Source organism: Blastococcus sp. SYSU DS0616 (assembly GCF_054051015.1).
This window is the reverse complement of the sequence record NZ_JBJHAJ010000028.1, coordinates 1-57,120: the sequence shown is the minus strand read 5'-3', so window position 1 is coordinate 57,120 and position 57,120 is coordinate 1. Positions and strand designations below refer to the sequence as shown.

Genomic DNA, 57,120 nt, shown 5'->3' with positions numbered 1-57,120 from the left:
GGAAGTCGGGGCTCTTCTCGGCCTCGGTCGCGATCGTGTAATGGATGACGGACGCCACGGGCGGCGCTCCTCTCGTCTCGGGGACGGACGGCTGCGGTCGGCCGCCCGCGGAGGCCGCCGACCGACGACGTGGTCCTCCTGCCCTGTCCGGCCCGCGAGTAGTCGTCCCGTCCCGGCGGTGTGGATCACGCCCGCGGGGCCGGCACCACGCCGTCGGCGGTCATCGCGGGGACCGCGCGGGCGCGGTGCAGCCGGGTCAGCCCCACCCCCACGAGCAGCAGGGCGGTCAGCAGGGCCGTGGAGACCAGGGAGAGCAGCGTCAACCGGCCGGCGGCGGCGAGGGCCGAGACCACGACCGTCTCGAGGACGGCGGCCGACCACACCGCGACGCCGGCGAGCCGGTCGGCCGCGGCGATCCCGGAGAACAGCAGCAGCTGGGCGAGCGCCAGCAGCGTGCCCAGCGCCGCGAAGAGCCATGTGGCGCTCCCGAGCTCGTCGCCGTACGCCGCACCCCCGATCAGCGGCAGGGCAGCTCCGCCCAGGGCGGCGGTGCCGGCCGTCAGCAGCGCGCCGACGGCCGCTACGGCGGCCAGCGCCGAAGGCAGCACCGCGTGCCGGCCGGCGGCGTCGCCCAGCCGGGGGAGCAGGACCACGCCGACGCCCTGCGGCAGCCAGAACGCGACCTTGGCGATGATCGAGGCGACGGCGTACTCACCCGTCGTCGCGCCGGGCAGGTGGTGGCGGGCCAGCAGCACGTCGAGGTTGAGCAGCACCACCAGGCCGAGCAACGCGCCGGCCGCCCGCAGCGACGCGGCGAGGGGCCGGCCCAGGCCGCGCACCAGCCCCGGTCGGCCCGCGGCCACCCAGCCGCCGAGCGCGGCGAGGGCCGCCCCGGCGGTCATGCCGGCGAGCGCGCCCGACGAGCTGCCGCCGATGAGCAACCCGGCGAGCCCACCGCTCAGCTTGCCCGCGCCGAAGGCCACCGTCAGGACGGCCAGCCGGCGGAACCGCCCCGCGCCCTGCAGCAGCCCCTGGTACCCCACGACCATGGTCTGCGGGAGGAGCAGCAGCGCCAGCCACACCGCGGCGCCGGCGGTGGGGAGGTGCAGGAGGGCCACCAGCAGGGGTGCGAGCGCCAGCGCTCCGGCGCTGACGCCCAGGCCCACGGCCAGGGCGGTGCTGTGCAACCGGCCGGTCGTCCGCGGGTCGCCCGCGCGTCCGCCGAGGACCAGCGCGGCGGTGGTCTGGACCCCGGTGCCCGGCACCGCGCCGACGAGCACGACGCCCAGCAGCGCGGCGAGCTCCCCGTAGGCGGCGGGGGCGAGCAGCCGGGCGGCGAGCACGGTGAACACGTAGGCGAGCGCGTTGGCGCCCAGGAATGCCACGGTCACCAGGGCCGCCGAGCCGAGCGCACGGGGTGACCGCGCCGCCGGGCCGACGTCCCGCCGGCGATTGCTCGATCCCAGTGCGCTCACCCCCATACTCTGCGCTCGTCCGCCGGGAGCCCGGCGTGCCGGCTGTCGGGACGGAGGTGCGAGCGCACGTGGACCAGCGATGGGCCCGGCCCGACGCATCGCCGTGGCCCGCGCGGGTGCTCGCGCTGGCCGTGGCCCTGCTCGTGACCGGTCCGGCGCTCGCCCCCGGCTTCGTCCTCCTCCGTGACATGGTGTTCGTACCGAGGCAGGATCTCGACCTGGACGCCCTGGGCCTCGGTGGTTCCCTGCCGCGCGCCGTGCCGGTGGACGCCGTCATGGGTCTGCTGACGGCCGTCGTGCCCGGGGACGTGGTGCAGAAGGCGGTCCTCCTGGGCACGGTCTTCGCCGCCGTCCTCGGCGCCGCGCGGCTGGTTCCGCCGGGTGCCGACGGCCGGCGCGGAGTCGCGGCCGCCGTCGCGGGGCTGGTGTACGGGTGGAGCCCCTACCTCGCCGAGCGGCTGCTCATGGGGCACTGGGCGCTGCTGCTCGCCTACGCCGCGCTGCCCTGGATCGCCCGGGCGTCGCTGCGGGTGCGCGAGCGCCTGCCGGGCGCCCTGCCCCGGCTGCTGCTGGTCTGCGCGCCGGCGGCGCTCACCCCGACGGGCGCCCTGCTGGCCGCCGGCCTCGTGCTCGTGCTGGTCGGTCGCGAGCGGCTGCTCGTGGCCGGGAGCGGGGTCCTGGTGCTCTCCCTGCCGTGGATCGTGGCCGGCGCGCTGCACCCCGCGGGCGGCGCCTCCGATCCCGCGGGCGTGGGCGCCTTCGCCGCGCGCCCGGAGGGCTGGGGCGGAACGCTGCTGTCGGTGCTCGGGACCGGCGGCATCTGGAACGCCGGCGCGGTCCCCGGCAGCCGCACCTCGGTGCTCGTCCCGCTGCTCACCCTGGTGCTGCTGGCCGTGGCCGCGGTCGGCTGGACCACCCGGGAGGCGCTGACCGGGCCCGCGCGCCGGCTGCTGCTGCTCGCCGCAGCCGGCGTGGTGCTGGCCTGTGCCGGCGCCGTCCCCGGCCTCGCCGACCTGTTCGAGTGGGTGGTGCGGACGGTGCCGGGCGCCGGGCTGCTGCGGGACGGGCAGAAGTGGGCGGCGTGGTGGGCGCTGGCCCTGGCCGTCGGTACCGGGCTCGGCGCCCGCCGCCTCGCCGCGGCGGTCACGGCGCGGAGCGGTTCGCCGGGCCTGGGCGGGGTCGCCGTCGCGGCCGTGCTGGCGCTCCCGCTGGTCGCCCTGCCGGACCTGGCCTGGGGCGCCGGGGGCCGGCTGCAGCCGGTCAGCTACCCGGCCGACTGGGAACGGGTCCGCGAGCGGTTGTCGGCCGAGGACGCCACCGGCGACGTCCTCGTGCTGCCCTTCGGCAGCTACCGGGCGTTCGAGTGGAACGCGGGCCGGCCGCTGCTGGATCCGGCGCCTCGCTGGCTGCCTCGCCCGACCGTCACCGACGACGAGCTCGTGGTCGGTGGCCGGGCGGTGGCGGGGGAGGACCAGCGGGCGCGCGCGGTGGCCGCGGCCGTCGACGACCCGCGGGCGCTCGCCGACCTCGGCATCGGTTGGGTGCTCGTCGAACGGGGCACCCCCGGCCGCCCCGTGCCCGCCGCCGTGATCGGGTTGCCGCTGGTGGTGGACGGTCCCGATCTCCGGCTGCACCGGGTGCCCGGCGCCCGGCCGGCGCCCGAGCCGTCCTCCGTCCGGGTGACGGCGGTGGTGGCCGCTCACGCGGTGGCGCTCGGGGTCTGCGTGGGCTCGCTGTTGTGGATCTTCGCCGGGACATCTAGCGTGACGGGCCGTCGTCGACTCCTGCGGAAGCGAGCCCCCCGATGAAGACCCTCATCGCCGTCGTGATCGCCCTCGGTGGCGGGGCCGGTCTCGCCGTCGCCGCCGTTGCCGGTGTCTCCGCCGCGGTCGACCCCGACAACTCCCTCGAGCAGGCCGGCCAGCAGGTCGACGTCCTCGACTACGGCGCGCGCTGACCGCCTGACAGCGACAGCTGCCGACAGCACGTCGGCGAAGCCCTTCACGCTCGCGTCCCAGCTGTACCCCGCTGCGTGTCGGGCGGCGGCCTCGCCCATCCGGCGGCGGGTCGCCTCGCCCGCGAGCAGTCGCTCCACGGCCTCGACCATCTCGTCGAGGTCGTCGACGAGCACCCCCGTCCGACCGTCGACCACCGACTCCCGCAGGCCACCGGCCGACCGGTACCCCACCGTCGGCACCCGGTGCGCCCCGGCCTCGGTCACCACCAGGCCCCAGCCCTCCTTGACCGACGGGCACAGGTGCACCCAGGCCCGGGCCAGCTCCTCGTGCTTGACCTGCTCGTCGAGGTAGCCGTGGAAGTCCACGAGCTCGCGGACACCGAGCCGCTCCGCCGCGGCCCGCAGCTCGTCGCCCCACCATCCCTCACCGATGACGGACAGCCGCAGGTCCGGCCACCGCGGACGCAGCCTGGCCACCACCTCGAGGGCGTGCTCCACCCGCTTGTGCGGGACGAGGCGGCACAGCACCACCAGCCTGGGCGTGGGGGAGGGCCGGGACGTCACCGGCGGCGGCTCCTCGACACCGTTGGGCACGACGGCGATCCGGTCGGCCGCCACGCCCAGCCCGACGAGCTCGGCGGCCGTGGCCCGGGAGACGGCGATGTACGGGGACCGGCGGTACACCGCCGGGGCCACCCGGGACTCCAGCCACCAGCCGAGCGCACCGCCGAACCGCCCGAACACGATGGGCCACTGCTCGCGGTGTACGTGGTGCACGAGGTTGAGCACCGGGGCCCGGGTCACCAGCGTGCTGGCGAACGGCAGGCCGTTCTGCACGTCGACCACCAGTCGGGGCCGGTGCCGCCGGACGAACGCGAGGGCGTGGGGGTACACCGAGAACCGTCCGCCGCGGCGCACCACCCGGACGCCGTTGAGCGTCTCCTCGGCCGGGGCCCGCTCGTGGGCCGCGCAGAACAGCGTGACGCGCAGGCCCGTGGCCGCGAGCCCCTCCGCCATGCGGTGGACGTACCGTTCGGAGCCCCCGCCCTCGGGGTGGCTCAGGTCCCGCCAGTTGACGAAGAGGACGTCGATCGCCGTTGATCGCATGGGCACCGCGGGAGAGTACCCGCCGGTACCAGGCTTTCGGCCAGTCCCTTCACCGAGAGGATGGGGTGCTACAGGAATGGCGCGCACCGCCACGTTCGCCCGGTCGATCACACTTTTCCGGGCATTTCTCCGGGAGCAGTCCGACCCGGACCTGTTCTACGGAACGCTGGCCCGGGACTCCGTGCGGCAGCTCGCGGAGCACGTCGACCTGCGGGGGAGGGCCGTGCTCGACGTCGGCGGCGGCCCGGGGTACTTCGCCCGGGAGTTCCGGGCGGCCGGGGCCCGTTACACGGGGCTGGAGCCCGACGCCGGCGAGCTCGTCGCCCGGGGGGAGCCGGAGCCCGGCACGGTCCGCGGGAGCGGCGAGGCGCTGCCGATCCGCACCGGCAGCGTGGACGTCTGCTACTCGTCGAACGTGCTGGAGCACGTCGCGCACCCGTGGACCATGACGGCCGAGATGGTCCGCGTGACGAGGCCCGGGGGAACGATCTTCCTCTCCTTCACCCCCTGGTGGTCCCCGCACGGCGGCCACGAGACCGGGCCCTGGCACTACCTGGGCGGGCACCGGGCGCGACGCCGGTACCGGCGCCGCGAGGGCCGGGAGCCGAAGAACCGGTTCGGCGAGTCGCTGTTCCCGGTGTCCGTGGGGGCCGCACTGCGGTGGGCGCGGCGCTGCCCGGACGTCGACGTCGTCACGACCTACCCGCGGTACCACCCGTGGTGGGCGCGCTGGGTCGTGGCGGTGCCACTGCTGCGGGAGGTCGTCTGCTGGAACCTCGTCGTGGTGATGCGCCGCCGGTGAGCCACGCCGCCGCGGAGCGGTTCCCCGAACCGCACCAGTGCGATCCGCCGCCCCCGGTACCCGGGGTTACCTGCGTCCGAGTCGCCCGACCGGGTGAGGAGGCGGCGGGCCTGGTACGGCGCGGTATCCGCCAGCCGGTTGGGCGTGGTACTGCCTCGTATCGGCTGGTCTTTGCCTTTTGGCTACCCGCCAGTAGTGTTGCCGCGCCGCGATGCCAGTGGAGCTGTCGCGCCGATGCAGAGGAGCCAACCGCATGCGAGGACGCGTCATCGGGCTAATCTTGCTGGGTGCGGGGGCGTTCCTGATCGCCGCGGCGCTCTCCGTGCGGCTGATCCTGGCGCCCACCATGGTGAAGCTTCCGCTGGACCAGACGGCGGAGCCCACCGCCTCCGGTAGCGGCGTGAGCTTCTTCGACCTGGGCGAGATGCGGCAGCTGCGGGGTCTGGAGGCGGAGGTCCAGCAGCGCGTGCAGGGCGATCCGGACTCCGCGGATGCCGGCGACGACGTCGCCGTCTGGAGCTTCGGGTCGACGGTGAACGGTACCGACGGGACGCTGCTCAACGCCTCCACCTACCGGGTCTGCCTGGACCGCACCGAGGCCGTGGCCGTCGACTGCGACTCCGACCACGTCGACGACGACCGCAGCAAGGACGTCGAAGGGCTCACCCTCACGTTCCCCTTCGGCACCGAGCAGCGCGACTACGAGCTGTTCAACCCCACCACGGGCAAGGCGTTCCCCGCCCGCTTCGAGGGCGTCGAGGAGCTGGAGGGGCTCGAGGTCTACAAGTTCGTCACGACGGTGCCCGAGACCGTGATCCGGGAGACCGAGGTCCCCGGCACGCTCGTGGGTGACCCCGACGCGGGCACCGTCGAGGCCCAGGTGGTCTACAGCAACGAGCGGACCGTCTGGGTCGAGCCGACCAGCGGCGTCGTCGTGACGGCGTCCGAGTCGCCGAACACGGTGCTGCGCGGGCCCGACGGCACCACCGGCGTGACGATGCTGGCCGGCACCTTCAGCGGCACGGAGGAAACCATCGCCGACGGGGTGCAGCGCGCCGAGGACAACCGCAGCCAGATCACCCTCATCCAGCAGACCGTTCCCCTGGTGCTCGGAGGGGTGGGTCTGGTCCTGCTCGTGGGCGGGGCCGTCCTCGTGGCCCGGGACCGGCGCAGCGGCCGGCCGGCGCACGCCGACGGCGGTCCGCGGGCGGCCACCGGCCACTGACCGGCCGGGGAGGGGGTGCCCCCTCCGGAGGTGCACCCATGGCCACGACCCTCGCGCGCGAGCCCGCCGGATCCCGTCCGGCGGGCTCCGCGCGTTCCCCGGCGCCCGTGCCGCCGGCCGTCCGCAGCGGTGGCAGCAGCCTCGTGTGGCGCGTCCGGCTGGCCACCGTGTGCGCTGCCCTGACCGCGCTCGCGCTGACGCAGTCGTCCGGCCGCCTGGTCCCCGACACCAAGGTCGACCTCTACGTCGATCCCGCGGGCTTCCTGTCCCGGGCGCTGCAGCTGTGGGAGCCCGAAGGGTTCGCGGGCCAGGTGCAGAACCAGGCCTACGGCTACCTGTTCCCCATGGGGCCGTTCTTCGTCCTCGGCCAGGGCGCCGGCATCCCCCTGTGGTTGGTCCAGCGGCTCTGGTGGGCGGTGCTCCTGTGCACCGCGTTCCTGGGCGTGGTGTTCCTGGCCCGCCGGCTGGGGATCGGCACGCCGGCCACCGCGCTGCTGGCCGGGCTGGCCTATGCGCTCGCGCCCCGGATGGTCTCCCTCGTGGGCTCGGTCAGCATCGAGGTGCTCCCGATGGCGCTCGCGCCGTGGGTGCTGCTGCCCCTCGTCGGGGCCGCCGGGCACGGCTCGGCACGCCGCGCGGCAGCGCTCTCGGGCCTCGCGGTGTTCTGCGTCGGCGGGGTCAACGCGGTGGCCACCGCTGCCGTCCTGCCGCTGCCGGTGCTCTACCTCCTCACCCGCCAGCCGGGCCCCTTCCGCCGGCGGCTGGCGGCCTGGTGGGTGGCCGCCGTGGCGCTCGCGTCCAGCTGGTGGGCCGTCCCCCTGCTGCTCCTGGGTCGGTACAGCCCGCCGTTCCTCGACTACATCGAGACGGCCGCGACCACCACGGCCCCGACGGATCTGACGACGATCCTGCGCGGGGCCTCCCACTGGGTCCCCTACCTCGCCACGCCCACCGGTCCCTACTGGCCGTCGGGCTGGGCGCTGGCGCGGGACGCGCTACCCGTCGCCGCCACGGTGGTCCTGGCCGCCGCCGGGCTGTTCGCGCTGACCCGCAGGGGCCTGCCGGAGCGGACCTGGCTGGTGCTCGGGCTGCTCGCCGGGGTCGCCCTCGTCTCGCTCGGTCATCTCGCGGCCGTCGACGGGCTGCTCGCCGGCTGGCTGCACGATGCCCTGGACGGCGTGCTGGCCCCGCTCCGCAACGTGCACAAGTTCGAACCCGTCCTCCGGTTGCCGCTGGTCCTCGGGCTGGCCCACCTGCTCGCCGTGCTGCTCCGTCGGGCGCGCGAGCACCGGACGGCCCTGTCCGGGCGCCCGGCCTGGTGGGGGCGGGCGGGCCGCGAAGGGGCGCGCGCCGCCCTCGCGCTGCTCGCCCTGGCGCTCCTCGCCACCACCTCGCCCGCGCTGGCCGACCGAATCCCCGCGCAGGGGGCCTTCGTGGCGATCCCCTCCTACTGGCAGGAGACCGCCGACTACCTCGCGGACGCGCAGCCCAGCGGGCGGGCACTGCTGGTGCCGGGGTCGTCGTTCGCCACCTACGCGTGGGGGTCCACCGGCGACGAGCCCCTGCAGGCCCTGGCGGAGTCCCCCTGGGAGGTGCGCAGCGCGATCCCGCTGACCCCGCCCGCGCACATCCGCCTCCTCGACGCGGTGGAGGAGCGGCTGGCCCGCGGCGCGGGGTCCGCGGGGCTGACCCGGTTCCTCGCCCGCGCCGGCATCTCGCACCTGGTGCTGCGCAACGACCTCGACGCCGGCCCGGCCGGTGCCACCCGTCCTGCGCTCGTGCGCCAGGCGCTGCGCGACTCCCCGGGCATCGAGCTGGTCGCCGAGTTCGGACCGGACCACCCCGCGGAGATGCCGGTCGCGGGCACGCGCTTCGACGCCGGACTCCAGGAGCCCAGCCCGGCGGTGCAGATCTTCACCGTGAGCGACCCGGCGCCGACGGCCTGGACCGCGCCGCTGTCCGACGCGGTCACCGTGCACGGCGGTCCGGATGCGGTGCTGGCGCTGGAGGAGCAGGAGCTGATCGAGGGCCGGCCGGCGGTGCTCGCGGGCGCCGACGTCGCGGGGGCAACCGGCGCGACCATGGTCAGTGACGCACTGGTCCGGCGGGAACGCACCTTCGGTCGGCTGACCGGCGCCGAGTCGGCGGGGCTCTCCCCGGACGATCCGCTCCGGCTGGCCGGCGTGGCGACCGACTACCCGGTGGCGGGGCCGGCCCTCAGCACCGTCCGGTACAGCGGGGGTACACCGAGCGCGGGGAGCTCCGCCTCGGACCCCGGCACCAGCGGCGGCGCCCGACCCGACGCCTCGCCGTGGGCGGCGGTGGACGGCGATCCGCGGACGGCGTGGCGCCCTGCCGACGACGCGACGGAGCCGGGGGCCCTGTGGTGGCGGCTGGAGACCGATGCGGAGTTCCTCGCCGGCACCGTCACCGTCACGCTGGATCCGTCGGCCGCGGAGCTGCCGCACCGGATCCGGCTCACCACCGACGCCGGCGCCTTCGACGTGGCAGTGCAGGACACCGACCAGCCGCAGCAGCTGCCCCTGCCACCGGGGCGCACGACCTCGCTGACCATCGCTCCCTCCGGGGGAGCGGCCGGGGTCCTCGCGCTGGCCGAAGTCGAGCTGCCCGGCGTCGCGGTGAGCCGCACCGTCGTCACGCCGGAACCGGCCGGGCAGGTCGACGTGTACGCGTTCGACACCTCCGGTCCGGGCCGCGCCGGCTGCCTCGTGGCCGCGGACGGCCCCCGCTGCGCGGCCGCGCTGCCCACCGGGGCGGAGGAGCCGCAGGGGCTGGACCGGGCCTTCACCGTGACCCGGCCGGCCGCCTACGAGCTGTCCGTGACGGCGGTGCCGCGGCCGGGCCCCGCGCTCGACGCGCTCCTCGCCCGGATCCGGGGGACCGACGTGGCGGTGACGGCGAGCAGCAGCGCCGTCGAGGATCCCCGAGGCAGCGCCGCGGCCGCCGTGGACGGCGATCCGGGCACCGCGTGGCTCGCCGATCGCGCTGACGGGACCCCCTCGCTCGAGCTCCGGTGGAGCGAACCCCGCACGGTCGACTCGGTGCGGATCGTCACGCGTGCCGGTCTGGCGGCTGCGGTCCCGACCGCGGTGACGATCGACGCCGGCGGCGGCCTGCCCGCGCTCCTCGCCCTCGACGACGACGGCAGCGTCCGGTTCGCCCCGATCACCACCGACCGGCTGCTGGTCGGCCTCCGGCGGCCGCTCGAACTGTCGTCGTTCGACCCCTACAGCCGCATGACCGAGCGGCTCGGCATCGGCGTCAGCGAACTGCAGGTGGGCGAGCCGAATCCTGCGCCGGAACTCGAGGCGCCGGTCGTGGTCCCGTGCGCGGAGGGGCCCGTGGTCACCGTGGACGGGACGACGTTCCGCACCTCCGCCCGCACCACCGTCGGCGCGCTCGCCTCGTTGCAGCCGCTGCAGCTCTCGGTCTGCGGGGACGAGGGGACCGTGAGCCTCGCCGGCGGCGAGCACCGGCTGGTCGCTCCCGGCACCGACCTGCTGACCGTCGACACGGCGACGCTGACGAGGTCCGGCGCCCCCGCGGACGGGATCGACCGGCGGCCGGCCGATGTGGTCCGCTGGGACGCCGAGCACCGCCGGGTCGAGGTCGGCGCCCGTGGCGAGAGCACGCTCCTCGTGGTGCCGGAGAACACCAACCCGGGCTGGAGCGCGACCCTCGACGGGCGGCCCCTGGAGAAGGTGGCGGTGGACGGGTGGCAGCAGGGGTACGTGCTGCCACCGGGCCCGGCCGGGACGGTCGCCCTCGATTTCGGTCCCGGTTCCGCCTACCGGACGGCGCTCGGGGTCGGGGCGGGTGCCGTGCTCCTGCTCGGTGCGCTCGCGGCTCTGCCCGCGCGCCCCCGCAGGGCCCGCACCGAGCGCGGCGGGAGCCGGGCTGCGGCAGCCGTGCTCGTGCTCGCGGCGGTGGCGGGCATCGCGCTGGTCGGTGGGCCGGTGGGGATCGGTGCGCTGGCGGTCGCCTACGTCGCCGGTCGCTGCGCCGGACGGCACCGGCACCTGGTTCTCGGCGGGGCGGCCGCCGGCGCGCTGGCCGTGTCGGGTGCGCTCCTGCTGCTCGCCCCCGGCAGCACGTCGACGGTGCGCCAGGTGTGCGCGCTGGTCGCCGTTGCCGCCGTCGTCGCCGGGGTGCTGCCCGACCCGCCGCGGTGGATCCGTACGGCGCCGGTCGGCGGCCGCCACCGGGAGGGGTGAGCCCAGGTCAGCCGCGCGTCGCCCCCGCCGGCGGGGTCGGTCCGGCGGGGATGCCGGCCGCGTGGCCGCCCGCGCCCGTGCCGGCGCTGTCCGCCCGGGCGCCCGGGCGGTCGGGGACGAGGTTGCGCCCGCGCAGCACGAGCGGTCGCTCGATCACGCGGTAGACCACCGCGGCGACCGCGACGGCGACGAGCCACGTCACCGGAAGCACGACCACGAGCGGGTGGGTGAAGACGTCCCACAGGACGATCAGCAGCGGCATGTGGAAGAGGAACAGCCCGTAGGAGCGCTCACCCAGCCAGTCCAGCGGGCGGCTGGCGAGGAAGCGGCGTCCCCGGCCCGCCGTCTGGTCGCCGAACACCAGCGGCCAGACCGCCAGCGCGGCGACGCCCGTGTAGAGCACGTGCTTGGTGATCCCCTGTCCGGCGGTCAGCGCCGAGGAGAGGTCGACGGGCCCGGTGAACGGCCCGGCCGCCACCCAGAACAGCGCCGCGGCCGCGCCCCAGCACGTCCACGGGCTGCCGCCCAGCTCGTTCGCCCAGCGGACCGGCGCCCAGTCGGGCGAGGCCACGGAGAGCACCGCGATCGCGATGCCCGCCCCGAACCACGACGCGTAGGCCGGCAGCCACAGCGTCAGCGAACCGAGCAGGTACGGGTCCGAGGCCGCCCAGGCGAACCAGGCGAAACCCAGGAGGGAGGCCACGGCCAGCGCGGCCAGCAGGAGCCCGGGTCGCCACCGACCGCCGCTGAGCCGGAGCAGCCCGGCGACGATCAGGGGGAGCAGGACGTAGAAGGAGACCTCGGTGCACAGGCTCCAGGCGTGGTCCAGGCCGTCGGCGTGCCAGCTGCGCGAGTAGATCTGGGTGAGGGTGAGGAAGCGCAACCAGTCACCGCCGCCCATCTCCCGGTTCCCGGGGAGGAACAGCATGGCCAGGACGACGCACACCCAGTACGCCGGCAGGATGCGCAGCGCCCGTCGCCACAGGAAGGCGGCGGTGCGTGGCGCCGGACGCCCCTCCGCCGCGGCGCGGAAGAGCGGCTGGGAGAGCAGGAAGCCCGAGAGCGCGAAGAACACCGCGACGCCGACGTCCAGCCGGGCCAGGGCGTAGCCACCGGTGTCGGCGGTGTACGAGCCGGTCCAGAAGGCCGCGTGCGTGGTGACCACGGCGGTGGCCGCGAGCGCGCGGAGGCCGTTGAGCGCCGGATAGCGCACGGTCAGTTCCCGCCGGGGGTGAGGGCCAGGGGCTGTCCGACGGCCACCGACGCGACGCACAGCGGGGCCTGGGGGTCGGCCACCTCGATGACGACGCTGTCGACGGGGCCGCTCACCTGCACGAACAGGTTGTGGACCCCCGCCTCCGCGAGGCCGGCACCCACGGTGTCCCCGGCCCGCACGGTCACCAGGTTCCCCACCCCGGCGAAGTAGGCGATCTGCACCAGCCACCGGCCGTCGGGCGTCCCCCGCGGCAGCTGTACCTCGGCCGGTTCCTCCCCGGCGGGCCAGCCGCAGTCCGGGGTGGGCCCGGAGCCGGACGTGCTCACGGGGTCGACGACGGCCAGCTGGCCGTGGCCCTGGTCGTCCAGGGCCACCACCTCGTCGACGACCTGCCCCTCGGCCAGGAAGGGTGGGAGCCGGGGGAGGCCGGCCAGGACGACCGACGCGCGGTTGGCCGGCGCCAGCCGCTCGGGGACGACGTGCTCGGGCACCGGGGCATCGGCGAGGACGAGGTCGACGCGCCCGGTCAGCGCCCCCTTGGCGTTGTCGACGAAGTCGCGGCCGGCGTTGGTCGACCAGTGCCGGGCGAAGCCGGCGGTCGAGAGCACGGCCCCGGCGAGGAGGGCCGAGGCGACCCCCAGTGCGACTCCGGTGCGCGTGAGCCGAGCCGTTGCCTCGGCCGTCCGGCCGCGGGTGGTCCAGGCCCGTCGGATCAGGACGGTGGGTGCCTCCCGGACCGGCAGGAAGGCGAGCCCGACCGCCAGCGCCGCCACGAGGGCCGTGGTGGCCGGCGGAACCAGGTCGGCCGCCACCGCACCCGCCGTGGCGCCGGAGGACGCGGCGCCGATCACGGCGGTGACGACGACCACCGCGGCGAGCAGCCAGGCGCGCAGCGCCCCCCGGCGGACCAGCACGGACGCGAAGACCACCACGGCCAGGGCCACGGGGGCGCCCCAGACGAGGCCGACCGGCGGGTCGGGCGTGGCCAGCGGCGCCAGCACGGTCTCCCAGCGCCAGGGGCCGCCGACGAGACCGGGGAGCACCGTGTGCGCGAGGACGCCGGGCAGCGTGCGGAGGCCTTCGCCCAGGGCGGCCCCGTCGACGAGCGGGTCATCGGAGAGGCGCAGGCGCGCGCCGAGGCCGACGGCCACGGCGGCGGCGTGGGCCGCCCAGGCGATCCGCCACCGGGCGAGGGTGCGCAGCCTGGCCCGCAGCGGGCCGGTGGTCGCCCAGAGCACGGTGCCGGCCAGGAGCAGCAGCGGCACCAGCGCGGCCTCCACGGCGAACAACGCCCCGGCCGCGACGGCCAGCGCGCTGGTGAGGGCCCGTGCGGGCGAGCCCGAGCGCAGGAAGTGCACGTGCCCGCGGACGGCGACGAGGAGGGCCAGCTGGAGCGGGAGCTGCACCACGGCCGCGCTCCACCACGTCCCGCCCACGAGCGTGAGCGAGCTGGTCAGGTAGACCGTCAGCGGGAGCAGCACCGTCGGCCGGCGGCCGAACAGCTCGACCAGCAGCCGGTACAGGAGGAGGTCCACGAGCAGCTGCCCGAGGAGCTCGAGCCCCACCAGCGCCGGCCAGGACAGCGGGGCGATGGCCGCGACGCCCCGGGCCAGGCCCACGGCGCCGGGAGGTCCGGGGACGTCGACCGGCAGGCCGGCGGCCACCGCGGCCGCGAGGAAGTCCGGCCCGGTGAGCCAGCCGCTCGCCGCGGCCCAGCCCCGGAGGGCGAGGTGCCCGGCGATGAGCACGGCCGCGACCACCGGGACGACGGTCGCCCGGTCGATGCGCAGCTGCACGACGGCGGTCCCCGGACGCGACGGTGCCTCCGCAGGCGCGCCGGCGTCGACGCGCGGGGGTGCGCTCATGGGGCTCCGTCCACTGTGACCCGGGTTCCGGGGCAGCGTAGACAGCGCGGCTACCGAGCGGTAGTACCCGCCGGTACCACCTCGGACACCGCTAGGGACGGCGCTCGAGCAGCCCGACCACCGTCGCCGTGGCGGCGTCGACGTCCTCGGACAGCTGCGCGGCCTCCCCGCGTTCCACCCGTGCCAGCATCAGCTCGTTGACGCCGCCCACTGCGGCGAGCACCAGTTCCCGACCGACCGGGCGCACCTCGTCGGGATGGTCCTGCGCCAGCCCGCCGGCCACCTCGCAGATGAGGTCGACGTACTGGTCGAACACCTGCCGGCGCAGCGCCCGGGCCCGCGGGCCGGCCGCCTGCACCTCGACCAGCGCCGCCCAGGCGACGGCCGGCCCGGCGGCGAGCGTCTCCAGGTAGGCGCCGATGCCCGCGCGCAGCCGGCCGCGCCAGGGGAGCCCGGCCGCGTGCGCCTGCTCCTGCGCCCGGCGCACCGTGTCGAGCACCTTCTCGTTGGCCCGGGTGTAGAGCTCGAGGAGGCACTCCTCCTTGTCGCGGAAGTGGGCGTAGACGATCGTCTTCGACACCCGGCCCTCGCGCGCGATGTCGGAGATCGTGGTGGCCTGGTACCCCTTCTCCGCCATGCAGGTGGCCAGGGCCCAGAGGATCCGTCCGCGGCGGTGACCGTCGTCCACGGAGGGATCGTCGGTGGGGTCGACCAAGGGGTCCATCGGCTCGCAAGAGTAGTGCGCCGGGAGGGTCCGGTGAGGGAACTCACCGGCCCGGCGTGGAATGGCCGACCGCGTTGCGGTGTCCTGTCCAGGTGACCTCCGTCCCGGCCGCCCGCCCGTCGGCCCGCGCCTACGCGATGTGGCTGGTCGGGCTGCTGGCGTACGCCGTCGCCGTCTTCCACCGGTCCTCGCTCGGCGTGGCGGCGGTGGAGGCGCAGGAACGGTTCTCGGCCGGGGCGTCGGCGGTGTCGCTGTTCCTCGTGCTGCAGCTGGCCGTCTACGCGGCGCTGCAGGTGCCGGTGGGCGTGGCGCTGGACCGGTTCGGATCCCGCCGGATGATCCTGGCCGGGGCCGTGACGATGGCCGGAGGCCAGCTCCTGCTCGCGCTGGCCACCGACGTGCCGACGGCCGTCGCCGCCCGGGTGCTGGTGGGCGCGGGGGACGCGATGACCTTCATCAGCGTGCTGCGCATCGTCGCCCTGTGGTTCCCCGGGACGTCGGCGCCGCTGATCACCCAGCTCACCGGCATCCTCGGGCAGATCGGATCGGTCGCCGCGGCGTACCCGCTCGTGACGCTGCTGCACGCCACCTCGTGGACGGCGACGTTCCTCGGTGCCGCAGCGACCGGCGCGCTCGTCGTCGTGCTCGTGGCAGCAGCGCTGCGGGACGCCCCGCCCGGCACGGTCCGCCCGGTGGCGCCACCGGTGGCGGAGCTCCGCCGCGGGCTGGTCGACACCTGGCGGGAGCCTGGAACCCGGATCGGCCTCTACACGCACCTGGTCACCCAGTTCTCCGGCACCGTGTTCGCACTGCTCTGGGGCTATCCGTTCCTGGTGGTCGGGCAAGGGCTCGCGCCCGGCACGGCGGCCGGCCTGCTCACCCTCCTGGTGCTGGTCGGGATGGGCGTCGGGCCGGTGCTGGGCAAGCTGTGCGCCCGCTGGCCGCTGCGCCGCTCGGTGCTCGTCTTCGGCATCCTGACCGCCACCGCCACGATCTGGACCGTCGTCCTGCTGTGGCCCGGGCGTGCCCCGCTGTGGCTGCTGGTCGTGCTCGTGGCGGTGCTCGGCACCAACGGTCCCGGCTCGATGATCGGGTTCGACTACGCCCGCACGGAGAACCCGGTCGAGCGGCAGGGCAGCGCCAGCGGTGTGGTCAACGTCGGCGGGTTCGTCGCCTCGCTCCTGACGATCCTGGCCGTCGGGGCGGTGCTGGACCTGCTCACCCCCGGCGCGTCCACCGACTACGACCTGGACGCCTTCCGGGCGGCGTTCGCCGTGCAGTACCTGTTCTGGGCGATCGGCCTGGCCGGGGTGGTCCGGCACCGTCGGGAGCTCCGCTCGCGGCTGGCCCGGGACGGCGTGGTCCTGGTACCGCTGCACGCCGCCGTCCGCGTCCGGCTGCGCTCGGCCGGGCGCTCCGCGCAGCGGCCGGGGGCGGGGCGGGACCGGAGCCGGCGGCCCGGGAACCGGTAGCGTCCGCCGTCCGGGTCATGAGATCGGTGGGTGCGATGAGCTTCGACCAGGTGCGCAGGGACTGGACGACCCTGGGGGCGGAGGACCCGCTCTGGGCCGTCCACGTGGCCGCGGACAAGCGTGGTGGGCGGTGGGACGCCGACGCCTTCCTCGAGCTCGGCCGCCGGGACGTCGGGGTCGCGCGCGAGCAGCTGGCCGGGCTCGGGCTACCCACCACGTGGGACCGCGTCCTGGACTTCGGCTGCGGTGCCGGCCGGCTGAGCCAGGCGCTCGCGGAGCACGCGCGCGAGGTGGTGGGCCTCGACGTCTCCGCGCCGATGCTGGAGACCGCTCGCCGCCTGGACCGCAGCGGCGGACGCGTCCGCTTCGTGCTCGGGGAGGACCCCGACCTGCGGGCCTTCCCGGACGAATCGTTCGACCTCGTCTACACCGAGCGGGTCCTCCAGCACCTGCCGCGCCCGGTCCTCGAGACGTACCTGGCGGAGTTCGCCCGCGTGCTGCGCCCCGGAGGCGTGGCCGTGGTGCACTGCACCACCCGGCCGATGTGGACCCTGCGTGGTGTCGTGTGGCGGGTGGCGCCGGCGCCGCTGGTGCGGTGGGCGCAGCGGCGCCTGCTCGGCTACCCCGCACCGATGCGGATGACCGGGGTGCCCGAGCGGCGGGTGGCCGACCTGGTCGCGGTGCACGGGGCGGAGGTTCTGGACGCCGCCCCGGTCGACGAGCCCGCGACGCACTGGCGGGCACGGCGCTACGTCGTCCGGCGCCGCACAGCCGGAGGTGCGCCCGCCGGCTGAGATGGGCGCCGCCCGGCGCCGCGAGCGGTTGCCACGCCGTGCGCGGTGCGGGCACGATGCGGCCAACGGAGGGGCCGGTCAGGGGGGGTGTTCGTGGACGTCGTGGTCGGGCTGGACTCGGGCACCACCGCGACGAAGGCGGTCACCGCGGGCACCGACGGCCGCATCCGCGACGTCGCCAGCGTGGCCTACCCGCTCCTCGTGCCGGCCCCCGGCCGGGCCGAGCTCGACGCCGTGCGCCTGGCCGCGGCGGCCGTCGAGGCGCTGGGCGAGGTCGCCGCCCTGGCCCGGGACCGGGGGGACTCGGTCGTCGCCGTCTCGCTCAGCGCGGCGATGCACGGCCTGGTGCCCATGGACGACGAGGGGAGCCCGCTCGGCCCGGTGGTGACCTGGGCCGACGACCGCGCGGCGCAGTGGGCCCAGGCGCTGGTCGCCGACGGCCGCGCCCCGGACCTGCACGCCCGCACCGGCACCCCCGTGCACGCGATGTCCCCGCTGGTCAAGCTGTCGTGGGAACGGGCCGAGGACGCCGACCGGGTGGCCGGGGTGCCCCGCTGGGGCGGGGTGAAGGAGCTGGTGGTGGCCGCCCTGTGCGGCGGGGGGCACGTGGTCGACCGGTCCTGTGCGTCGGCCACCGGGCTCTACGACCTCCGCGCCGGGCGGTGGGACGAGGAGGCGCTGAGCATCGCCGGCGTCCGCCCCCGCCAGCTCGGCGAGGTGCTGCCGACGACGGCGGTGCTGCCCGGCCTGCGCCCGGAGGTGGCCGCCGCCACGGGGCTGCCGCCCGGTCTGCCCGTGGTGATCGGCGCCTCCGACGGGGTGCTGGCCAACCTGGGTGTCGGCGCGGTGAGCCCGGATGTCGCCGCGGTCTCGCTGGGCACGAGCGGGGCCATGCGCGTCGTCGTCCCCCGCCCGACGGTCGACCCGGGGCGCCGGTTGTTCTGCTACGCCCTCACCGACGACGCCTGGGTGGTCGGCGGCGCCATCAACAACGGCGGGTCGGTGGTGCGCTGGGCCGCCCAGGCGCTGGCCGCCGGCCCCGAGGACGCCGAGGGCCCCGCGGGCGAGGCCGCCGACGACCTCGACGCGCAGCTGCTCGAGGAGGCTGCCGCGGTTGCGGTCGGCAGTTCGGGCCTGCTGTGCCTGCCCTACTTCCTCGGCGAGCGGGCGCCCTGGTGGCGGTCGGGGATGCGGGGGGCCTACCTGGGGCTGCGGCGCGAGCACCGCCGGGCGCACCTGGTGCGCGCCGCCGTCGAGGGCGTCTGCCAGCAGCTGGCGCTGGTGCGGGACGCCTTCGCCGCGACGGACGTGCCGGTGCGGGAGGTCCGGGCGACCGGCGGCGCGGTGGCCTCCCCGCTCTGGATCCGGACGCTCGCGGCGGCCCTCGACCTGCCGGTGCGGGTGGCCGACTCCCCGGAGGGCACCGGCCTGGGCGCCTGCCTGCTGGGGTGGCACGCGCTCGGGGAGCTGCCCGACCTCGGTGCCGCCACCGCGCTGGTCGCCGTGCACGAGCCGGTGCTGCCGGACCCCGACGCCGTCGCCGTGTACCGGCGGCTGCGCCCCCTCGTCGACCGGTCCACCACGGCCCTGGCCGACGTCCTGACCACGCTCGACGCCCTGGACGACGCCCCGAACCCCCCGACCTGAGCCTCGTGGAGGAGCCATGCCCGACGCAGAACCGGCGCTGAGCGCCGGAGTGCTGCTGCTGATCGCCGCGATCGCGGTCGGCGTCCTGCTCTTCCTGATCATGAAGGTGAAGCTGCACGCCTTCCTGGCCCTGATCCTGGTCAGCCTGGCGGTGGCGCTGGCGGCACAGGTGCCGCTGGAGGACGTGGTCACCACCATGACCGCCGGTTTCGGCTCCACGCTGGCCAGCGTCGCGCTGCTCGTGGGGATCGGGGCGATGCTGGGCCGGCTCTTCGAGCACAGCGGCGGCGCCCAGGTGCTCGCCGACAGCCTGATCAAGCGCTTCGGCGAGCAGCGGGCACCGCTGGCCCTCGGCATCGCCGCGCTGCTGTTCGGCTTCCCGATCTTCTTCGACGCCGGGCTCGTCGTCTTCCTGCCCATCGTGTTCACCGTGGCCCGCCGGCTGGGGGGTTCGCTGCTCACCTACGGGCTGCCGGTGGCCGGTGCGTTCGCCGTCATGCACGCCTTCGTGCCGCCGCACCCGGGCCCGGTCGCCGCGGCCGGGCTGATCGGTGCCGACATCGGCCTGGTGCTCGTCTTCGGCCTGCTCATCGGCGTCCCGACGTGGTTCCTGGGCAGCTACCTGTTCGGGCTCTGGGCCGGGCGCCGGTTCGAGCTCCCCGTCCCGACCATCCTGGCCGGGGAGCCGAAGACGGCGGACGACGCCCCGGACCCGTCGGTCGAGGGCAGCTCGCCCGGGATCGCCACCGGCGGGCGGGCCGCCACCGGGACGGCGACCCGGCCCGCACCGCCGCGGTTCGCCACCGTGATCTCGGTGCTGCTCCTCCCGATGCTGCTGATCTTCCTCAACACCGGCCTGACCACGCTCGCCGCCGAGGGGATCGTGGACGAGGAGTCGGCGGTGGTCCGCTGGGGTCAGCTGATCGGGGCGACGCCGATCGCGCTGCTGATCACCGTGCTGCTGGCCATGTGGGTGCTGGGTCGGCGCCGCGGCGACAGCGGCGCAGAGGTCGAGTCGGTGCTCAACAGCGCGCTCGGGCCGGTCTGCGCGATCATCCTGATCACCGGCGCCGGCGGCATGTTCGGCGGCGTGCTGCGCGCCAGCGGCATCGGCACCGCGCTGGCCGACGTCCTCGGCGACATCGGCCTGCCGGTCATCGTGGCGGCGTTCGTCGTCTCCGCTCTGATCCGGGTGGCGCAGGGCTCGGCCACGGTCGCGCTGACGACCGCGGCCGGCCTGATCGCCCCCGTGGTGGCGGCCACCGACGGGCTCAGCTCCGTGGACCTCGCGCTGATCGTCATCGCGATCGCCGGTGGTGCGACGGTGCTCTCGCACGTCAACGACTCGGGCTTCTGGCTGGTCAGCCGGTTCTTCCAGATGGACGAGAAGACCACCCTGAAGACCTGGACGGTGATGGAGACGCTGCTGGGCACGATCGGTTTCGTGCTGGCGCTGGTGCTCAGCATCTTCCTCTGACCGTGGCGCCTCCGACGGACGAGCTGTCGGGCCGGGCCGACCGTGGCAGGGTGGAGGAATGACGCTCGCCTCGCGCGCCGCCGCGGCCGGCCTCTCCGCCCTGGCAGCCGTCGCCGCCCGTGACCTGATGCAGCGCGAGCACTCGCTGCTGCGCAACTTCCCGGTGATCGGCCATGCGCGCTACCTGATCGAGTCGATCGGGCCGGAGCTGCGCCAGTACCTCGTGGCCGGCAACAACGAGGAGCGGCCCTTCACCCGTGACCAGCGGCGCTGGGTCTACGCCTCCAGCAAGCAGGAGAACAACTACTTCGGCTTCGGCACCGACAACGACCTCGAGTTCACCGCCGGCTACCCGGTGATCAAGCACGCCACCTTCGGGGTCTCCGTGCCGGCCACCGACGTGCACACCGGGCAGGGCGTCGCCCTCCCCTGCGCCAAGGTGCTGGGTGCCGCGCGGGGCCGGGCGGGGGCGTTCCGGCCCGAATCGGTGGTCAACATCTCCGCGATGAGCTTCGGCTCGCTGTCGGGTCCGGCGATCGAGGCGCTCAACCGCGGTGCCGCGCTGGCCGGTTGCCTGCACAACACCGGCGAGGGCGGCATCTCGCGGCACCACCGGCACGGCGGCGACCTGGTCTTCCAGATCGGGACGGCGTACTTCGGCTGCCGCGACGAGCACGGGCGGTTCGACCTGGACCGGCTCAAGGCCCTCGTGGCCTCCGCGCCGGTGCGGGCGCTGGAGATCAAGCTCAGCCAGGGCGCCAAACCGGGCCTCGGGGGAGTGCTGCCGGCGGCGAAGGTGTCGGCCGAGATCGCGGAGGCGCGCGGCGTCCGGGAGGGCGTCGACTGCATCAGCCCGTCCCGGCACGCGGAGTTCTCCGATCCCGACAGCCTGCTGGACTGGGTGGAGCTGCTGGCCGCCGAGACCGGCCTGCCGGTCGGCATCAAGTCCGCGGTCGGGGACCTCTCCTTCTGGGAGGAGCTGACCGACCTGATGGCGTCCACCGGCCGGGGCGTCGACTTCGTGACCATCGACGGTGGCGAGGGCGGTACGGGCGCCGCGCCGCTGATCTTCACCGACACGGTCTCGCTGCCGTTCCAGGTGGGCTTCGCCCGGGTCTACTCGGTCTTCGCGCGCAAGGGGCTGCACGACTCGGTCGTCTTCATCGGGGCCGGCAAGCTCGGCCTCCCGGACAACGCGACCGTCGCCTTCGCGCTGGGCTGCGACATGGTGAACGTCGGCCGGGAGGCGATGCTGGCCATCGGCTGCATCCAGGCGCAGAAGTGCCACACCGACACGTGCCCCACCGGCGTCGCCACGCAGAACGCCTGGCTGGTGCGCGGCCTGGACCCGGAGCTGAAGTCCGTCCGGGCCGGCAACTACGTGCGCACCCTGCGCCGCGACCTGCTCAAGGTCGCCGAGGCGTGCGGCGTACCCCACCCGGGGCTCATCGAGACCGACTCGGTCGAGATCCTCACCGGGCGCACCGCCTCGAGCCCGCTCGCGTCGGTCTACGGGTACGAGCCGGGCTGGGGGCTGCCCTCGGCCGCCGACCGCGCGGCGATCACGGCGATCATGTGCGGGCATGGCGAGCAGGGCGGCACCGCACCGCCGTCCGAGGACGCCGTCGGCTGAGTGAGGGCCCCGCGCTCCGACGCGTCGCCGGCCCGACGCCGATGGCGCCGAGGTCGAGGAGTGGGCCGGCCCCGGCCGGGGAAGACCAGGGAGCACCCGCACCCGACACCGGTCGGCCGTCCGGAGGAGAGCCCATGAACCGCACGTCCCTGCCCACCCGTCGCTGGCGTTCGGCCGCGGCGGGGATCGCCCTCGCGGCCGCGGCGTTCACCACGACCGCCTGCGGCGCCGAGGAGCCCACCGAGGAGGGCGGCATCGTCGAGCAGGAGGAAGGCGGCGGCGAGGGCGAGCAGGAGGAGGGCGAGGAGGAGGACGACTGACCCGACGGGCCGGCCGCCCCGCCGGCGGGCCTCAGCTGCCGCGGAGCAGGTCCTCGAACGAGGTCGTCGGGTCGGCGAAGGGATCCGCCGGGACGGCCGGGGGGCGGCCGGCGACCAGGTCGGCGAGCTCGCCTGCCGCGCGGCGCACCCGGCCGGAGAGGCCGGGGCCGGCGTCGGTGCCGCCCGCCCAGTCCTCGGGCGCGGCGAAGACCGCGGTCGGGACCACCGTCGCGCGCAGGTAGGCGAAGAGCGGACGCATCGCGTGCTCGAGCGCCAGCGAGTGCCGGGCGGTGCCCGCCGTCGCCCCCAGCAGCACGGGCCTGCCGGTGAGGGCGTCCTTGTCTAGCACGTCGACGAAGGTCTTGAACAGCCCGCTGTAGGACGCCGAGAAGATCGGGGTCACGGCGATGAGCCCGTCGGCCCCGGTCACCGTGTCGACCGCGCGGCGGAGCCCCTCGTTCGCGAAGCCGGTCAGCAGGTTGTCGGCGAGGTCGCGGGCGTGCTCGCGCAGCTCGACGACCTCGACGGTCGCGGTGATGCCGCGGTCGGCCAGCGCGGCTTGCGCGGCCGCGGTCAGCCGGTCGGCCAGCAGCCGGGTCGACGACGGGTTGCTCAGCCCGGCGCTGACGACGGCGAGGGTGCGCGTGCTCATCGGACCTCGATCTCCTCACGGGCCTGGCCCGTGACGCTGTCGCCATCGGCGTGCACGGTGGCGTCCTTCGCCCCGCCGGCCGCGGCGACGCGGGAGGCGTGGGTGGGGGCGTCCGGCACGTGCGCCGGCTTGAGAGCGGCGAACTCGCGGCGCAGCACCGGCACGACCTCCTCGCCGAGGATGTCCAGCTGTTCCAGCACCGTCTTCAGCGGCAGGCCGGCGTGGTCGATGAGGAACAGCTGCCGCTGGTAGTCCCCGACGTAGTCGCGGAAGCCCAGCGTGCGCTCGATCACCTGCTGCGGGCTGCCCACGGTCAGCGGCGTCTGGGTGCTGAACTCCTCGAGCGACGGGCCGTGGCCGTAGACCGGGGCGTTGTCGAAGTAGGGGCGGAACTCGTCCACCGCGTCCTGGCTGTTCTTGCGCATGAACACCTGCCCGCCCAGGCCCACGATCGCCTGGTCGGCGCTGCCGTGGCCGTAGTGCTCGAAGCGGCGGCGGTAGAACTCCACCATCCGCTGGGTGTGCTCCGCCGGCCAGAAGATGTGGTTGTGGAAGAAGCCGTCGCCGTAGTACGCGGCCTGCTCGGCGATCTGCGGGGAGCGGATCGAGCCGTGCCACACGAACGGCGGGACGCCGTCCAGGGGCCGGGGCGTGGAGGTGAAGCCCTGGAGCGGGGTGCGGAACCGCCCCTGCCAGTCGACGACGTCCTCGGTCCAGAGCCGGCGCAGCAGCGCGTAGTTCTCCACCGCCAGCTCGATCCCGTTGCGGATGTCCTGCCCGAACCACGGGTAGACCGGTCCGGTGTTGCCGCGGCCCATCATGAGGTCGACCCGGCCGTCGGCCAGGTGCTGCAGCATCGCGTAGTCCTCGGCGATCTTCACCGGGTCGTTCGTGGTGATCAGCGTCGTCGACGTCGACAGCTGCAGCCTCTGCGTCCGCGCCGCGATCCACGCCAGCGTGGTCGTGGGGGAGGAGGAGAAGAACGGCGGGTTGTGGTGCTCGCCGAGGGCGAAGACGTCGAGCCCGACCTCCTCGGCCTTCTGGGCGATGGTCAGCACCGCCTTCAGCCGCTCCGCCTCGGTGGGGGTGCGGCCGGTCGTGGGGTCGGTGGTGATGTCGCTGACGGTGAAGACGCCGAACTGCATCTCGATCTCCAAACTGGTTGAGAGTGCAATCATCTCAGCCGGGTCAACGCGGCGTACCGCGGCTCTATGCCCGGTCGCCCCTCCGGGTGGCCAGCGCCGGTGAAAGCGATAAGTAACCGATCCGGCACGCCCTGCCGTGGCGCCACCGGGGTGCCCGCGACACGGGTCACGGAGCAATCACGGCCGCCCGCGCGCCGTGTGGCCCTCTGGCAGATTCCGCTTCACCTACTTCCCAGGGGGGCCATCCGGATGCTCCGGCGTGTCGAGTTCGTCGCCAACCGTGCCCAGGACGAGGGGGTGCCGCCGGACGGGAGCGCTCCGCGGCCCTCGCAGCCGGCGAGCGATCTGGAGGCCTTGCTGGACCACCGGCCCACCTTCCGGGGCTCCGTGCGTGGCTACGACCGGCTCCAGGTCGACAACTACGTCGCCTGGGCCGAGGGCGAGCTCGCCGCCGCGCACCGCGAGCGCGAGCACCTGCTGGACCGGGTCGTCGCCTGCGGCACCGAGCTGGAGATCTCCCGGCGGCTGCTCGCCGAGCAGCCGGTCGGTCGGGACCGTCCGGTGGTCAGCGCACGGGTGGGGGAGGTGCTGCGGCTGGCCGAGGACCAGGCGGCGCAGGTGCTGGACGCCGCCGAGGCCGAGGCGGCGCAGCTGCGGGCCGATGCCCGCCTGGAGGCCGACGCCCGGCTGCGCAAGGCGCACGAGATCAAGGAGCTGGCCATCGACGTCGCCGACCAGCTCCGCGTGAACGCGCAGCGGGACCGGGCCGAGGGTGCAGCCGTCCTGGAGAAGGCCCGCGCCGACGCCGAGGAGCTGCTGCGCGCCGCGGCGGCCGAGCGGGACCGGCTGGCCGCCGAGGCCGCAGCGGAGCGGGACCGGCTGGCCGCCGAGGCCGCGACGGAGCGGGAGCGCGTCGCGGAGCAGGCCCGGCGCGACCGGGCCGCTGCCGAGGAGGCGGCCGGCGCCCGCCTGGCCGCGGTGCGCGTGGAGTTCGAGGACCTGTGCCGGCAGCGCGACCAGGCCCGGGAGTCGCTGCGGTGCCTGACCGACCGGATCGGCGCGGCCCTGCAGGCGGTCGGTGTCCCGCCGGCCGAGGAGCTGGCGCTGCTGGGCGCACGGCGCGAACCCGTCGCGGGCTGACGGCGCGGCGCTTCCGCGCCGGTGGCGTGACCCGCGCCGCGTGATGAGAGGCTGATCCCGACGGTGATCGCGCCGGCGCTCGCCAACAGGGAGGTCAGTGGTGGACGAGGTCCGTGAGGTCGTTCAGGTCGAGGGTGGCGTCGTCGTCGGGCACGACGGTTCCAAGTGTGCGCAGGAAGCGCTGCGGTGGGCCGGTCGGCTGGCCCACCGCGCCGACGTCGACCTGCACGTGGTGCGCGCCTGGTCGATGACGACCGCACCGCGGCCCGCGACCTGGGAGCCGGGCTACGTGCCGCCGCTGCCCGACTGGGAGCAGGCGGTGCACGACGAGCTCACCGCGCACGTGGCCGCGGCCGGTCTGGACCCCGCGGTGCGGGTCACCGGCCACGTCGTCCACCGCGCGCCGGTGCCCGGCCTGCTCGCCGCCGCCGAGGGGGCGGCCCTGCTGGTGGTCGGTGCGCGTGGCCGCGGTGGCTTCTCCGGGCTCCTGCTCGGCTCGGTCAGCGACCAGCTGGTCCACCACGCCGCCTGCCCGGTCACGGTGGTGCGCACCGGGGCCCAGGGGCGGGACTTCACCGCCGACGAGGTCGGCGCCGCCGTCGGGGAGTGACCCCGGCGGCCCGGGGCGGGCGTCGGGCAGACTGCCGCTGACCTGCGGACCCACCGCGGGCAGGCGGCGGGAGGAGACGCGCGTGCGCGACTTCGCGGGCACGACGGTGGTACCGGTCGGCGAGGGGCCGGAGGACGTGCTCGTCGACGCGGCTGGGCGGGTCTACACCGGTCTGGCCGACGGCCGGGTCGTGCGCACGGCAGGACCGGGCGCCCCGGTCGAGACGGTCGCCCGCGTGCCGGGCCGTCCGCTGGGCCTGGAGTTCCTCGGGGCGGACGAGCTGCTGTTGTGCGCGTCCGACGCCGGGCTGCTGGCGGTCTCGCTGGCCGACGGGGCGGTGCGGACGCTGGTCGACCGGGTGGCCGGCCGCCGGCTGGAGGCGGTGAACAACGCAGCCGTCGCCGCGGATGGCACGATCTACTTCACCGACTCCTCCCAGCGGTTCCGCATCCCGCAGTGGCGGGCGGACCTGGTCCGGCGGACCGCCAGCGGCCGGCTGTTCCGCCGCACCCCCGACGGCACCGTGACCGAGCTGCTCGGCGGGCTGGAGTTCGCGAACGGGGTCGCGCTCGCCGCGGACGAGTCCTGGGTGGCGGTCGCCGAGACCGGCGCGGCGCGGCTCCGGCGAGTGTGGCTGACCGGCGCCCGGGCCGGCGCGAGCGAGGTGTTCGTCGACGACCTCCCCGGCCACCCCGACAACATCGCGCTGGGATCCGACGGGCTGGTGTGGATCACCCTCCCCAGCCCGCGCGTCGCGGCGCTGGCCGCCATCCACCGGCTGCCCGCACCGCTGCGGGCGCTGCTGAGCGCGCTGCCGCCGGCTCTGCAGCCCAGCCCCGGCCGGACGCTGGGGGTGCTCGCCGTCGACGAGCACGGGGCGACGGTGCACCGGTTCAGCGGGGAGATCCCCGGGTTCTAGATGCTCACCGGGGTGCGCGAGTCCGGCGGCACCCTGTGGTTCGGCAGCCTCACCGGCAGCACGGTGGCCACGGTCGCCGTCTGACGGCCGGGATCAGTCCGGCGCCGTCGTGCCGTAGACGGCGGGGAGCCAGATGCCGAGCAGGACCTCGACGACATCCTGCTCGGCGACAGCGGGGCCGTCCCCGCTGAAGGTGGCGTAGAGCACCCGCTCGTTCATCGAGGTCAGGGCGACGGCGAGGTCGCGCGCAGCCGGCCCCGGCGGCGCGGCCCCCCGCGCGCGCTCGGCGTCGATCGCCGCCGCCGAACGCTGCACCCAGCGCTCGAGCACCGCCGACCACAGCGCGCGCACCTCGTCGTTGGTGGAGCGGGCCTGCGCCCAGGCGACGGTGAGCGAACGGTGGGTCCGGAAGGTGTCGTAGTAGGCGCCGATCGCGCGTGCCCAGCCGTCCCGCGCCCCGGCCGCCGGGGTGTCGAACGCCCGGCGCATCGCCGTGTCGGCCTCGGCCACGACGCGATCGAGCAGCGAGAGCAGTACCGCGTCCTTCGACGAGAAGTAGAAGTAGAACGTCGGGCGGGAGATGCCGGCGCCGCGCGCGAGGTCGTCGACCGAGATGGCCGCCAACGGCCGTTCGGCGAGGAGGCGCTCGGCGGTGGCGAGGATCGCGAGCTCCCGGTCGTCGCCGGAGGGCCGGACTGGACGCCGTCCCCGCCCAGCGGCGGGCACATGACTCGCGGCAGCCGGCACGGAGCGGAGGATAGCCGCACGCGGCCCCGGCTCGACACCCCGTTGACTCCCTCGACACTGCGTCGATAGCGTCGGCGGGCCACCCGCGGCACGGGGTGCGGCCGAACGGCCCGGCGGAGCGAACCGGAGAGTGCTGCATGACCACCGAGCACGTGGACGTCCTGATCGTCGGCGCCGGGCTCTCCGGTGTCGGGGCCGCCTGCCACCTGGAACGGGAGCGGCCGGGGACCAGCTACGCGGTCCTGGAGTCGCGGGCGGCGCTGGGCGGGACCTGGGACCTGTTCCGCTACCCGGGCATCCGGTCGGACTCGGACATGTTCACCCTGGGCTACTCCTTCCGCCCGTGGCGGGAGCCCGAGTCGATCGCCGACGGGCCGACCATCCGCCGGTACATCGAGGAGACCGCCCGCGAGTACGGCGTCACGGAGAGGATCCGCTACCACCATCGCGTCGTGTCGGCGGAGTGGTCGAGCGCCGAGGCCCGCTGGGCGGTCACCGCCGAGCGCGCCGACACCGGCGAGACGGTCACCCTCACGTGCACGTGGCTGTCGGTCTGCTCCGGCTACTACCGCTACGACCAGGGGTTCCGGCCGGAGTTCCCGGGCGAGCAGCGCTTCCGGGGGCAGCTTCTCCACCCGCAGCACTGGCCCGAGGGCATCGACCTGACCGGCAAGCGGGTCGTCGTCGTCGGTAGCGGCGCCACCGCGGTCACGCTGGTGCCCAACCTGGCGGAGCAGGCCGAGCACGTGACCATGCTGCAGCGCACGCCCAGCTACGTCATGTCGCTGCCCGGCCGTGACCCGATCGCGCAGAAGCTGCGGGCGCGGCTGCCGGAGCGGGTGGTCTACTCGGTCGTGCGGTGGAAGAACGTGCTCACCAGCACCGCGCTCTACCAGCTCAGCCGGCGCCGGCCGGCCCTGGTCCGCTCGCTGATCCGTCGCATGACGCAGAAGCAGCTGCCGGGGGTCGACGTCGACACGCACTTCAACCCGCCCTACGACCCCTGGGACCAGCGGCTGTGCCTGGTGCCCGACGGAGACCTGTTCCGAGCCCTCCGCCGGGGCGCGGCGTCCATCGTCACCGACCGGATCGCGACCTTCACCGAGGAGGGGATCGAGCTGACGTCGGGCGAGCACCTGGCGGCCGACGTCGTCGTCACCGCGACCGGCCTGAACCTGCTGCCGGTCGGCGGGATGCGGATCGTGGTCGACGGGGAGCCGGTCGAGCTGCCCGAGCGGGTGTCCTACAAGGGCATGATGCTCTCCGGCGTGCCCAACTTCGCCATGGTCATCGGGTACACGAACGCCTCGTGGACCCTCAAGGCCGACCTGGTCAACCGCTACGTCTGCCGCCTGCTGGACCACCTCGACGAGCACGGCTACGCGTCGGCCACGCCGGTCGCCCCGCCGGAGGGCGGGGGAGCGCCCTTCCTCGACCTCGCGGCGGGCTACGTCCAGCGCAGCCTCGCCGGCCTGCCGCAGCAGGGGCGCCGCACACCCTGGCGGCTGCACCAGAACTACCTGCGGGACGTCGCCATGATGCGCCGGGGCTCGCTCGAGGACGAGGGCATGACCTTCCAGCCGCGCGTGCCCGCAGCCGCCCACGCGGATCGGGTCGTGGCCTGATGGGGCCCTACGCCTTCGCGGGCGGGACGGCGGTCGTCACGGGCGCCGCCAGCGGGATCGGCGAGGCGCTGGCCGCGCAGCTGGCCGACCGGGGCAGCCACCTGGTGCTGCTGGACCGCGACGCCGACCGGCTGGCGGCGGTGGCCGGGCGGATCGCCGCCGACCACCCGGCCCTGCGCGTGGCGACGCACGTGGTCGACCTGGCCGACGACGAGGCGACCGCGCGGGTGGCCCGGACGCTGGTGGCCGAGCACCCCGAGACCACGCTGCTGGTCAACAACGCGGGGGTCGCCCTGGGCGGTCGCTTCGACCAGATCGGGCTGGCGGACTTCGAGTGGGTCCTGGCGGTGAACCTGCGCGCCGTCGTCCGCCTCACCCACATGCTGCTGCCCGTGCTGAAGACCCACCCCGGCGCCCACGTCGTCAACGTCTCCAGCGTCTTCGGCATCTTCGCCCCGGCCGGGCAGGTCGCGTACGCGACGAGCAAGTTCGCCGTCCGCGGGTTCAGCGAGGCGCTCCGCCACGAGCTCGCCGACGACGGCATCGGCGTCACGGTCGTCCACCCGGGTGGGATCCGGACGCGGATCGCCGAGAGCGCCCGCACCGGCGCGGGCGTCTCGGTGGAGGAGTACGAGAAGGGGCGGGCGCAGTTCACCAAGCTGCTGCGGATGCCGCCGGAGGACGCCGCCGCCCGCATCGTGGCGGCCGTCGAGCGCCGCCGCCCCCGGCTGCTGATCGGCTGGAGCGCCACGGTGCCCGACGTGCTGGTCCGCCTGCTGCCCGGCACCTACTGGCGGCTGATCGCTCGCCGGGCGACCGCGGCGCGGCCGAGGGGCTGAGCGCCGGAAAAGGTATTGCCGGTGCCAGTAGAACGGGGACGTGACCGACCCCTCCTGCCGGATCGTCGAGCTCGGCCCCGACGACGACCTCTTCCCCTCCTGGTGCGAGGTGTGGGCCGCCTCCGGCCGGGCCGCCCGGCCGCAGGACCCGCCCCGGCCGGCGCAGGAGGACGTCGCGCTGGGGCGGGAGCTCGTCGCGCCCGGTGGCTCCCGGGACGGCACCCACCGGGCCGCCCTGGTGGACGGCGCGGTCGCCGGCGCGCTCCGGCTGATCCTCCCGCGCAAGGACAACCCGACGCTGGCGGTGGTGGACCTCGCGGTGCACCCGGCCTCCCGGCGCCGTGGCCTCGGGAGAGCGCTGCTGGCCGAGGCCCGGGTACTCGCCGCCGCGCACGGCCGCAACTCGCTGGTGAGCGAGGTGGACGAGCCCGGCCCCGGGGCGCCGGGCCGCGCCTTCGCCGAGCGGCACGGCTGGTCCTGCGACCTGGTGGAGACCCGCCGGGAACTGGTGCTGCCGGTCGACGAGGACCGGCTGGGGGCGCTCGAGGCCGCGGCCGGCGCCGGGTACGAGATCGTCACCTGGCGGGACCGCACCCCGGACGCGCTGCTGGCCGACCGGGCGCTGCTGGAGCGGCGCATGACCACCGACGCACCCCACGGCGATCTGCCGGTGGGGGAGGAGGAGTGGGACGGGGACCGGATCCGCGAGTACGAGCGGACCCACGTCGCCCGGGGCCGGACGGTGCTCAGCGCGGGCGCGGTGATCGGCGGCCGGCTGGTCGGCTTCACCGACCTGCAGATCCCGCTCGCCCAGCCGGCGCTCGCCCACCAGGGCGGCACGCTGGTGCTCCGTGAGCACCGGGGGCACCGGCTCGGCGCCCGGATGAAGGTGGCCGTGCTGCGGGAGCTGGCAGCGGGGTTCCCCGGCGTCCGGCGGGTCAGCACCTACAACTCCGAGGGCAACACGCCCATGGTCGCGGTCAACGAGGCGCTGGGTTTCCGCCCCGCCGGCGCGCTGTCGTCCTGGTCGACCCGCCTCTGAGCCGGGCGGTCCCACCGCCGCCGGCCGCGTGCGGTTGACTGCCGGGGTGGATCGTTCCATCCCTGCGGAGTTCGTCCGCGCCCACACCCGGCCGGTCCGGCCGGACCTGGTGCCCGAGGTGGAGCTGCTGGTCGCCGCCGACGTCGTCGCCCTGTGGGAGGCGATGGAGGCCGAGCACGGGCGCACCTCCACGGACCCGCCGTTCTGGGCCGCGGCCTGGCCGGGCGGCCAGGCGCTGGCCCGCCACGTGCTCGACCACCCCGGCCTGGTGGCCGGGCGCACCGTGCTGGACCTGGGGGCGGGCAGCGGCCTGGTCGCGGTCGCGGCGGTCCTGGCCGGCGCGACCGCGGTGCTCGCCAGCGACGTCGACCCGTTCGCGCTGACCGCGATCGCCGTCAACGCCGAGCGGAACGGCACCCCGGGCATCACGCCCGCCGGCGACGTGCTCGGGGGCGAGCCGCCCGACGTCGCGGTCGTCCTCGCCGGCGACGTCTGCTACGACCGGGAGATGACCGACCGGGTGCTGCCCTTCCTCGAGGCGGCCCGGGCCGGCGGTGCCGAGGTGCTGATCGGTGATCCCGGGCGGGTGTACCTCCCCGAGGACCGGCTGGAAGCGCTGGCGGTCTACGACGTGCCCGACACCGAGCCGTCGCCCACCGGGCCGGTGCCGGTGCGCCGGACCACGGTCTGGCGGCTCCCCTGACGGTCACCTCCCGTTCCTTTTCCCGCCAGGGGATTGTCACGAACGGATAACGCTGGTTACCGTGGGTCCCGCCCGGCCGGTCGTTCTCTCCCCATCCGGGGGAGGTCCGCCGGGCGCCGCCGAGTCGCCCGCCGAGGGCGAGCCGGGGACCCACCGAAGTACTGGGGTGAATCGCGCGCCGGGGCACGTCCTGGCGCGGGTAGGGCCGCTTCCCGCCCGAATCCGTCAGCTAACCCGGTAGGCGGCACGACGGAAGAAACGGAGAGCCGCCGCATGGCGAGCCTGCGGGCCCACCTTGCACGGAACCGCAGCCGGTACGGAGCCTCGCGCGCGCCTTCCCCGCGCTGAGCGCCCGGGCGTACGCCCGACACCGCTGCCCCTCGACCATCCCCGCAGCAGTTCCCGCCGCCGTCGCCGGCCCTGCCGCCCCCTGCCCCTGGAGCAGTTCCTCCCCATGAACCTTCGCGCCACCTCGATCACCCGTGCTCTCCGCCCCACGACCGGGCGCCGTTCGACGAAGACGGTCCGCCGTTCCGCGCTGCTGCTCCTGGCGGTCGCCGCGGCAGGCGGCCTGCTGGCCAACGGCGTCGTCGCCGACGAGCCGGTCGCCCAGGCCGAGCCGGAGCTGGCCTCCGTCAGCGTCGCCGAGCAGCTCGGCATCACCGACGAGACCCCCGCGCCCGACGTGACGGTGGCCGCGGCCGACACCCTCGGCCAGCTGGCCGCGAGCCGCAGCGAGCGCGCGGCCGAGCAGGCCGCCGCAGCGGAGGCGCGGGCCGCGGCCGAGCAGGCCGAGCTGGACCGCCGTGCCGCCGAGGAGGCCGCCCGCCGCGCCGCCGAGGAGGAGGCCGCGCGCAAGGCCGCTGCCGAGGAGGCCGCCCGCAAGGCCGCTGCCGAGGAGGCCGCCCGCGTGCAGGCGGCCCGGGAGCAGGCCGCCCGCACCCCGGCGCCGGCCGCACCAGCCCCGGCCCCGGCCCCGGCTCCGGCTCCTGCCCGGAGCGCTCCCGCGCCGGCCGCCGCGGCCCCGGCCGGCTCCTTCCAGGAGTACGCGATGGGCAAGCTCGGCGGCTCGGGCAGCGAGTTCAGCTGCCTGGAGAGCCTGTGGGGCAAGGAGAGCGGGTGGAACCCGAACGCCCAGAACCCGCGGAGCACCGCCTACGGCATCGCGCAGTTCCTCGACTCCACCTGGGCCGGGACCGGCATCGCCAAGACCTCCGACGGCTACCGGCAGATCGACGCCGGCCTGATCTACATCAACAACCGCTACGGCTCCCCGTGCGGCGCGTGGTCGCACTCCCAGGCCACCGGCTGGTACTGAGCGGGCCTCTGCCCCCGCCCCTCGCCCGCGCGGGGCGGGACCCTGCGGCGAGGCCGTTCCAGCACGTCACCACGCTCGGGGTGGTCTTCGGACGGGGGCGTCCCCGCTGAGGCATTGGAGGCTTTACCTGCGTCGTCGGCCCCGAGGACGCAGGTAAAGCTTCCAATGCCCGGGGTCGGCTCAGCGCAGCCGAGCCTCGGCTCCAGGCCTAAGGTCGGTGCAGCGTGCACGGAGGGGGAGCGATGACCGAGGCCGACGACGCCGACCGGACCACCCCGCAGAGCGGGATCGTCGGGCGGTCGATCGACGAGTTCGTGAACCAGCTGCGGTTCTTCTCCGACCGCGCCCGCAACCTCGCCGGGAATGCGACGTCCCGCCTCCCGCTGCCGGCCCTGCCCAGCCCGCCCGGGGCGATGTCGGCGGCCCAGCTGCGCGCCGTCAAGGAGATGGTGACCGCGCAGCGCACCTCGATCGCCGCCATGCGCGCTCAGCTCGACGCGTTCGACCAGCAGCTCGCCGTCTTCGAGCGGATCCTCGACCCCCTGGTCGAGTGGAGCACGACCTGGGCGCGGCTGGAGGAGGCCGTCGGCGACATCGTGCGCCGGGAGCCGCCCGTCGAGCAGTGACGGTCAGCCCGCCAGCGACCTGACGAGCAGCACCGCGCCGGAGAGCAGGCACAGCACCAGGGCGGCGCGGCGCATGGCCGGCAGGGCCAGCCGCCGGCGCAGGGGTCCGGCGAGGAGGAAGCCGGTCAGCACGAACGGCACCAGCCCCGCACCGGTGAGCAGCCCGCCCCCGTCGAGCTCGCCGCCGGCGACCAGCACGCCGAGGGACAGCAGCGTCGTCCCGACGAAGAACACCGACAGGTTCGCCCGCTGGGCGGCCGGGGTGGGCGCGCGGTAGGTGACCACCAGGGGCGGTCCGGGCGTCGCCGCGACAGTCGAGAGCGTCCCGGAGGCGAAGCCGGCGACGGTGAGCGCGCGCCGCCCGCCCGGCAACCGCACCCCGGCGAGCGACGCGCCACAGGCGAGCAGCACGACGACAGCAACCGTTATCCCCAACAACCGGCCGTCGATGACCTGCACCAGCCCCAGGCCAGCGACAACGCCGGGGGCCGAGGCGAGCATCGCACCGCGGAGGTTGTCGAGCTCCAATGCGGACCGTTCGCGCCACACCACCGGCAGCAGCGCGGTCAGCGTGCCCACCAGCAGCGGGCCGGGCACGAGAGCGGGCTGCACCAGCAGCACCAGCGGTCCGGCGAGGAGGCCGAAGCCCATGCCGGTCGCCGTCTGGACGACGGACGCCACCAGCACCGCCAGGCCGCACGCCAGGAGTGCGAGCGGGTCGGTGGCCAGCTCCACGCTCAGTAGCCGTCGTCCTCGTCCTCCGGCGGACGACGACGGAGCAGGCCGGTGACCGAACCCACCCGGCTCTGCGCCTGGCGCAGCCCGTGGACCAGGGGCATGAGGTCGTCGTGGATCCGGCGCAGCGTCTCGGGCACGGTGTCGACGGCGGGGTCGTCGAGCACGCGACCGACCCGCTCGATGCCGGGGCGCAGCGCCCGCACCGGCTCCTCCAACTCCTCGAGCAGGCTCTCCAGGCGTTCGGTGATCCGCTGCGCGGAGGCGATCGTCTCCCGGGCGGACGTGGTGGCGGCGGTCAGCTCGCGGACCGTGCCGTTGAGGTCGGCCAGCGTCCGGGGGAGCTGGGAGAGCGCCTCGGTCTGGGCCTGGAGCAGCGCGAGCAGCTCGCCGAACCCGGGGATGCGGGGCATGCCGAGACCGCGGAAGGGATCCACCTGGCAACCGTCGGCGACCGGTGCCGCGGGCGCAACCCGGCGACCGGGCGTAGCGCCGGCGACCGGCCGCGCCGGGCGGTGGGGACCCTTGCGCGCGGTCGATCAGGCGGCGTCGGTGAACGCGACGCGCGCCCACCGGTCGAGCGCCAGCAGCTGCCAGGCCCGCTGGACGAGCGGAGGCGCGTCGCGCAGCTCCACCCGGACTCCGGCGTCGGCCAGGGACCGGGCCCAGCGGGCGATCGCCCGGCAGCCGGCCACGTCGGCGAACCGGAGCCCGGAAAGATCCAGGGTGCAGGCGTCGCCCTCGATCGGGACGGCCCCCAGGATCCCCGCCAGCCGCTCCGCGCAGGCGACGTCGAGGTCCCCGACCAGCGCAATCCCGTACCGGTCGACGTAGGCGCGGAAGGCCGGCGGCGCGGACGGTGCGCTGAGCTGCGCCGCCGGGCGCACGTGGTCGCACCCCCGCGGCGACGCGCCCTCGCTCAGCGGAACGTGCGCGTGCATGTGCACAGCGTAGGCGCTTCGGGGGCGGCGGGCCAGGCCGAACGGCTCACAGCGCCTTGAGGATCGCCTCCACCTGCTCCCGGGCGTCGCCGAAGAGCATCCGGCTGTTGTCCCGGAAGAACAGCGGGTTCTGCACGCCGGCGTAGCCCGTGTTCATGGACCGCTTGAACACGACCACGTGCTCGGCCTCCCACACCCGCAGCACGGGCATGCCGGCGATCGGGCTGGTGGGGTCGTCGGTGGCGGCCGGGTTGACGGTGTCGTTGGCGCCGATGACCAGCACCACCGAGGTGTCGGCGAGGTCGTCGTTGATCTCGTCCATCTCCAGGACGACGTCGTAGGGCACCTTGGCCTCGGCCAGGAGCACGTTCATGTGCCCGGGCAGGCGCCCGGCCACCGGGTGGATGCCGAAGCGCACGTCGACGTCCTGCGCACGCAGCTTGCGGGTCAGCTCGGCGACGGCGCTCTGCGCCTGGGCGACCGCCATGCCGTAGCCCGGGGTGATGACCACCGACTTCGCGTTCCGCAGGAGCTCTGCGGTCTCCTCGGCCGAGATCTCGGTGTGCTCGCCGTAGTCCACGTCGGAGGCGGCCGCCGCGCCCTCGTTGCCGAACCCGCCCGCGATGACCGAGAGGAACGAGCGATTCATCGCCTTGCACATGATGTAGGAGAGGTAGGCGCCGGAGGAGCCGACCAGGGCGCCGGTGATGATCAGCAGGTCGTTGCCCAGCAGGAAGCCCGATGCGGCAGCGGCCCAGCCGGAGTAGCTGTTGAGCATCGAGACGACGACGGGCATGTCACCGCCGCCGATCGAGGCCACCAGATGCCAGCCCAGCGCCAGGGCGAGGACCGTCACGACCGACAGCACGAGCAGGTTCGGCTCGACCACGAAGACGACGGTCAGGACGGCGAACAGCGCCAGTGCGCCGAGGTTCAGCCAGTTGCGCCCCGGGAGCATCAGCGGGTTGCTCTTCATGCGCGCGGAGAGCTTGAGGAAGGCGACGATCGAGCCGGTGAAGGTCACCGCGCCGATGAAGACCCCGACCACGACCTCGCCGGAGTGGATGCCGGCCTCGGCCCCGGTGAGCAGGGGGCCACCGTCCTGCGGCTCGACGCCCTCGACCGACAGGTAGCCGTTCCAGCCGACGAGGACTGCGGCCAGGCCGACGAAGCTGTGCAGCAGCGCGATGAGCTCCGGCATGCCGGTCATCTCGACCTTGCGGGCCCGCCACAGACCGATCGCGGCACCGATCGCCACGGCGACGACGAGCAGGGTGAGCCCGACGGCCGAGATGTCCTGCGTGGCCACGCCGATGGTGGCCGCCAGGGCGATCGCCATGCCGGCGATGCCGTAGGCGTTGCCCGCCTTGGCGGTCTCGTGCCGCGACAGCCCGGCCAGGCTCAGGATGAACAGCAGGGCGGCGACGATGTAGGCCGCGGCCGCGGCGCTGGTGGCGGTCATCGCGCGGCCGGGAGGGTGGTGCGGGCCGGAGCGCCCGTGCCGCGGGAGAACATCCCCAGCATCCGGCGGGTGACGGCGAAGCCGCCGAAGACGTTGATGCTGGCCACCAGGGTGGCGATGAAGGCGAGCGCCAGGACGACGCCGTCGCCGCTGCTCAGCTGCAGCAGTGCGCCGACCACGATGATCCCCGAGATCGCGTTGGTCACCGACATCAGCGGGGTGTGCAGGGCGTGGTGCACGGCCCCGATGACGTAGAAGCCGACGACGACGGAGAGCGCGAACACCGTGAAGTGCCCCACCAGCTCGTCGGGGGAGTAGGCGGCCACCAGGAACAGCAGCGCCGCGGCCAGTCCCACGAGGGCGAACCGCCGCGCCGGCGCGGGCGTCTTCTGCGGCACGCTCGGCGCCCCTGCGGTGGCGCCGGCCGGGGGAGCGGGCGGAGGTGGTGGTGCCGCGGAGACCTGTACCGGTGGCGGGGGCCAGGTCTTCTCGCCCGCGCGCACGACGGTGATCGCCCGCTGCACGACGTCGTCGAAGTCCAGGACGAGGTGCCCGTCCTTGGCCGGGGTCAGCAGCTTCAGCAGGTTGACCAGGTTGGTGCCGTACAGCTGGGAGGCCTGCGCGGGGAGCCGGGCGGGCAGGTCGGTGTACCCGATGATCGTGACCCCGTTCTCGGTCACGACCACCTCGTCGGGCACGGAGCCGGCCACGTTGCCGCCCTGTGCCGAGGCCATGTCCACGATCACCGATCCCGAGCGCATGGCGGCGACCATCTCCTCGGTGATCAGCCGCGGGGCGGGCCGGCCGGGGATCAGGGCGGTGGTGATGACGATGTCGACGTCCTTCGCCTGCTCGGCGTACATCTGCGCCGCCCGCCGGTTGAAGTCCTCCCCCATCTCCCGGGCGTAGCCGTCGGCGCTGACCTCCTGCTCCCCCGCGGGGACGGCGACGTACTCACCACCCAGGGAGCGCACCTGCTCGGCCACCTCCGGGCGGACGTCGGTGGCCCGCACGATGGCGCCCAGGCTGGACGCGGTGCCGATCGCGGCCAGCCCCGCCACACCCGCGCCGGCGACCAGGACCTTGGCCGGGGGGACCTTGCCCGCCGCGGTCACCTGGCCGGTGAAGAAGCGGCCGAACACGTTGGCCGCCTCGACGACCGCCCGGTACCCGGCGATGTTGGCCATCGAGGACAGCACGTCCATCGACTGGGCCCGGGAGATCCGGGGCACGGCGTCCATGGCCAGCGCCGTGATCGGGCGGGCGGCGAGCGCGTCCACCAGGTCGGGGTTCAGCGCGGGGGCCAGCAGGCTGATCAGCGTCGCGCCGTCGGCCAGCCGCCCGATCTCGCTCAGCGAGGGGGCGTTCACGCGCAGCACGACCTCCGCACCCCAGGCCTCGGTTCCCGAGCCGACCCGCGCACCGGCCTCCGCGTACGCCTCGTCCGGGAAGCTGGCGGCCGCCCCGGCGCCGGTCTCGACCACGACCTCGTAGCCCAGCCGCACCAGCTGCGTGACCGTCGCCGGGGTCGCCGCCACCCGGGTCTCGCGGGGCCGCGTCTCGCGCGGGACTCCGATCTGCATCGTGGCGCTCCATTCCTCGGTGGGCAGGCCTCGTCGCCTGCTCGCCAGTGCTGGGGTCGTGCGCGGTGCTCGGTTGGTTGGACGGATCTTGCCTGCTGACGCAGGGTCGCGGTGCCCGGCTCCGTGAGTGTGAGGCACGGCACGTCCGCAGCCCGGCCGCGCGGTGACCGACCGTGTGTCCCTCCCCCCGACGGGGGGCTACGCCCCGTTGCCGGGTGCAGACCACCCCCCCGACCCGCCGAAGGTCTCCTGTCGGAGCGGACATGGACGTCCGCGCCGCGGGAGGGGAGGACCGTGTCCGTCAGCATGAACCGGCCCGGCGACGACCGCGTCCCACCGGAGATCGTGACCTCGGTCTTCTACAGCGCCACCGTCAGCGACACCCTCGCCATCGTGGTCGCCGAGATGGTGGCCGGGCGCCCCAGGGTCAGCTGGGGCAACGTCGGTGCCGTGGAACTGCTGGGCTACGGCCTGGACGATCTCCGCGCGCTCCCCGTCGAGCAGCTGTTCCCCAGCCTGGGGGGCGGGGAGCTCAAGCTGCTGCTGCGGCGGGAGCGGACGGCCCGGATGACGCTGCCCGTCCGCACGGCGAGCGGCGCCGCCATCGAGGCCCAGGTGACCACGACGCCCTCGCCCCGGGGCGGGATGTGGACCGTGCGCATCGTCGACACGGCCAACGAGCAGGAGCGCGCGCTCCGGGCGACCGCGGACGCCCACGAGCGCCGCTTCTCCACGCTCACCGAACGGTCGCCGGTGCCGACGCTGCTCTCCGAGCAGGGCATGCGGCTGGCCCACGTCAACGACGCGTTCTGCAGCCTCGTCGGCCGTCGCGCCGAGGAGTTGCTGGGCACCGGCTGGATGGCCACGGTGCACGAGGACGACCTCGACACGGTGATCGAGCAGGTCTCGGCGGCGCTGGACGGCGAGGAGGTCGAGGCGCAGGCCCGCCTGCTCCGCGACGACGGCACCGTGCGCACGACCGTCATCCGATTCGCCCACCTGTTCACCCCGGGCGTGGGCGCGGGATTCGTCGGCACGATCGAGGACATCACCGACCGGCTCGCGTTCGAGGCCACGCTGGCCCACCAGGCCAACCACGACCCGCTGACCGGGCTGCCGAATCGGACGCTGCTGGCGCAGTACGTCGCCGAGCGGTTCGTGCCGGGCGCCGGAACCCTGGCCTGCCTGTTCCTCGACCTGGACAACTTCAAGGTCGTCAACGACTCGCTCGGGCACACCGCCGGCGACGAGCTGCTCACCGAGGTCGCCAGCCGGCTGCGGTCGGTGGTCCGCCCCGGGGACCTGGTGGCGCGGTTCGGTGGCGACGAGTTCGTGGTCGTCTGCGAGGAGGTCGACCAGACGGCCGCGGTCGCGCTCGCCGAGCGGATCACGGCCGAGCTGGCCCGGCCGGTGCGGCTCGGGGGCGTCGACGTCCGCCCCTATGCGAGCGTCGGGGTCACCGTCCAGACCGAGGAGCACACCGGCGCCGAGGAGCTGATCCGGGACTGCGACATCGCCATGTACCAGGCCAAGGCCGGGGGCAAGGGGCGGATCACCGTGCTGGACCAGCGGGCGCGCGAGGAGGCCCGCGACAAGCTGCGCCTGGTCGCCGAGCTGCGGGACGCCATCGAGCGGCGCGACATCACGCTGCTCTACCAGCCGATCTTCAGCACCGAGGACGGCCACCCGGTCGCCGTCGAATCCCTGGCGCGGTGGACGCACCCCGAGCGCGGCCCGATCAGCCCGGCGGTGTTCGTGCCGCTGGCGGAGGAGAGCGGGTTGATCGCCGGCCTGGGGCTGCTGGTGCTCGACGAGACCTGCCGGCAGCTGGCGGAGTGGGACCGCCGCATGGGGGGCGCCGCGCCGCCCCGGGCGAACGTCAACGTCTCGGCCCTGCAGCTGGATGCCAACCTCCCTCCGCAGGTGGCCGACGCTCTCCGGCGGCACGGGCTGGACGCGTCCCGGATCTCCGTGGAGATCACCGAGTCGGCGCTGATGCAGGACCCCGACTCGGCCCGGGAGACCCTGCACCAGCTGCGCGACCAGGGCGTCGAGCTGGCGATCGACGACTTCGGCACCGGCTACTCGTCGCTGGCCTACCTCCGGCACCTGCCGGTGGACTGCCTGAAGGTGGACCGCTCCTTCGTGGCGGAGCTGGCGCACGGCCACACCGAGATCGCCTCCGCGGTCATCGCACTGGCCCGCAGCCTCAACCTGAGCACCGTGGCCGAGGGCGTCGAGACCCCGGAGCAGGCGACCGAGCTCGGCCGGCTGGGTGCCACCTACCTGCAGGGCTTCAGCCTCTGCCCACCCATGACCGGAGCGGACACCGCCGCCTGGTTCGCGACCCACGGAGCGTGCGCCCGATGACCGTGACCCCGCTGCCGGCCCGGGCGGAGGTGCCCCCCGTCTTCGACCTGGAGAAGGTGCTCGCGGGCATCGACACGATGGCGGCCCAGCGCCCCGTGGCGGCGCAGATCGTGTCGGTCGCCAACTCCGACGACACCAGCGCGAAGGCGCTCTCCCACATCCTGGCGTCCGACGTCGCCCTGGCCGGCCGGGTGATGAAGCTGGCCAACTCCGCCTACTTCGGCATGCGCGGACGGGTCACCTCGCTGCAGTTCGCCGTGACGGTGGTCGGCTTCACCACCGTCCGGACGATGGCGACCGTCGCGCTCACGGAGCTGGACGACGAGTCGCGGCTCCCGGAGAACTTCTGGGACGTCACGACCTGCCTGGCGCTGGCGGCCTCGACCTTGGCCCAGCGGTTCGGTGAACGCTCGCAGGAGGCGCTCTGCGTGGGCCTGCTCGCCCAGATGGGTGCGGCGCTCCTGCACCACAACGACCCCGAGGGCTACGGGGCGCTGGTGGCCGAGCACCCGGCCTTCGCCGCGCGGCGCACCGCCGAGCTGCACCGCTACGGCATCAACAGCGTGCGGTTGACCGCCGTCGCCCTCGAGCAGTGGGGCTTCCCGCACAGCATGACCAACCGGCTCAACCAGGTCGACGACCTCACATCGGTCGAGGGTGGCCTGCTGCGCGCCGCCTTCGAGGTCGCCGCGCGCCTGACCACCGAGGACTACGAGGCGGTGCCGATCGTGCGGCTCACCTGCGGGCAGGTGCGCGAGGACGACCTGGTGCCGGTGCTCGACTCCGTCCGGGCCGATGCCGACGAGCTCCGCCGGGCGATGCTCGGCGACTGAAAGAGGACCCCCTCCTCCCCACCCTTCGCAGGCTCAGGGCGGGACCCGGGAGGGGGCCACGCGACGGAGCCCCGCCCCCCGGGATGGGGGACGGGGCTCCGTCGGCCCCCTGCAGGGCCCCGCTGCGAGCGTGCGAGCGGTGGGGGGCAGGGGGTGTTTCTTCAGACCGCGTAGGGCGCGCCCAGCGGGTCGACGGTCTCCCGCTCGCCCACGGTGCGGGCCAACCGGGCGGCGGCGAAGTCGCCGTCGCCGAGCAGGTGGTCGATGGCGGTGAGCCGGCTGGTGTAGTGCCCGACGGAGTACTCCGCCGTCACGCCGATGCCACCGTGCAGCTGGATGGCCTCCTTGCCGACGTGCCGACCGGCGCGGCTGGTCTGCAGCCGGGCCCGGTCGGCGGCGGAGACGACGTCGCCGCCGGCATCCGTGACCATCGACGCCCACAGCGCGGTGCTCCGGGCCAGCTCCAGGGACACGTACATGTCCGCCGCGCGGAAGGTGAGCGCCTGGAACTTGTTGAGCGTGACCCCGAACTGCTTGCGGGTCTTGAGGTACTCCGCGGTGATCCGCAGCGCGGTGTCCATCGCCCCGATCGCCTCGTGGCTGTAGGCGATGCGCGCCTCGGCCAGCGCCCGCTCGATCGCGGCCGTCTGGTCTCCGCCGGTACCGAGCAGGGCCGCCGGGGTGCCGTCGAAGCGGACGTTGGCGGCGCGGGTGCCGTCGTGGGTGCGGTAGCCGGTGCGGGTCAGACCCGCGGCGTCGCCCTGCACCACGAACAGCCCCGTGCCGCCGTCCACCGCGGCGGAGACGACGAGGACGTCGGCGCGGGCGCCGGTGGGCACCGGCTCCTTGACGCCGGTCAGGGTCCACCCGTCGCCGGACTGCGCGGCGGTGACCGCCGACGCCGACGCGCTCCACCGCGTGCCGATCTCCGCGTGGGCGAAGGCCGGCACGCAGGTGCCCTCGGCGATGGCCGCGAGGAGCTCGCCCTTCTGCTCGTCGGTGCCGACGGCGGCGATCAGCCCACCGGCCAGCACGACCGCCTCGATGAACGGCTCCGGGGCGATGACCCGGCCCATCTCCTCGGCGACGATCGCCACCTCGATCGGCCCGGCGCCCATGCCGCCGTGCTCCTCGGCGAAGGGCAGACCGAGCAGCCCCATCTCGGCCAGCCGCGACCAGGTCTTCTCGTCGAAGCCCGGGTCGTTCGCGACCACCTTGCGACGCTGCTCGCTGTCGGCGTACGTGCGCGCCAGCAGGCCGCGCACGGCCTCCCGCAGGTCGTTCTGCTCGCTGTCGAAGTCGAAGTTCACGTCAGATCACAGCCCCAGGATCGTGCCGGCGATGATGGTGCGCTGAACCTCGTTGGAGCCTCCGTAGATGGAGACCTTCCGGTAGTTCAGGTAGTGCGGCGTCGCGACGCGCGCCCAGTCCGGCACGTCGGAGCCCTCCTCGGCGAACGAGGCGACCGAGAGCGGGCCGGCGATGTCGACCAGCAGCTCGGTGGCGGCCTGCTGCAGCTCCGACCCCTTGAGCTTGAGCACCGACGAGGCCGGGTGCGGCTTGCCGTCGGCGGAGTTGGCGACGACGCGCAGCGCGGTGAGCTCCAGGGCCACCACCTCGTTCTCGATCTCGGCGATCCGCCGGGCCATGAACGGGTCCTCCAGCAGCGGGCGGCCGTCGACGGTGATCTCGCGGGCGTAGTCCTTCGCCTGGGCGAGCATCTTCTTGGTCGCGCCCACGCGGGCGATGCCGACGCGCTCGTTGCCGAGGAGGAACTTGGCGTAGTCCCAGCCGCGGTTCTCCTCGCCGATGAGGTTCTCGGCGGGGACGCGCACGTCCTCGAAGAACACCTCGTTGACCTCGAAGCCGCCGTCGATGAGCTCGATGGGGCGGAGCGTGACGCCGGGGGTGTCCATCGGGAAGACCAGCATCGAGATGCCGCGCTGCTTCTTCTCCGCGGTCGGGTCGGTGCGGACCAGGCAGAAGATCCAGTCGGCGTGCTGGCCCAGGGTCGTCCAGGTCTTCTGCCCGTTGACCACCCAGTCGTCGCCGTCGCGGACGGCGGTGGTGCGCAGCGAGGCGAGGTCGGAGCCGGCGTCGGGCTCGGAGAAGCCCTGGCACCACCAGATGTCGAGGTTCGCCGTCTTGGCGAGGAAGCGCTCCTTCTGCTCCTGGTTGCCGAAGGCGGCGATGACCGGGCCGATCATGCTGGTGTTGAAGGCCAGCGGCTCGGGGACGCCGGCCAGCTGCATCTCCTCGCGCCAGATGTGGCGCTGCAGGGGCGTCCAGTCCCGGCCGCCCCACTCGACCGGCCAGTGGGGCACGGCCAGGCCCGCGGCGTTGAGCGCGCGCTGGGCCTCGACGTACTCCTCCTTGGTCACGTGCCGGTGGGACGTGACCTTGTCGCGGATCTCCTGCGGCACCTGGGTGGTGAAGAAGGTCCGCATCTCCTCCCGGAAGGCCTCGAGCTCCGGGGACAGCTGCAACCGCATCGGTCCTCATTTCCTGACGGCGGCACTCGTCGTCGCGCCCGCCGTCTCGACGTGTGCCTCGGACGATCCCACATGCGGTACCGGCCAGTAGATGCGGCACCCCCGGCGGGGCGAAAAGCGGGCGGCACCGGTTCCCGGAGAGGACTCCCCCCGGGAACCGGTGCCGCTGCCCGCGCTCTAGGACAGGGTCGACCAGAACGCGCAGTCGGCCTCGGCGGCGACGTCGACCGGGCCGATCCCCCCGTCGGAGGCGATGTCGAGGCCCTGGACGTCGGCCGGGGCCCGGTACCGGGTCCACGTCGGGACGCCGGGGCCGTTGGGGTTGCCGTGGGCCGCGAAGTTCGTCCAGTAGCGCACCATCGCCGTGGACAGCTGCTCCTGTTCGGCGTCCAGCCCGTCGCCGAACAGCCCCGGGAACAGGTACGGCAGCTCGGTCGCGTGCTGCGCGTCCTCCGGGTACGCCGGGTACGGGAAGTCCAGCAGCGGGTCGGCCGTCTCGTCGCGGAACTGGTAGGCGAACACCGGGGCCGGCACCGGGGGACGGGCCAGCGTGTCGTAGGCGTCGACGTGCTCGCACGTCGACAGCGCGCTGCCGGCGTCGCTGTTGACGGCGGCCAGGGCGCGCAGCGGTGAGGGGTAGGCGCTCGCCGGGTACTGCGCCAGGACGGCTCCGGCGCCCTCGCCGAAGACGCTGCCGAGGACGACCCGGTAATCGGCCTCGGTGAAGCCGTCGGCGTCGTTCGCCAGCGCTGCCACGGCCGGGTTCAGCGGCGTGAACAAGGTGTTCTCGTCGCTGAGGTTGCCGTGCATGACCGGCACGCGCGCGTGGTCGCCGGCCGCGATCGCCTCGGCCGGCTGCACCGGCAGCGCCGATCCGCCGACGACGAAGGAGCCGCCCGGCCAGGCGGTGAGCAGCTCCTGCACCGGCGTGGCCCGCAGGCACGCGGCGACGTCCGCCGCACTGGCGCAGCCGACGGCCTCCGCGACCGAGGCGCCCGTGGCCTCGGCCGTCTCCAGGGTGTCGTACGGGGTCGTGCAGCTGTAGCTCTGCGCGATGGCCCGGTCGAACAGACCCCGCGCGGTCGGCGAGGTGAGCTGGGCGCAGACCGCCGAGCCGCCGGCGGACTCGCCGAAGATGGTGACCCGCCCCGGGTTGCCGCCGAAGGCGCGGATGTTGCGCTCCACCCAGCGCAGCGCCGCCTGCTGGTCGAGCAGCCCGGCGCTCCCGGAGGCGACGTCCCCGTTCTCCCGCGAGAGGTCCTCCTGGGCCATGAAGCCCAGCGGGCCGAGCCGGTAGTTGATCGTCACCACGACGACGTCGCCCTCGACGGCGAGCTTCGCGGCGTCGTAGGCCGCGCCCGTGCCGGTCCGCCAGGACCCGCCGTGGATCCAGACCATGACCGGCAGGTTCCGCCGCTGGGTGTCCAGCCCCGAGGGGGTCGTGACGTTCAGGTAGAGGCAGTCCTCGTCGACCGACGACCAGGGGTTGGTGGCGCTCGGTTCCTGTGGGCAGGGGCTGCCGGGTGCCGTGGCGTCCCGGACGCCCTGCCAGGGCTGTGCCGGTGCCGGCGGGCGGAATCGGAGCTCGCCCACCGGCGGGGCGGCGAACGGGATGCCCTGGAACAGCCGGTAGTTCCCGGTCGAGGTGCCCTCGACGGCGCCCTCCGTGGTCGGCACGACCAGGGGCGCGGGATCGGGTGCGGCGCCGGCCGGCCCAGCGGCGGCGAGGGCGCCGGCGGTGAGAGCCGCGCCCGCGGCGACGGCGAGCAGCGAACGGCGGAAGGATCGGGGGACGTGGGTGCGCACTGGACCTCCTGCGGTCGGCGAGCCCACCCGGTGTGAGCTACGCCACCATGCGCGCACGGTAGCGCGAGGTCCCGCGAGCGGGGCGCCGAGGTGATCGGCCGGGTGCCGTTACCCGGATCGCTCCCGGGGAATGGGCAGTGCGTGGCCGTTCCCCTGACCGAGCGCACCCGCGGCACGCTGGGCCCACCGGTCTCCACGCCGTCCTACGACCGGGGCCGGCTGCGCGTCGGGATCGTGCACCTCGGGGTGGGCGGCTTCCACCGCTCCCACCAGGCGATGTACCTGGACCGCCTCATGGAGCAGGGGCGGGCGCTCGACTGGGGGATCTGCGGCGTCGGCGTCCTCCCGGCCGACCGGCGCATGGCCGAGGCGATGGCCGCCCAGGACTGCCTCTACACGCTGGTGGTGCGGCATCCCGACGGCACCGAGGAGGCGCGGGTGGTCGGCTCGCTCGTCGAATACCTGTTCGCCCCCGACGACCCCGACGCGGTGGTGGCGCGGATGGCCGACCCCGCCGTCCGCGTCGTCACCCTGACCGTCACCGAGGGCGGCTACAACGCCTCGGCGGTGACCGGGGAGTTCGACGGGACCGACCCCGGCGTGGTCCACGACCTGCGGCCGGGTGCCGCGCTGCGGACCTCGTTCGGCCTGGTCGTCGAGGCGCTGGTGCGCCGGCGCGCCCGCGGGCTCCCGCCGTTCACGGTCGTCTCCTGCGACAACATCCCGGGCAACGGTCGGCTGGCGCGAGCGAGCTTCGCGGCCTTCGCCCGGCTGCGGGAGCCGAAGCTGGGGGAGTGGGTGGCCCGGGAGGTGCCCTTCCCGGACTCGATGGTCGACCGGATCACGCCGGTCACCACGGATGCCGACCGGGCCCGGCTGGCCGACCGGTTCGGCATCGAGGACCGGTGGCCGGTGGTGTGCGAGCCGTGGACGCAGTGGGTGCAGGAGGACTCCTTCGCCTGCGGCCGCCCGCCGCTGGAGGAGGTCGGCGTCCAGCTCGTGGACGACGTCGCGCCCTACGAACTCATGAAGCTGCGGCTGCTCAACGCCGGGCACCAGGTGCTCGCGCAGACCGGTCGGCTGGCGGGCCTGCGGTACGTCCACGAGGCCTGCGCCGATCCGCTGTTCCGCCGGCTGCTGGAGGGCTACCTGCGCGAGGAGGCCGCGCCGACCCTGCGCCCTGTTCCCGGCATCGACCTGGAGCGGTACCGGCAGACGCTGCTGGAGCGGTTCGCCAGCCCGGCGATCGCCGACACGCTCGACCGCATCCGCGCCGAGGCCTCCGACCGGATCCCGCAGTTCCTGCTGCCGGTGCTGCGGGCGAACCTCGCCTCGGGCGGCGAGATCCGCCGCTGCGTCCTCGTGCTGGCCGCCTGGGCCCGCTCCCTGGAGGGCCCGGACGAGGAGGGACGCCCGCTGGAGGTCGTGGACTCCCGCCGTGACGGGTTGGTCGCCGCGGCGAAGGCGGCGGACCCGCTCGCCTTCGTCGCCGACCGCACCCTGTTCGGGGACCTCGTGGACGACGCCCGCTTCGCCGCTGCCTACCGCGCCACGCGCCTCGCGCTGCGTGGCCGCGGAGTCCGGGCGGCCCTCGCCGACCTCGCCTGAGGGTCCGCGCCCGGGCCGGCTCCCGAGGGCGGGGTCAGTGCTCGATCGGCAGCCCGGTGTAGTTCTCGGCGAGCTCGCGGGCCGCGGCCTCCGAGGAGCAGACCCGGCGCAGCTGGGACAGCTGCAGCTGGGCGTCGAAGTCGTCACCGGAGGTGTGCAGCATCGAGGTCATGAACCAGGAGAAGTGGGTGGACCGCCAGACGCGGGTCAGCGCCCGGTCGGAGTAGCTGTCGACCAGGTCCGTCTGCTCCTCGGCGAGCAGCCGCACCAGCGCCTGCGCGAGCAGCGTCACGTCGGCGACGGCGAGGTTGAGCCCCTTGGCGCCGGTCGGCGGGACGATGTGGGCGGCGTCCCCGGCCAGGAAGAGCCGGCCCCGGCGCATGGGTGCGCTGACGAACGAGCGCATCGGCAGGATCGACTTCTCGGTCACCGTGCCGGTGTTGATCTCCCAGCCGTCCAGGGCGAACCGGCGGGAGAGGTTGTCCCAGATCCGGTCGTCGGACCAGTCCTCGATCTTCTCGGCGGGGTCGACCTGGAGGTAGAGCCGGGAGACCCTGGGGGAGCGCATCGAGTAGAGCGCGAACCCCTCCGGGTGCCAGGCGTAGATCAGCTCGTCGGTGGCCGGTGCGGCGTCGGCCAGGATGCCGAGCCAGGCGTAGGGGTAGGTGCGCTCCCACGTGCGCGCGCCGGGGCCGGCCTGCACGACCGGCCGGGAGACGCCGTGGAACCCGTCGGTGCCCGCCACGACGTCGCACTCGAGCACCTGCGCCACGCCGTCGGAGTCGGTGAACCGGATCCGCGGGGAGTCGGTGTCGACGTCCTCGACCGCGACGTCGGAGACCTCGAACAGCAGCGGCGGGCCGCCGGCCAGCTGCGCGGCGATGAGGTCCTTGGTGACCTCCGTCTGGCCGTAGACCCACACCGTGCGGTCGCACAGCGAGGGGAAGTCCAGCTGGTGGCGGGTGCCCGGGTACTGGAGGTGGATGCCCCGGTGCTCCAGGCCCTCCCGGTGCAGCCGGTCGCCCAGCCCGGCGGCGGTCAGGGTGTCGACCGTGTGCTGCTCGAGGATCCCGGCCCGGATGCGTGCCTCCACGTACTCCCGGGAGCGGTTCTCCAGGACGACCGAGTCGATGCCCTGCAGCGCGAGCAGCCGGGACAGCAGGAGGCCGGCGGGGCCGGCGCCGATGATGCCTACCTGGGTGCGCACGCCGACGAGTGTGGCTCCCTCCCGGGCTCCCCGGGACCCGAGCCTTCCGGTCAGTGGAATTCGAGCGACCGGGCGAGCTCGCGACCGATCCCGCGGGCCGCCATCTCCAGGGCGGGGACCAGACGGGCGACGTCGCGCCGGTGCGGGGGCACCACGATGCCCAGCGCCGCGACGGCCAGTGGTCCGGCCTCCCGCTCCACCTGCACCGGCACCGCGACGGAGGCCGTGCCCGGCGACATCTCCTCGCAGGTGCGGGCGTACCGGCGGCGCCGGATCTCGGCCAGCTCGCGGGTGAGCCTCGCCGGATCGGTGACGGTGTGCCGGGTGAGCGGTCGCAGCGAGCGCAGCGACTGGTCGACCACGTCGTCGGGAGCAGCGGCCAGCAGCACCTTGCCCACGCCCGTGGCGTGCAGCGGCAGCCGGCTGCCGACCTGGCTGACCACCGGCACCGACTCCCGGCCCGAGACCCGGTCGACGTAGAGCGCGTGCAGCCCCTCCCGGACGGCCAGGTGCACGGTGTCGCGGGTGGTGGTGTGCAGGTCCAGGAGGAACGGGGCGGCGACCTGGCGGAGCTCGAGCTGGACGGGGGCCAGCAGGCCGAGGTCCCAGAGCTTGCGGCCGATCTCGTAGCGGCCGTCGGGGCGGCGGATCAGCGCGCCCCAGTCGGTCAGCTCGCCGAGCAGCCGGTGGGCGGTGGTCAGCGGCGTGCCCGAGCGGTCGGCGATCTCCGAGAGGGACAGTCGCGGCGTGCGGCTGTCGAAGGCGTCGAGGATCCCCAGCGCCCGCGAGGTGACCGACCGTCCCGGGGTGGCGCTGCGACCGGCCATGCTGCTCGTCTCCCGTCCAGTGGAAAGCTGGACTTGGGAGCGTAGCCGGGCGGCCGTACCGTCCGGCCATGACCGGGACCACGTCCGCCGACGGCCTGCACCTGCCGCGGTACCTGCGCGAGGACGCCGGGGTGCGCACCCCCGTGGGCTTCCCCGGCTACCGGAGCACCGCCCTGCGGGCCCCCCTGCGGACGCCGGTGGACCTGCCGCACCGGCTCACCGAGGTCACCGGTCCGGTGCTCGGCGAGGACCGCGTGCTCCCGCACGACGCCGACCTCACCCTGCGCAACGGGGGCGAGGCGATGGGCCAGCGGATCCTCGTCCACGGCCGCGTGCTGGACAGCGACGGCCGCCCGGTGCCCGACGCGCTCGTGGAGGTGTGGCAGGCCAACGCGTCCGGCCGCTACCGGCACGTCGTCGACAACTGGCCCGCGCCGCTGGACCCGCACTTCGACGGTCTCGGCCGGGTCGTGACCGACAGCCTCGGCCGGTACGAGTTCCTGACGATCAAGCCCGGCGCCTACCCGTGGGGGAACCACCACAACGCCTGGCGCCCCGCGCACATCCACTTCAGCCTCTTCGGCCGCGCCTTCACCCAGCGGCTGGTCACCCAGATGTACTTCCCGGACGACCCGCTGTTCGGCCAGGACCCCATCTTCAACTCCATCCCGCCGGCGGCGCGGCACCGGGCGATCAGCCGGTTCTCCCTCGAGCGCACCCAGGACAACTGGGCGCTGGCCTTCGAGTGGGACATCGTGCTGCGCGGGACCGACCAGACGCCGTTCGAGACCGACGACGACGGAGATGTCGCGTGACCGTGAACCCGCTGGACGTCCCGCCGGACCCGCCCACCCCCTTCCAGCCGCGCTCCGGGCAGCGCGGCAGCGGCTTCCTCACCGGCCCGTTCCGGCTGGGCACCACGCCGAGCGCGACCGTCGGCCCCTACCTCGCCATCGGGCTCACCTGGCCCGACGGCGAGTTCGCCGCCGCCGAGGGCAACCCGGGCGGCTTCTGGCTGCGCGGTCGCGTGTTCGACGGCGCCGGTGAGGTCGTGCCCGACGCCATGATCGAGACCTGGCAGGCCGATCCCGACGGCCGGTTCCCCTCGCCCGAGGACCCCCGCGGCGCGGCGTCCTACCCGGGCTTCCGCGGCTACGCCCGCGCGCAGACGATCACCGGGGAGTTCTCGGTGTTCACCCTCAAGCCGGGCCGGGTGCCCGACGGCGAGGGCGGGCTGCAGGCGCCGCACATCGACGTCTCGGTGTTCGCCCGTGGGCTGCTCGACCGGGTGGTCACCCGCATCTACTTCGCCGACGAGGTCGAGGCGAACGCCGAGGACGTCGTGCTGCGCTCGCTGCCCGACGAGGCCGCGCGGCAGACGCTGCTCGCCGCCCCGGGCGGTGACGGCTACCGCTTCGACGTCCACCTGCAGGGCGAGCGCGAGACGGTGTTCTTCGCGGTATGAGCCCGCCCGAGGGCCCTCGACGCGGTAGGAACGGGACGTGACCGGTCTCTTCAGCGCGACCTTCGCCCGCGGCGGCGCGGCGACCGCCGTCTCCGACTCCGCCTGGTTCGACGCGCTCCTCGACGTGGAGGCCGCCCTGGCGCGCGCCGCCGCGGCGACGGGACTGGTGCCCGCCACGGCCGCCGACGCGGTCACGCGCGCCTGCGCCGAACCCGCGGCCCTCGACCTGGCCTCCGTGGTCGCGCACGCCGCCGATGCCGGCAACCCGGTGCCGCCGCTGGTGCGGGTGCTGCGGGCCGCGGTGGGGGAGCGCCACGCGGTGGCCGTCCACGTCGGCGCCACCAGCCAGGACGTCGTCGACACCGCGCTGGTGCTCATGAGCCGCCGGGCCATCGCCGCGATCGACCGTGATCTCGCGCTCGCGGCCGAGGCGGCGGCCGGGCTGGCCCGGGCCCACCGCGACGACGTCCTCATGGGACGCACCCTTCTGCAGCAGGCGCTGCCCACCACCTTCGGCCTGAAGGCCGCCGGCTGGCTCAGCGGGCTGGACGGCGCCCGGCTGCGGCTGGCTGAGGTGGTGGCGTCGCTGCCGGTCCAGTACGGCGGGGCGGTCGGCACCCTGGCCGCCACCGACGGGTCGGGGACGGCGCTGCGGGCAGCGCTCGCCGCCGAGCTCGGGCTGGTCGCCACCGCCGCCCCCTGGCACACCGTGCGGCTGCCGGTCGCCGACCTGGCCGGCGCGCTCGGCGCCACCGCCGGCGTGCTGGCCACCGTGGCCGTCGACGTCGTGCTGCTCGCGCAGAGCGAGGTGGCCGAGGTCGCCGAGACCGGCGCCGGCCGGGGCGGCTCGTCCGCCATGCCGCACAAGCGCAACCCTGTCGCGGCCATCTCCGCCCGCGCCTGCGCCCGGCGGGCTCCCGGCCTCGTGGCCACCCTGCTGGGTGCGATGGAGCAGGAGCACGAGCGCGCCGCCGGCGCCTGGCACAGCGAGTGGCCCGCCTTGACCGACCTGCTGTCGACGGTCGGCTCGGCCGCGGCCTGGCTGGTCGAGAGCCTCGCCGGCCTGCGCCCCGACCCCGCCCGCATGGCGGCGACGGTGGCCGCGGCCCGCGACCCGGAGCTCGCCGGGGCGCTCGCCGACGCCCTGACCCCGCTGCTCGGCCGCGACGCGGCGCACGACGAGGCGGCGGCCGCCGTGCGGGAGGCCGAGGCCACCGGGCGGCCGCTGGCCGACGTGGTGGCCGGCCGGGACGACGTCGACCTCGCTGCACTGCTCGGCGCCCGGCCGGACGTCGGCGAGGCGGGCGCACAGGTCGACGAGGTCCTGGCCGAGCACACCCACCTCACCGAGGGAGCCCGATGAGCGCCGTCCCCGTCGTCCACACCGTCACCGGACCCGCCGACGCGCCCGTGGTCGTCCTGTCCAACTCCCTGGGCGCGGCCCGCGCGATGTGGGACCCGCAGGTACCCGCGCTGGCCGAGCGGTTCCGGGTGGTCACCTACGACGGCCGCGGCCACGGCGAGTCACCCGCGCCGGCCGGGCCGTACTCCCTCGACGACCTGGTCGACGACGTCCTGGCGCTGCTCGACCGGCTCGGGGCGCAGCGGGCGCACGTCGCCGGGGTCTCGCTCGGCGGCATGGTCGGCATGCGGATGGCGGCCCGCGAGCCCTCCCGCGTGCAGGGACTCGCCGTGCTGTTCAGCTCGGCGAGGACCGAGCCCCAGGGCTTCCTCGACCGGGCCGCGCAGGCCCGCGCCGAAGGCACCGCCGGCTTCGCCCCGACGGTGGTCTCCCGCTGGCTGACCCCGGGCTTCGCCGCGCAGCACCCCGACCTCGTGGCCCGGCTCGAGGCGATGGTGGCCGGCGCCGACGACGAGGGCTACGCCGCGTGCTGCGAGGTGGTCGGCGGCATCGACCTGCGCGAGGACCTGCGGCGCATCACCGCCCCGACGCTCGTCGTCTCCGGCGCCGAGGACCCGGCGCTGCCGCCCCCGCACCAGGAGGCGATCGCCGCGGGCATCGCCGGGGCGGAGCTGCTCACGCTCAGCCCGGCCGCCCACCTGGGCAACCTGGAGCGCGCGGCGGAGGTCACCGGCGCGCTGCTCCGCCACTTCGACGCCGCCGGAGGCGCCCGATGAGCGAGCTGCCCGACACCGACGCCGCCCGCCGCGAGGCCGGCATGCGCACCCGCCGCGAGGTGCTGGGCGACGCGCACGTGGACCGCGCCGTCGCCGCCACCACCCCGTTCACCGCGGACTTCCAGGACTTCATCACCCGCACCGCGTGGGGCGACCTCTGGCAGCGCCCCGGGCTGGCCCGCCGGGACCGCAGCCTGATGACGCTGTCGATCACCATCGCGCTGCGGCACTGGGAGGAGTTCGCCCTGCACGTGCGCGCGGCCGTGAACAACGGGCTCTCCGACGAGGAGATCGCCGAGGTGATCCAGCACGCCGCCGTCTATGCCGGGGTGCCCGCGGCCAACCACGCCTTCAAGGTCGCCGGCCCCATCCTCGCCGAGCTCCGCGGCACGTCCGCCTGATCGACCGTCGGCCGGTGGTGGTCTCCGCGCCCCGGAGACGACCACCGGCCGACACCCGCAGCCCGGCTGTGGACGGCGTCAGCGCGCTGCCGCGCGGATCGGCCACGCTTCTGCGCGTGCCCGTCCCGCCCCATCGCCCGGTCGAGCTGCGCGGACGTGTCTTCCGTGGCTCCAGCGCGGTCGCGGCCGGCACGCTCAGCCGCGGCCAGCTGCGTGGTCCCGCGTGGCAGCGCTTGTTCCGTGACGTCTACGCCTGCGCCGCGCTTCCGGTCACGCACGCCCTCCGAGCCGGCGCGGCGGCTCAGCTGCTGGTACCCGGCGCGGTGGTGAGCGGGAAGAGCGCGGCGGTCCTGTGGGGGTTGCCCCTCGCCGGACCCCTCGACGACGTCGAGCTCACCGTCCCAGCGGGGTCGACCGTGTGCCGCGAACCGGGTGTGCGGGTGCGGCGTCGTCACCTCGCGGCAGAACACGTCGCGCACCGGGCGGGCATCCCGCTGACGAGCGCCGAGCTCACCGTCGTCGACCTGGCCGGGAGGGGCCCGCTGGACGAGGCCGTCGTGCTGGTCGACCGGTTCGTCGACCTCGGGGTGACCCGGTTGGCGTGGGTGCGCGAGACCGCGGCCGCCGCGCGCGGGAGGGGCTGCCGCGAGGCGCGAGCCGCCGCTGAACTCGCCGACGGGCTGGCCGCGTCGCCGCAGGAGACCCGGCTGCGGCTGCTCCTGCACCGGTCGGGCCTGCCCCGCCCCGTCGCCCAGTTCAGCATCCGGGACGCCGAGGGGTTCGTCGCGCGCGTCGACTTCGCCTGGCCGGACCGGAAGGTGGCCGTGGAGTACGAGGGCGCCTGGCACGGGGAGACGCGGCAGCAGGTCGCCGCGGACCGCCGCCGGCTCAACCGGCTCACCGCGGCCGGGTGGACGGTGGTGTTCGTGACCGCCGCCGACCTGCACGACCCCGACCGTCTCCTGACCCGCCTCGCGGCCCTGCTCCGCTGAGCGGTGTCGGCCCGCTGTCGCTTCCCGGCCGGGGAGACGACAGCCGGCCGACACCCGGCGCGGCTCAGACGGAGGCGGGCAGCGGCATCTCGCGGACGTCGTCGGCGACGGTGAGCGGGGCGCCGGTCGCGGCGACCACGTCGTCGGCGGAGACCCCGGGCGCCGTCTCGCGCAGGACCAGGCCGTCCGGGGTGACGTCGATGACGGCGAGGTCGGTGACGACGCGGTCGACGCAGGCCTTGCCGGTCAGCGGCAGGGTGCACTCCTGCACGATCTTCGGTGAGCCGTCGCGGGCCACGTGCTCCATCATGATGATCACCCGGCGGGCGCCGTGGACGAGGTCCATCGCCCCGCCCATCCCGTTGACCATCTTGCCGGGGATCAGCCAGTTGGCCAGGTCGCCGCGGGGGTTGACCTGCATGGCGCCCAGCACCGCGACGTCCAGGTGCTGGCCCCGGATCATGCCGAACGACATCGCCGAGTCGAAGAAGCTGGCGCCGGGCAGGAGCGTGACGGTCTCCTTGCCGGCGTTGATCAGGTCCGGGTCCTCCTCGCCCTCGAAGGGGTAGGGGCCGACGCCGAGGACGCCGTTCTCCGAGTGCAGGACCACGTGCACGCCCTCGGGCACGTAGTTCGGCACCAGGGTGGGCATCCCGATGCCCAGGTTGACGTACTGGCCGTCCTCCAGCTCCAGTGCCACACGGGCGGCCAGCTGCTCACGGGTCAGGGCCATCAGCGTGCTCCCTCGGTGGTGGCTTCCTCGCCGGCGGCGGCCGGGGTCTGCGCGCGGTCGGTGCGGGGCCGGGTCGTTCGCCGCTCGATCGGCTTGCGGTCGCCGCCGACGACCACCACGCGGTCGACGTAGACGCCGGGCAGGTGCACGTCCTCGGGCGTGATCTCGCCCGGCTCGACGAGCTCCTCGACCTCGGCGATCGTGATCCGCCCGGCCATCCCGGCGAGCGGGTTGAAGTTGCGCGCCGACTCGTGGAACACCAGGTTGCCGTGCCGGTCGCCCACGGCGGCGTGCACCAGCCCGAAGTCGGCGGTCAGGGCGGTCTCCAGCACGTACTGCCGCCCGTCGAACTCCCGCACCTCCTTCGGCCGGCTCACCTCCACGACGGTGCCCTCGGCGTCGTAGCGGAGGGGGATGCCGCCCTCGGCGACCAGCGTGCCGACGCCGGTGGGGGTGTAGAAGGCGGGGATGCCGGCGCCGCCGGCGCGCAGCCGCTCGGCCAGCGTGCCCTGCGGGGTCAGCTCGACCTCCAGCTCGCCGGACAGGTACAGCCGGGCCAGCTCCTTGTTGCCGCCGACGAAGGAGCTGATCGTCTTGCGGATCCGCCCCGCGTAGAGCAGCACGCCGAGGGCCTGGTCGTCGACCCCGCAGTTGTTGGAGATGGTCGTCAGCTGATCCGTGCCCTGCTCGAGGATCGCGTCGATCAGCGCGTACGGCACCCCGCACAGCCCGAACCCGCCCACCGCGAGCGTCGCACCCGCGGGGATGTCGGCCACCGCCTCCGCGGCGGAGGGAAGCACCTTGTCCACGTCAGCCCTCCCGTTCCACGAGGACGGTGATCCGTCCGTGGTCCGTGCGCGCCCGATCCACCACGCTGCTCCCATCGTCGCCCGGTCGAGGTCCCCAGTATCGCGGCCCGCGGGTGCGCCGCGCGGCCACCGCCCCCACTGGACGGAAACGGGGAACGGTGTGACGGCTCAGCGCAGGACGGTGGTGAGCCGGACGCGCACCCCGCCGTCGCCGGGGTGGTGCGCGCCACCGGAGATGTCCACGTGGTCGCAGAGCTGCCGGGCCAGCCACAGCCCCATGCCTCCCCGGGAGAGGTCCGACCCGTGCGCCGGCCCGTACCCGGCGAACGGGTCGTCCCAGCCCGGCCCAGCGTCGGCGATGGTGCACACGATCCGGTCCGCGGTGGTCCAGAGGCGGAGGCTCACCGGCGGCAGCCCGTGCCGGACGGCGTTGGAGGTCATCTCGTCCACGGCGAGCAGGAAGTCCTCGACCAGGTCGGCGGGCGCCGCGACCCCGGCGAGCTGGGCGGCGACGGCGTGCCGCAGGCCGATGAAGTCGGCGACGTCGGCGGCCGCGAACCGCGGCGGCGTCGCCTCGAGCGGCTCGTCGGGCACCGGCAGCGTGCGCAGGTAGCTGGCCGGCTCGGTGTACGCGGGGTTGAGGGTGCGGCTCGCGGGCGTCACCAGGTGCGTGTGGGTGCGGGTCGCGGTGGCGAGCACCGGCTCGGGGAGGCGCTGGGTGTCGAACGCGCAGACGCCCCAGAGGTCCCAGCCGCGCAGCGCCTCGTTGATGACGGCGTCGTAGCGCTCCCACTCGAGCCACTGGCGCGGCGTGGTCCCGAAGTCCAGCTCGCCGAGCACCCGGACCCGCGCCGCCCCGGCGGCCCGCTGGCCCTCGGCCAGCCGGCGGAAGGCGGTGATGGCGGCCGGCGTCCGCGGCCCGTAGGCGTCGCCGCGGTCGAGGACCAGTACCCGCTCGTCGTCCAGCGCCTCGCGCAGCGCGGCGGCGGCCGGGGGCGAGGCGGCGACCACCGCGGCGTCGCCGGCGGCCAGGCCCGCGTGGAGGAACGGGCCCGCCGTGGCGACGAGCTCCTCCAGGGAGTCGTAGAGCAGCGCGTCGTGGGCGAAGCCCTCCGCCGCGGGGTGGCCGTGGCCACCCGCTGCCGTCCAGTCCACCTGTGCCCCTGCTCGTCGCGTCCGTCGCCCCGGGTCCGTACTCCACGGTAGGCCAGTACGCGGTCGCGGCGCGCCCGCACCCCGGGGGGGGGGGGGGGGGGGGGGGGGGGGGGGGGGGCCGGGGGGGGGGGGGGGGGGGGGGGGGGGGGGGGGGGGGGGGGGGGGGGGGGGGGGGGGGGGGGGGGGGGGGGGGGGGGGGGGGGGGGGGGGGGGGGGGGGGGGGGGGGGGGGGGCGGGGGGGGGGGGG

The 57,120-nt window shown here is 75.1% G+C and carries 50 protein-coding genes and 1 riboswitch (1 of these 51 only partly in view); of the genes, 28 read left to right on the top strand and 22 right to left on the bottom strand.

The window, feature by feature from the left end:
* Positions 1-58, bottom strand: the start of a protein-coding gene (locus tag ACI79K_RS17630; protein WP_456590736.1) for a cupin domain-containing protein. The gene continues 344 nt to the left of window position 1, outside the view; the window shows 58 of its 402 coding nt (coding positions 1-58); the start codon lies at positions 56-58; the stop codon falls past the left edge of the window.
* A gap of 127 nt (positions 59-185) precedes the next feature.
* The gene (locus ACI79K_RS17625) at positions 186-1,475 is read right to left on the bottom strand and encodes a hypothetical protein (RefSeq protein WP_456590735.1); all 1,290 of its coding nucleotides are present in this window, start codon (positions 1,473-1,475) and stop codon (positions 186-188) included.
* A 68-nt stretch (positions 1,476-1,543) separates the two neighbouring features.
* On the opposite strand from ACI79K_RS17625, the gene ACI79K_RS17620 reads away from it, so the two are divergent.
* The gene (locus tag ACI79K_RS17620; protein ID WP_456590734.1) at positions 1,544-3,283 is read left to right on the top strand and encodes a hypothetical protein; all 1,740 of its coding nucleotides are present in this window, start codon (positions 1,544-1,546) and stop codon (positions 3,281-3,283) included.
* Here the strand turns inward: ACI79K_RS17620 and ACI79K_RS17615 are convergent.
* On the bottom strand, positions 3,175-4,539 hold the full coding sequence (locus ACI79K_RS17615) for a glycosyltransferase family 4 protein (RefSeq protein WP_456590737.1): 1,365 nt from the start codon (positions 4,537-4,539) through the stop codon (positions 3,175-3,177). The two genes, ACI79K_RS17620 and ACI79K_RS17615, sit on opposite strands and share 109 nt — an antisense overlap.
* Before the next feature lie 76 nt (positions 4,540-4,615).
* On the opposite strand from ACI79K_RS17615, the gene ACI79K_RS17610 reads away from it, so the two are divergent.
* The 3 genes from ACI79K_RS17610 to ACI79K_RS17600 all read left to right on the top strand — a co-directional run bounded on the left by ACI79K_RS17610 (position 4,616) and on the right by ACI79K_RS17600 (position 10,801).
* Entirely contained in the window at positions 4,616-5,341 is a 726-nt protein-coding gene (locus ACI79K_RS17610; protein WP_456590733.1) for a class I SAM-dependent methyltransferase, read from the top strand.
* A gap of 253 nt (positions 5,342-5,594) precedes the next feature.
* Entirely contained in the window at positions 5,595-6,566 is a 972-nt protein-coding gene (locus ACI79K_RS17605; protein ID WP_456600343.1) for a DUF3068 domain-containing protein, read from the top strand.
* Between the two features lie 38 nt (positions 6,567-6,604).
* Positions 6,605-10,801, top strand: coding sequence for an alpha-(1->3)-arabinofuranosyltransferase domain-containing protein (locus ACI79K_RS17600; RefSeq protein ID WP_456600342.1), 4,197 nt, complete (start codon positions 6,605-6,607; stop codon positions 10,799-10,801).
* A gap of 7 nt (positions 10,802-10,808) precedes the next feature.
* Here the strand turns inward: ACI79K_RS17600 and ACI79K_RS17595 are convergent, their stop codons facing one another.
* From ACI79K_RS17595 to ACI79K_RS17585, 3 genes are all read right to left on the bottom strand, one after another.
* Positions 10,809-12,014, bottom strand: a complete 1,206-nt coding sequence (locus ACI79K_RS17595) for an acyltransferase family protein (RefSeq protein ID WP_456600341.1) — start codon at positions 12,012-12,014, stop codon at positions 10,809-10,811.
* A 2-nt stretch (positions 12,015-12,016) separates the two neighbouring features.
* Positions 12,017-13,882: a hypothetical protein gene (locus ACI79K_RS17590; protein ID WP_456600340.1), complete on the bottom strand. Its 1,866-nt coding sequence runs from the start codon at positions 13,880-13,882 to the stop codon at positions 12,017-12,019.
* Between the two features lie 91 nt (positions 13,883-13,973).
* Positions 13,974-14,606, bottom strand: coding sequence for a TetR/AcrR family transcriptional regulator (locus ACI79K_RS17585; RefSeq protein WP_456600339.1), 633 nt, complete (start codon positions 14,604-14,606; stop codon positions 13,974-13,976).
* Between the two features lie 92 nt (positions 14,607-14,698).
* On the opposite strand from ACI79K_RS17585, the gene ACI79K_RS17580 reads away from it, so the two are divergent.
* The 6 genes from ACI79K_RS17580 to ACI79K_RS17555 all read left to right on the top strand — a co-directional run bounded on the left by ACI79K_RS17580 (position 14,699) and on the right by ACI79K_RS17555 (position 21,949).
* Entirely contained in the window at positions 14,699-16,078 is a 1,380-nt protein-coding gene (locus tag ACI79K_RS17580; protein ID WP_456590727.1) for an MFS transporter, read from the top strand.
* Between the two features lie 35 nt (positions 16,079-16,113).
* Entirely contained in the window at positions 16,114-16,872 is a 759-nt protein-coding gene (locus ACI79K_RS17575; protein WP_456600338.1) for a class I SAM-dependent methyltransferase, read from the top strand.
* A 93-nt stretch (positions 16,873-16,965) separates the two neighbouring features.
* Positions 16,966-18,519, top strand: coding sequence for a gluconokinase (locus ACI79K_RS17570; protein ID WP_456600337.1), 1,554 nt, complete (start codon positions 16,966-16,968; stop codon positions 18,517-18,519).
* Positions 18,520-18,535: 16 nt separating this feature from the next.
* Positions 18,536-19,996: a GntP family permease gene (locus ACI79K_RS17565; protein WP_456590724.1), complete on the top strand. Its 1,461-nt coding sequence runs from the start codon at positions 18,536-18,538 to the stop codon at positions 19,994-19,996.
* A 58-nt stretch (positions 19,997-20,054) separates the two neighbouring features.
* On the top strand, positions 20,055-21,629 hold the full coding sequence (locus ACI79K_RS17560; protein ID WP_456590723.1) for an FMN-binding glutamate synthase family protein: 1,575 nt from the start codon (positions 20,055-20,057) through the stop codon (positions 21,627-21,629).
* Positions 21,630-21,763: 134 nt separating this feature from the next.
* Positions 21,764-21,949 (top strand): hypothetical protein, encoded by a 186-nt coding sequence (locus ACI79K_RS17555; RefSeq protein ID WP_456600336.1) that lies wholly within the window; start codon positions 21,764-21,766, stop codon positions 21,947-21,949.
* A 31-nt stretch (positions 21,950-21,980) separates the two neighbouring features.
* On the opposite strand, the gene ACI79K_RS17550 is transcribed toward ACI79K_RS17555, so the two are convergent.
* Both ACI79K_RS17550 and ACI79K_RS17545 read right to left on the bottom strand, forming a co-directional pair.
* The gene (locus tag ACI79K_RS17550; protein WP_456600335.1) at positions 21,981-22,601 is read right to left on the bottom strand and encodes an FMN reductase; all 621 of its coding nucleotides are present in this window, start codon (positions 22,599-22,601) and stop codon (positions 21,981-21,983) included.
* The gene (locus ACI79K_RS17545; protein WP_456590720.1) at positions 22,598-23,779 is read right to left on the bottom strand and encodes an LLM class flavin-dependent oxidoreductase; all 1,182 of its coding nucleotides are present in this window, start codon (positions 23,777-23,779) and stop codon (positions 22,598-22,600) included. The genes ACI79K_RS17550 and ACI79K_RS17545 overlap by 4 nt, the downstream gene beginning before the upstream one ends.
* Before the next feature lie 216 nt (positions 23,780-23,995).
* On the opposite strand from ACI79K_RS17545, the gene ACI79K_RS17540 reads away from it, so the two are divergent.
* The 3 genes from ACI79K_RS17540 (at position 23,996) to ACI79K_RS17530 (ending at position 26,415) form a co-directional block, all read left to right on the top strand.
* The gene (locus ACI79K_RS17540; protein ID WP_456600334.1) at positions 23,996-24,886 is read left to right on the top strand and encodes a DivIVA domain-containing protein; all 891 of its coding nucleotides are present in this window, start codon (positions 23,996-23,998) and stop codon (positions 24,884-24,886) included.
* Positions 24,887-24,986: 100 nt separating this feature from the next.
* A complete protein-coding gene (locus ACI79K_RS17535) occupies positions 24,987-25,496 on the top strand; it encodes a universal stress protein (protein ID WP_456590718.1) in 510 nt (169 codons plus the stop codon).
* 82 nt (positions 25,497-25,578) lie between these two features.
* The gene (locus ACI79K_RS17530) at positions 25,579-26,415 is read left to right on the top strand and encodes an SMP-30/gluconolactonase/LRE family protein (RefSeq protein WP_456600333.1); all 837 of its coding nucleotides are present in this window, start codon (positions 25,579-25,581) and stop codon (positions 26,413-26,415) included.
* Positions 26,416-26,508: 93 nt separating this feature from the next.
* Here ACI79K_RS17530 and ACI79K_RS17525 read toward each other — a convergent pair whose 3' ends face one another.
* Positions 26,509-27,162, bottom strand: coding sequence for a TetR/AcrR family transcriptional regulator (locus tag ACI79K_RS17525; protein ID WP_456600332.1), 654 nt, complete (start codon positions 27,160-27,162; stop codon positions 26,509-26,511).
* A 137-nt stretch (positions 27,163-27,299) separates the two neighbouring features.
* On the opposite strand from ACI79K_RS17525, the gene ACI79K_RS17520 reads away from it, so the two are divergent.
* The 6 genes from ACI79K_RS17520 to ACI79K_RS17495 all read left to right on the top strand — a co-directional run bounded on the left by ACI79K_RS17520 (position 27,300) and on the right by ACI79K_RS17495 (position 33,315).
* Positions 27,300-28,787, top strand: a complete 1,488-nt coding sequence (locus ACI79K_RS17520; RefSeq protein WP_456600331.1) for a flavin-containing monooxygenase — start codon at positions 27,300-27,302, stop codon at positions 28,785-28,787.
* Complete coding sequence (locus tag ACI79K_RS17515) at positions 28,787-29,626, top strand: SDR family NAD(P)-dependent oxidoreductase (RefSeq protein WP_456600330.1); 840 nt, start codon at positions 28,787-28,789, stop codon at positions 29,624-29,626. Before ACI79K_RS17520 ends, ACI79K_RS17515 begins: the two co-directional genes overlap by 1 nt.
* A 40-nt stretch (positions 29,627-29,666) precedes the next feature.
* Complete coding sequence (locus ACI79K_RS17510; RefSeq protein ID WP_456600329.1) at positions 29,667-30,668, top strand: GNAT family N-acetyltransferase; 1,002 nt, start codon at positions 29,667-29,669, stop codon at positions 30,666-30,668.
* Positions 30,669-30,714: 46 nt separating this feature from the next.
* On the top strand, positions 30,715-31,371 hold the full coding sequence (locus ACI79K_RS17505; protein WP_456590712.1) for a class I SAM-dependent methyltransferase: 657 nt from the start codon (positions 30,715-30,717) through the stop codon (positions 31,369-31,371).
* Between the two features lie 117 nt (positions 31,372-31,488).
* Positions 31,489-31,615, top strand: a riboswitch (cyclic di-AMP (ydaO/yuaA leader).
* Positions 31,616-31,825: 210 nt separating this feature from the next.
* The gene (locus tag ACI79K_RS17500) at positions 31,826-32,689 is read left to right on the top strand and encodes an aggregation-promoting factor C-terminal-like domain-containing protein (RefSeq protein WP_456590711.1); all 864 of its coding nucleotides are present in this window, start codon (positions 31,826-31,828) and stop codon (positions 32,687-32,689) included.
* A gap of 242 nt (positions 32,690-32,931) precedes the next feature.
* Positions 32,932-33,315: a hypothetical protein gene (locus ACI79K_RS17495; RefSeq protein WP_456590710.1), complete on the top strand. Its 384-nt coding sequence runs from the start codon at positions 32,932-32,934 to the stop codon at positions 33,313-33,315.
* Positions 33,316-33,318: 3 nt separating this feature from the next.
* On the opposite strand, the gene ACI79K_RS17490 is transcribed toward ACI79K_RS17495, so the two are convergent.
* The 5 genes from ACI79K_RS17490 to ACI79K_RS17470 form a co-directional block, all read right to left on the bottom strand.
* Positions 33,319-34,050, bottom strand: a complete 732-nt coding sequence (locus ACI79K_RS17490) for a sulfite exporter TauE/SafE family protein (protein ID WP_456600328.1) — start codon at positions 34,048-34,050, stop codon at positions 33,319-33,321.
* Positions 34,051-34,052: 2 nt separating this feature from the next.
* Positions 34,053-34,487 (bottom strand): hypothetical protein, encoded by a 435-nt coding sequence (locus ACI79K_RS17485; protein WP_456590708.1) that lies wholly within the window; start codon positions 34,485-34,487, stop codon positions 34,053-34,055.
* Positions 34,488-34,589: 102 nt separating this feature from the next.
* Positions 34,590-34,991, bottom strand: coding sequence for an STAS domain-containing protein (locus ACI79K_RS17480; RefSeq protein ID WP_456590707.1), 402 nt, complete (start codon positions 34,989-34,991; stop codon positions 34,590-34,592).
* A 46-nt stretch (positions 34,992-35,037) separates the two neighbouring features.
* The gene (pntB, locus tag ACI79K_RS17475; protein ID WP_456590706.1) at positions 35,038-36,453 is read right to left on the bottom strand and encodes a Re/Si-specific NAD(P)(+) transhydrogenase subunit beta; all 1,416 of its coding nucleotides are present in this window, start codon (positions 36,451-36,453) and stop codon (positions 35,038-35,040) included.
* The gene (locus ACI79K_RS17470) at positions 36,450-38,036 is read right to left on the bottom strand and encodes a Re/Si-specific NAD(P)(+) transhydrogenase subunit alpha (protein WP_456600327.1); all 1,587 of its coding nucleotides are present in this window, start codon (positions 38,034-38,036) and stop codon (positions 36,450-36,452) included. The genes pntB and ACI79K_RS17470 overlap by 4 nt, the downstream gene beginning before the upstream one ends.
* 294 nt (positions 38,037-38,330) lie before the next feature.
* Here ACI79K_RS17470 and ACI79K_RS17465 point away from each other — a divergent pair, with 294 nt between their 5' ends.
* On the top strand, positions 38,331-40,406 hold the full coding sequence (locus ACI79K_RS17465) for a putative bifunctional diguanylate cyclase/phosphodiesterase (protein ID WP_456600326.1): 2,076 nt from the start codon (positions 38,331-38,333) through the stop codon (positions 40,404-40,406).
* Positions 40,403-41,239, top strand: a complete 837-nt coding sequence (locus tag ACI79K_RS17460) for an HDOD domain-containing protein (protein ID WP_456590703.1) — start codon at positions 40,403-40,405, stop codon at positions 41,237-41,239. Before ACI79K_RS17465 ends, ACI79K_RS17460 begins: the two co-directional genes overlap by 4 nt.
* A 161-nt stretch (positions 41,240-41,400) precedes the next feature.
* Here ACI79K_RS17460 and ACI79K_RS17455 read toward each other — a convergent pair whose 3' ends face one another.
* The 3 genes from ACI79K_RS17455 to ACI79K_RS17445 all read right to left on the bottom strand — a co-directional run bounded on the left by ACI79K_RS17455 (position 41,401) and on the right by ACI79K_RS17445 (position 45,537).
* Positions 41,401-42,549, bottom strand: coding sequence for an acyl-CoA dehydrogenase family protein (locus ACI79K_RS17455; RefSeq protein WP_456590702.1), 1,149 nt, complete (start codon positions 42,547-42,549; stop codon positions 41,401-41,403).
* Positions 42,550-42,555: 6 nt separating this feature from the next.
* A complete protein-coding gene (locus tag ACI79K_RS17450; protein ID WP_456590701.1) occupies positions 42,556-43,731 on the bottom strand; it encodes an acyl-CoA dehydrogenase family protein in 1,176 nt (391 codons plus the stop codon).
* Between the two features lie 177 nt (positions 43,732-43,908).
* Positions 43,909-45,537, bottom strand: a complete 1,629-nt coding sequence (locus ACI79K_RS17445; RefSeq protein ID WP_456600325.1) for a carboxylesterase/lipase family protein — start codon at positions 45,535-45,537, stop codon at positions 43,909-43,911.
* A 141-nt stretch (positions 45,538-45,678) separates the two neighbouring features.
* Here ACI79K_RS17445 and ACI79K_RS17440 point away from each other — a divergent pair, with 141 nt between their 5' ends.
* Complete coding sequence (locus tag ACI79K_RS17440; RefSeq protein WP_456600324.1) at positions 45,679-47,145, top strand: mannitol dehydrogenase family protein; 1,467 nt, start codon at positions 45,679-45,681, stop codon at positions 47,143-47,145.
* Between the two features lie 34 nt (positions 47,146-47,179).
* On the opposite strand, the gene ACI79K_RS17435 is transcribed toward ACI79K_RS17440, so the two are convergent.
* Together ACI79K_RS17435 and ACI79K_RS17430 are read right to left on the bottom strand one after the other, a co-directional pair.
* Positions 47,180-48,352 carry a 4-hydroxybenzoate 3-monooxygenase gene (locus tag ACI79K_RS17435; protein ID WP_456600323.1) on the bottom strand — a complete coding sequence of 391 codons (1,173 nt, stop codon included), beginning with the start codon at positions 48,350-48,352 and terminating at the stop codon, positions 47,180-47,182.
* Between the two features lie 50 nt (positions 48,353-48,402).
* Positions 48,403-49,179, bottom strand: a complete 777-nt coding sequence (locus ACI79K_RS17430; protein ID WP_456600322.1) for an IclR family transcriptional regulator — start codon at positions 49,177-49,179, stop codon at positions 48,403-48,405.
* Between the two features lie 68 nt (positions 49,180-49,247).
* Here ACI79K_RS17430 and pcaH point away from each other — a divergent pair, with 68 nt between their 5' ends.
* From pcaH to ACI79K_RS17400, 6 genes are all read left to right on the top strand, one after another.
* Positions 49,248-49,994, top strand: coding sequence for a protocatechuate 3,4-dioxygenase subunit beta (pcaH, locus tag ACI79K_RS17425; RefSeq protein ID WP_456600321.1), 747 nt, complete (start codon positions 49,248-49,250; stop codon positions 49,992-49,994).
* Entirely contained in the window at positions 49,991-50,644 is a 654-nt protein-coding gene (gene pcaG / locus ACI79K_RS17420) for a protocatechuate 3,4-dioxygenase subunit alpha (RefSeq protein ID WP_456600320.1), read from the top strand. Before pcaH ends, pcaG begins: the two co-directional genes overlap by 4 nt.
* Positions 50,645-50,681: 37 nt before the next feature.
* Complete coding sequence (gene pcaB, locus ACI79K_RS17415; RefSeq protein ID WP_456600319.1) at positions 50,682-52,007, top strand: 3-carboxy-cis,cis-muconate cycloisomerase; 1,326 nt, start codon at positions 50,682-50,684, stop codon at positions 52,005-52,007.
* Positions 52,004-52,783, top strand: coding sequence for a 3-oxoadipate enol-lactonase (pcaD, locus tag ACI79K_RS17410; protein WP_456600318.1), 780 nt, complete (start codon positions 52,004-52,006; stop codon positions 52,781-52,783). The genes pcaB and pcaD overlap by 4 nt, the downstream gene beginning before the upstream one ends.
* Positions 52,780-53,184 (top strand): 4-carboxymuconolactone decarboxylase, encoded by a 405-nt coding sequence (gene pcaC, locus ACI79K_RS17405; protein WP_456590692.1) that lies wholly within the window; start codon positions 52,780-52,782, stop codon positions 53,182-53,184. Before pcaD ends, pcaC begins: the two co-directional genes overlap by 4 nt.
* A 116-nt stretch (positions 53,185-53,300) precedes the next feature.
* A complete protein-coding gene (locus ACI79K_RS17400) occupies positions 53,301-54,176 on the top strand; it encodes a hypothetical protein (RefSeq protein ID WP_456600317.1) in 876 nt (291 codons plus the stop codon).
* Positions 54,177-54,240: 64 nt separating this feature from the next.
* Here ACI79K_RS17400 and ACI79K_RS17395 read toward each other — a convergent pair whose 3' ends face one another.
* The 3 genes from ACI79K_RS17395 to ACI79K_RS17385 form a co-directional block, all read right to left on the bottom strand.
* Positions 54,241-54,909, bottom strand: coding sequence for a CoA transferase subunit B (locus ACI79K_RS17395; RefSeq protein WP_456590690.1), 669 nt, complete (start codon positions 54,907-54,909; stop codon positions 54,241-54,243).
* Positions 54,909-55,718, bottom strand: coding sequence for a CoA transferase subunit A (locus ACI79K_RS17390; RefSeq protein ID WP_456590689.1), 810 nt, complete (start codon positions 55,716-55,718; stop codon positions 54,909-54,911). The genes ACI79K_RS17395 and ACI79K_RS17390 overlap by 1 nt, the downstream gene beginning before the upstream one ends.
* 168 nt (positions 55,719-55,886) lie before the next feature.
* Positions 55,887-56,873, bottom strand: coding sequence for an anti-sigma factor RsbA family regulatory protein (locus ACI79K_RS17385; protein WP_456600316.1), 987 nt, complete (start codon positions 56,871-56,873; stop codon positions 55,887-55,889).
* Positions 56,874-57,120: the final 247 nt, after the last annotated feature.

Bases quoted from the DNA above. Each gene is read 5' to 3' on its own strand.
- ACI79K_RS17460 (WP_456590703.1), top strand. From the start codon at position 40,403: ATGACCGTGACCCCGCTGCCGGCCCGGGCGGAGGTGCCCCCCGTCTTC.
- ACI79K_RS17605 (WP_456600343.1), top strand. From the start codon at position 5,595: ATGCGAGGACGCGTCATCGGGCTAATCTTGCTGGGTGCGGGGGCGTTC.
- ACI79K_RS17430 (WP_456600322.1), bottom strand. From the start codon at position 49,179: ATGGCCGGTCGCAGCGCCACCCCGGGACGGTCGGTCACCTCGCGGGCG.
- ACI79K_RS17520 (WP_456600331.1), top strand. From the start codon at position 27,300: ATGACCACCGAGCACGTGGACGTCCTGATCGTCGGCGCCGGGCTCTCC.
- ACI79K_RS17515 (WP_456600330.1), top strand. From the start codon at position 28,787: ATGGGGCCCTACGCCTTCGCGGGCGGGACGGCGGTCGTCACGGGCGCC.
- ACI79K_RS17545 (WP_456590720.1), bottom strand. From the start codon at position 23,779: ATGATTGCACTCTCAACCAGTTTGGAGATCGAGATGCAGTTCGGCGTC.
- ACI79K_RS17450 (WP_456590701.1), bottom strand. From the start codon at position 43,731: ATGCGGTTGCAGCTGTCCCCGGAGCTCGAGGCCTTCCGGGAGGAGATG.
- ACI79K_RS17555 (WP_456600336.1), top strand. From the start codon at position 21,764: ATGAACCGCACGTCCCTGCCCACCCGTCGCTGGCGTTCGGCCGCGGCG.
- pcaC (WP_456590692.1), top strand. From the start codon at position 52,780: ATGAGCGAGCTGCCCGACACCGACGCCGCCCGCCGCGAGGCCGGCATG.
- ACI79K_RS17560 (WP_456590723.1), top strand. From the start codon at position 20,055: ATGACGCTCGCCTCGCGCGCCGCCGCGGCCGGCCTCTCCGCCCTGGCA.
- pcaH (WP_456600321.1), top strand. From the start codon at position 49,248: ATGACCGGGACCACGTCCGCCGACGGCCTGCACCTGCCGCGGTACCTG.
- ACI79K_RS17565 (WP_456590724.1), top strand. From the start codon at position 18,536: ATGCCCGACGCAGAACCGGCGCTGAGCGCCGGAGTGCTGCTGCTGATC.
- ACI79K_RS17550 (WP_456600335.1), bottom strand. From the start codon at position 22,601: ATGAGCACGCGCACCCTCGCCGTCGTCAGCGCCGGGCTGAGCAACCCG.
- ACI79K_RS17540 (WP_456600334.1), top strand. From the start codon at position 23,996: ATGCTCCGGCGTGTCGAGTTCGTCGCCAACCGTGCCCAGGACGAGGGG.
- ACI79K_RS17590 (WP_456600340.1), bottom strand. From the start codon at position 13,882: ATGAGCGCACCCCCGCGCGTCGACGCCGGCGCGCCTGCGGAGGCACCG.
- ACI79K_RS17615 (WP_456590737.1), bottom strand. From the start codon at position 4,539: ATGCGATCAACGGCGATCGACGTCCTCTTCGTCAACTGGCGGGACCTG.
- ACI79K_RS17600 (WP_456600342.1), top strand. From the start codon at position 6,605: ATGGCCACGACCCTCGCGCGCGAGCCCGCCGGATCCCGTCCGGCGGGC.
- pcaD (WP_456600318.1), top strand. From the start codon at position 52,004: ATGAGCGCCGTCCCCGTCGTCCACACCGTCACCGGACCCGCCGACGCG.
- ACI79K_RS17575 (WP_456600338.1), top strand. From the start codon at position 16,114: ATGAGCTTCGACCAGGTGCGCAGGGACTGGACGACCCTGGGGGCGGAG.
- ACI79K_RS17470 (WP_456600327.1), bottom strand. From the start codon at position 38,036: ATGCAGATCGGAGTCCCGCGCGAGACGCGGCCCCGCGAGACCCGGGTG.
- pntB (WP_456590706.1), bottom strand. From the start codon at position 36,453: ATGACCGCCACCAGCGCCGCGGCCGCGGCCTACATCGTCGCCGCCCTG.
- ACI79K_RS17395 (WP_456590690.1), bottom strand. From the start codon at position 54,909: ATGGCCCTGACCCGTGAGCAGCTGGCCGCCCGTGTGGCACTGGAGCTG.
- ACI79K_RS17585 (WP_456600339.1), bottom strand. From the start codon at position 14,606: ATGGACCCCTTGGTCGACCCCACCGACGATCCCTCCGTGGACGACGGT.
- ACI79K_RS17480 (WP_456590707.1), bottom strand. From the start codon at position 34,991: ATGCACGCGCACGTTCCGCTGAGCGAGGGCGCGTCGCCGCGGGGGTGC.
- ACI79K_RS17610 (WP_456590733.1), top strand. From the start codon at position 4,616: ATGGCGCGCACCGCCACGTTCGCCCGGTCGATCACACTTTTCCGGGCA.
- ACI79K_RS17495 (WP_456590710.1), top strand. From the start codon at position 32,932: ATGACCGAGGCCGACGACGCCGACCGGACCACCCCGCAGAGCGGGATC.
- ACI79K_RS17500 (WP_456590711.1), top strand. From the start codon at position 31,826: ATGAACCTTCGCGCCACCTCGATCACCCGTGCTCTCCGCCCCACGACC.